Genomic DNA, 56,817 nt, shown 5'->3' with positions numbered 1-56,817 from the left:
ACAGGCGCGTGCACGCCCTGACCTATGCCGACCTCGGCGACAGCCTCGCTGCGCAGGCCCGCGCCGACGAGGCCGTCGCCGCCTGGTCTCAAGCCCTGACGCTCATGGAGGGCATGACCTCCGACCGCACTCGCAAGGCGATCACATCGCTGCGCTCAACCCTTGCGGTCTACCAGCGTCGCGGCGTACCGGGTGCTGCCGAACTCACCCGCCGCGCACGCGAAACACTCGCCTAAGCTGCCTGACAACCCGGCCGACGAAGGGACCACCGTGGCTCAGCCGACAACTGACGACCAGCAGCCGAAAGCCCTCAAGCCCGCCCTCGAATCCATGACCCTGCTGGTCGCCGCCGTCATCGTCCACGACAAGGCCACCAACCGTGTCGTCCTCCTCCAGCGCAGCCAGAACGCCAAGTTCGCCCAGGGCATGTGGGACCTGCCCGTCGGCAAGAGCGAGCCCGGCGAGCCCATCACCGAGACCGCCGTACGCGAGCTGTACGAGGAGACCGGTCTCACGGTGAAGCCGCAGGCCCTCAAGGTCGCCCACATCATTCACGGAGCTTGGGGAGTTGAGGCGCCCAACGGCTTCCTGACCGTGGTCTTTGCCGCCCATGAGTGGAGCGGGGAGCCTGAGAACCGCGAGCCGCGCAAGCACTCGCAGGTCTGCTGGGTCGACGCCGATGCCGTCCCCGAAGAATTCGTCGAGACCACTGCCAGCGCTCTCCACCGCTACCTCGTTGGCGGCCCGGAAGTCTCTCTCGACGGCTGGCGGCAGTGAGCACTGCGAGGCGCTGAAGGATGTCGGCGGCGCCATGCATCGCCGCCATCCGAGGCTATCCTCCGGACGCTGGCGGTGTGGAGTGGTGGGGCTTCGGGCTTCAGTGGCCTAGGTGGCGCAGGCCGTCCTCGATGGTGGGGTGGAAGTGGTCGACCGGACCAGAGTTGCGGTTGTACCAAGCCGCGTCCAGGCCAAGCCCCTTCGTCTCGTGGCCTGCCCGGCAGCGCAACCATTGCGCACCATGGCTGATTCAGGCAGGCAGCTGCTTAGCTTGGTCCCGCCAGCGCTCAACGGCCCCAGAGGAGTACGGGTCGGTCGGCTGCGGGGAGAACCGAGATCCCTGCAGCACCTTGGTGGCGTACTGTCGCAGACGGTCTTCCTCGGCGCCGGTGAAGCCGTTGGCCAATGCCCAGCCGCCTAGGTGGTCGAGGTTCCACCGGTAGCCAGCCTGGTGCAGTTTCTGCAGCGCCTGCACGGCGAACGCCTTGTCGATCCTGCTAGCAAGACCGTTGGCGTGGTTCACCAACTGACCCAGCTCGATCATCGCTGCCTCGATCACCGGATCCAAAAGGGGTTCGTCCGGTTTGGGGTATACGGACCCATCAACCACGCTCACTGCAGCGCGTGCCCGCAGCCAAGCGATCACTAGCGGATCGGGCCCCCACGGGATGACACAGATAGCCGTCGCCCGACCGTGGAGATCATCAGAGAGATCACCAACAATTTCGCGGGTCGACCACGGTGCCAGCACCGGGCCCCCGCGCCAACCAGACAAGGTGCTGGGCTTGGCAACAACAGCGCCTTTCGTCCGTTCAGCCATCGGAAGCTCTTTGTAGTCCTGCATCTGGCTGACCAACACCAGCCTCTGACCAGACTGTTCCATGAGCCAGTCGGCTCCCCGGATGCCAGCCTGGTCGATTGACCAACCAGGTTCCTCGGGGGACCAAGGGACGTAGAACAGAGGCGCTCTGTTGGTACTCACGATTTCGACTCCCGTCCTCGGCTGTTCCGACTACGAGCTTCGCACTCACCTCCGCAGCCGTGGCGGAAGACAGCCCCGCCGCCTCCGGGCGCTCCTGTGACTGTTTGCCGCGCCGGAGGTCGCTACGACTGGGTTCGCTGGCAAACGCCTCGATTGAATGACAGCGGTCAACTACTGTCCGTTTACAGCAAAGTTGGTCCCACGGAAGCCGGCAACCCTGCGCGGACTAACTTCGCAGTCGATGCAGTCGCGCGACACCGCTGCGCTCCGGACCCTGCGACCTGCGGCAACTGGGTGCTGGGCTGTCCTCTGGCAGGTGATCTTGACCGTTTGCCAAGTGGGCTTGATCGCCGTAGCCCTTCTCCGGATCTGCCACCGCCGACCATGCACTTTGGCTACCGTTCCAAAATGAAGTCAAGGGTCGCCGACACCGCCGAAGCTTGTAGGTGCCTTGCGAAGAACAGCATCTGCCAGGACTGCAAAGGCGAAGGGTGGGTGACACCTCTGCCTGAAGACGGGCGCCGCCGAGACGCCACCGGCAGCTGCACCTCGTGCGCTGGGCGGGGAGGCCACCGCCTGCCACACGAACCGGCGTGCCCCGTGATGCGGACGCACCCGGGGCTTGAGTACTTCGCCCCCCAGCTCATCAGTGACTCGGACGGCATCACGTTCTACAGCACCGGCGACGCTCTCGCTCGACCAGAGGTGCGGCAGCGTCTCGCGCAGATCCTGTTCGGGCCGCGTCTCTGACTACCGGGGGTTCATGCCGTGAGCAGAATCTCCCTGACAACTGACGTACAGGGGCGGCGTCACTGCCCCCTGCCAGCCAAGCCATTCGCCACAGCCTCGGCCGGACACGACGACTCCACATCGTCATAGCGGCTACGGCGCCCCGGCCGCTGGCCCTGAAATGAGCAGAGCGCGTCGGTCGATGACCAGGCTGCGCCACCGTTGGCGCACCGTCTGCTGCTCGTCGAGCCACCGTGTGCGGGAGGGGGTGTCGAGCGCGAGGCCGGCCATGAAGTGGGCGATGTCGACGTAGTAGGCGTAGTAGCCCTCTCGGGTCAGCTCACGGAGTCGGCTGATCCTGGAGGCGACGCCCGCTTGGTCGTCGCGGATGGCGTGGTGGAAGGCGCGCGCCAACTCCAGCTTGGCCTGGACGAAGAGCAGCCCCGACGTGCCGATCTCTGCCGCCAGTACCTGTGCCCGGTCCTCGACACCTGTGTCGGTGCCGGCGTCGCGTAGAAGCGCTGCGATCCGTACGTCCAGGGTCGCGGCACGCAGATCGACCTGGGCCAGGAGGTGTTCACCGAGGTCGATCTCGTCATCGATGATGGGATCGGTCGTGAAGGCGAGAGTGAAGGCACGCATGGCCTGCGACATGGCCGCCTCCCCACTCTTGCCGTGCTCATCGGCCTCCACTCGCGCCGCCCCGAATGCCTGCGCGGCCAGGGGCATATCGCCCTGCACCCAGCGCACGTCGCCGACGACGCGATGGTGCCGCCCCTCCCAGCCCAAATGCTCGGCGGCCTCAAGAGCCGTCGGGAAGTCACCGGCGAGCCGGGAGAGATGGGCGAGCCCGCGGCGGGCGTTCGGCGCAAGACGCCCGCCGCCAGCGGCGACCAGCTGCATTCCCTGCCGGGACCCCTCGGTGTGCCCAAGGTCGCGCTGGGCCTTGGCCCGGTAGTAGACGGCCATTTCGGACAGCTCCGCAGGCAGCAGGCCAGTGCCGGCGACCGCGACCAGGCGCTCCACTGTACGGGCCCGGTTCTCGTGCTGCCGGCGGGCGAGCGCGCTGAGCAACTCCACCAGTGCGTCGGCGGCCGTGGCCGCGGCGCCCTCCGCCTCAGGGCTGGCGGCCAGGTCGAGCGGCTCCCACACGGAGTCGCCGACGTACGTCCAGGCGGCCTCGATGAGCCAGCCGAGGTCAAGGCGGTAGTCGCGGGCGATGGCCAGTCCCTGCCGTAAGCAGCCCACGAGAAGCAGCCGGTCGCGGTCCGAGCCCCCGCTCCACTGCTCTCCGAGGGCGGCGAAGGCCCGGATGGCAGCCTGCTGCCAGTCGGCGGGAGACCACCGGTCGTCGGTCTGGTCGTCGGCGCCCCGGATCGTCGCGCGGATGAGGGCATGGAGGTGGTAGGGCCACAACCCGAACGGAGTCTCCCGTACGAAGGGACGCTCAACGAGCCGCAGCGCCGACGCTTGTTGAGGCAGACCCGCGGCCCGGGTCGCCAGGGTGATGTCGAAGGAGGAGAAGAGGCTGACGGAGCGCAGCACGTCACGCTCCGGGGCAGTGAGGTCGGAGAGGGTGCGCGCGATCAGCGCGGGGAAGTCGTGGTCGAAGTCCGCTGGCCGTGGGGTGCGCCCGCTGCGGCGGAGCTCCAGGAACCTCATCACGGAGAGGTCCAGGTACAGCGGCAGGCCGTGCGAGCGCTGTCCGATCACCGCGCGGATGGGGTCGCTGATGAGAGGGCGACCGTCGGCGGAGAGCCGGCGGGCGAGGTAGTCGTCGCAGTCCTCGAAGGAGAAGTCGCCGATCAGCATCTGCCGTTCGCGGCCGGGGGCGGGGAACTCCGTACGGGCCTGGGGGATGTCGTGGGCGGCCAGGCCGGGCCAGGCGGTGGGGCCGGTGAAGTCGAGCTGCCCCTGGAGAGCTTCGTCGGCCCACTGCAGGCGGGAGCGGCCGGTGATGACGAAGAAGGCGTTCGGCATCAACCACACCAGGCGCTGCAGGAGTCGCTCGAAGTCTCGGTGGGTACGGTCCCCGATCTCCTCGAAGGCGTCCAGCAAGATCACAGGCGTGACCCTCTTCGCAGCGGGTATCCTGGCCAGCTCCCAGGCGAGCAGGTGCGGGTAGTAGGAGAGGGAATCCAGATCCGGTTCGCTCTCCAGGAGGTCGGCAAGACGTGCACAGCCTGCGAGCGCACGCACCGTCTGCCGACGCTCGCGAAGCGCTCCTACGAGCGCCCCCGTCACCTGCCCGATGGCGGAGCCCACCGTGCCGGGCAGCAGCAAGCTCTGGGCGACGTCGGCGAGCGCGGACTGCATCTGCTGCGGCAGCGCCTTACCGAACCGCGCGGCCAGGCCGCCGCGGTTGAGATAGTCCTCCAGCGGATCACCCGGGTGCTGAAGCTCCCAGTAGCGGCGCAACGCCAAGTCGAAGGCAGGCAGAGGCTGGCCGAGAGCGGCCAGTGCGAGGCGGACGGAGAGCACGACCTTCTCGAAGTCGGGACTCGCCGAGCGCGCGAGATCGATCCGTACAGGCAGGATCCGCGCTCCGCCCCATACGGGGGCACCCCACTGGTCGGGGCGCTGCCCTGGGTCGGCGAGGGACGCCTCGAACTTGCGCGACAGCGTCGACTTCCCGATGCCACCGATCCCATGGAAGACCACCACGTTGTCGCGGGCGGCCTCCAGGTCCTCAGGATCAAAGGCAGGATTGTTGACCTGCCGCAGGTGCTCGGTGAGCGCGGCCACCGCGAACCCCCACTGCGCCTGGCGATTCGTGAACGCCTCCGCAGCCCTGAGCGTGCGGTCGTTCGTACTGAACAGCGCTCGTAGATCCCGACCTGCCACACCAACCCCCTCAACGAAGATCACCTAGAGCTAACTTATGCGCAGCCCAGACCTGTTGGAGAAGCGTCACCGAAGACACCCCCGCCCGCACCAGTGCGCACCGCGACCAGACGTGAACGGGCGGCGCCACGGGGAGGGAGCAGGGTTAGGGCTTGTCCGTCGACCTGAGCCGCCGCGGCGGGCAGTCAGGCGAACCGGCGCTCTGATCACTTGCGTCAGCGTCAGTCGCCCCATCTGACCCGACGCATCAGGCCAGCCCGATATCTCACGAGGGCATGGCGGAGTCGGGTACCCCTTTGCCGCATTTCGGCCACGCCAGGAGGCTCGCATGCGGGCAATTCCGCAGGATTCCGGCTGGAAGTGCGCCTGCCATATGCGCGCCAGCCGGGCACCATCGGACCGCGCCCACGTCAAGGGCATCGCACACACGAACGCCCAGAGTATTTGGGACAACACCTTGGGCGACCGGAACACTCCTTCTCTCTGAGTGACAGCGACCGTACCGTCAGTCAGGTTTTGCGCCAGCGCGTACGCAGCAGGACGCGCAATCAACGGGGAGGGCATACATCCGTGGATCCACTGACGTTTCCGATGCTCGTCGGCACCGCGCTCACTGAGGCGGTCAAGTTCCTGTTCGACCGGGCCGGAGCGGTCCTCGATCGGCGCGCAGGTCGGGTGCCCATAGAGGAGCCGGAGCAAGTCGAAGGGCAGGTCGGGTCGTTGACCGTCCGTCCAGCTGAACTGTCCTCTGCACGGATCGAGCGCATCACTGAGGCCCGCGGAGCACTCCAGGTGTATCTGACACGTCCGGCGCTGCTGCAGGGAGACGACGCGGGGCTCAGGGAACTGCTGGGTGCGCTGCGTCTGGACTTGGAGGAGATCTACGGACGGCAACTGTCCTTCGGCGACGAGGAGGAGCGTCCTGCGCGCCCGGGAGTTTCCGTCACACAGCGCACGGAACAACTCGCCGGCCACCAGGTCGGCGTCCGTGCGCAGGGCATCTCTCAGACGGGCCGCGTACGTGTGGACCAGTCCGCGAAGGTCATTGAGGCGTCGGCGGAACAGGTCGGCGCCGAGATCGACGGAACCATCGGCTGAGAGGCGACGCGACCGATGGCTCTCGACGACGAACAGGGCTTCGCCCAGCAGCCCGATCCGGCTCCCGGAGATCCGCACAGCACCGCCGAAGATTCGCGCGCGTATCCAGCACTGCTCGACCGTCGCTACACGGACGGAGAACACACCAACCACGCCGAGCGCCCCGGCAGCTCCGCCAGCGCACCAACGACAGACTCGGCGGCCAACATCGAGTCACCAGAGGGCTCTCGCCCTGACGTGGCGACAGCGGCGGACTCACAGTCAGGGTCCGCACTCACGTCGTATCCCCCTGCCCCAGACGGCCCACCGAACAGCCCGGAGCCTGCGGCACATCGAGAAACCGAAAGGGGCAGGACCGCACCGCCATCCCCCGAAGCGATCGAGGCCGTCGGGCAGGCGGCCACGCTCCAGCGCGCGTTAATCAACCTGGGCGAGATGATCGGCACGAAGTACGTGTTCGAGCAGACTCTGGACGCCGACGCGCCCATCGACGCCGAGTATTTGGCGGTCATCCGCAAGGTTTACGCCGAGCCCCGCTCCGAAGACACAGACCGGACCCGCAGTCCCTTCACCCAGGCCCTCGAGGCCCTGCGACCTTCAGGCTCCGTACTGGTCATCAACCGCCCACCGAACAGCAGTAGAACCACAACCGCGTACGCCCTACTCGACCAGCTCGTGGAAGAAGGCTTGATCACAGAAGTGCGCCCGCTCTCCTTCGGCGGCTCGCAGCACTTCCCCGCACGACGCCTTCCTCATGACCACCGGTGCGGATTTCTACTTGAACTCCCACCGGACGAAGACGGCTTCCAGGTAGCCGACACGTTCGGCTCCGGTCTGGGCAAGCTCGGCGAACGGCTGGCCCGTCGGGACAACCGACTCATCGTCCTCACCCGCCCGGAACAGTGGCGAAGGATCAGCCTCGGCACACCGCCGGGCATCACGCCGGATCTGGGCGAGATCCACCCCCACGACATCGCCACCCGCTGGCTGCTGGCGCAGGAGCCGTCGTTCCCCGTCAGTTCCTGGCTCGGCAGCACCGGCATACGCCGCCTCATCGGCGGCATGACGCCCACAGACATCTTGAACGTCACTCCTCTCATGCTCGATGAGCACCGGAGGGCCGAACGGCTCGCGGCCGATGATCTCTCGGACGTAGCCCGGGAATCGGCGCAGCAGACTTCTGCCGAGCGGCGCATCTCCCTCGACGAGCAGATCGCCAATGTCGTGGCCGTCCTCAGCAACTGGGAGGAGGCGCTCTACGAGTGGCACGAACCAGAAGGCCGCGTCCGGACCAGCTTCGAACGGAACTTCCTCCTGACAGCAGCGGTCCTGCGCGGCGACCCGGTGGGCCATGTGTACGCCAAGGCCGCGGAGTTGACCGACACACTCGACAAACGCGACACCCCTGTCCCCGTCCACGGGCAACAGGCCCCGGGCGTGATCGCCATGACCAAGGCCATCAAGGCGCGGCGCGAGGAGGACGGGACCCTCCACTTCAATCGCCCTCACTGGGATGACGCCGCGATCGAGTACTTCTGGAACGACCGTCCCCTTGCCCGCACCTCCTTCTTGAAGTGGCTCGCCCAAGTCCCCATCGACGACACAGGAACGAACAAGGAAGCCCTGGAGACCATCACCAAGGACGCCCGCCGTGCCTTGGCAGGCCGCATCGGTGAGTTCGCGCTGCGCTGGGCCGTACGCCATCGCAGACAAGATCCGTTAGAGGCGATCGTCACGGCGTGGTACGCCCACGGCACGGACAAAGAACTGTGGCCCTTGGCTGTGAAGTTGCTCGACAACGCGGCGATTCACGCAGCCAGCGCTCCATACGTGCACTCACTGTTGCTGTCTTGGGCCAAGCGCAAGGATCCCTCCCTCCAGCAGGCCGTCGTCGAGGTCTGCACCGGACAGTTCGGGCGGCGTCACACCGGAAAGGCGCTACGCCGCCTGAAGCGCGTGGCCAACAGTGGGCTGCCGGAGGTCGTGGACAGCCTGCGCGAAGCGATCCAGGTGCTGTGGGCGGACGCCTCCGTCCGGAAGACGCTCTTCGGGTACGTCGTCGATTGGTGCGGTGACGAGAAGATTCGGGACACCGTGGGCCACCGTACGTTCACGGCTCTCGCCGCGTCGTCTTCGCCAGAATCCGACCGAGTGCCGCTGGTGCTCCACAGCGACACCACGCCGGACGCCGACGAAGAGGAAGACTTCCGCCCTCCAGTCGCCGGCCTTGTCACCGGGTGGCGCACTCTCCTGCGTCAGGCGAACGGAGCGGCAGGAGATCGCGAACTCGACCGCGCCATCTTCCTGTGGCTCGATGCAGCCCTTGAGCGGCCGCCTCTGCGACCGATCATCCTCGACACCCTTCGCCGGGCCGTGGACGTCCGTGGTCCTGAGGGCCCGACCCTGCGCGAGGCCCTGCGTACCTGCTCACAGGTATGGGTCCAGAGTGAAGACCGCCCGTACTCGCCCGACCGGGCAAACCTGAAGCTCGAACTCTCCTCCCTCCTCGACGCCGACCTCGCCAAGGTCCAGCAGCTCCTGCTGCAGGAACACCCCGAGGCAGACAAGTCAGAGGAGCCCGAAGCCGCATGAAGCGCCGCCCCGCGCCCGAAAGCACCCCCCAGTCGGACGGCGCCACTTGGGTCTCCACCTTCTCCGACCGACCGCGCAGCGCAGACCCGACGCTCCACTTCTGCGCACATGTCCGAGCGACCTGGCGGCGCCGTGACGACACCAACATCCCTGCGGCCCCGTACGCAGTCGGGCAACTCGTCAGGACCGTGATAGATGAGGCAGCCGCCGCCTGCGATGTCCTCCGTCCAGACGCCGCCGAGCAGGACATCGGCACCGCACTCGCCAAAGCCCTGCCTCTCGGCGGCGCGAGTGTGATCGTCGTGCACGCCACCGTGAAGATCGACGTGGATGAATCAACCCGGAACGCCGCGCTCGCCGCCGAACAACTGCACCAGAACCATCACCGCCAGAAAGAGCTGCTGCACCGCGAGCTCGAACTAGATGAGCTGGCCCGTCGCCAGACCCGAGCCCGCGAGGAATTCCTCCAAGACCGCATCCTCGCCAACCCCGCCACCGCCCGGCTCTACGCAGCTCTGGAAGGCTCGGCCGAGCACTGGCCCCGACTGGGCGGGCCACCGGCCGGTACAGACCTCGAAGAACTGGTCCGCACAGTCAGACAGTGGCAACCCGGACAGCAGTGGGTCGTTGTCGCTCAGGTGATCCACGATTTCGTCAGCAAGTTGACCCCCGAGGGCTGCAAGGAACTACTCGTCCTACTCGCAGGCACCGTCAGGGCATTCGGCGACGAGGACGCCGCCCGTGCCCTCACCGCCATCGCCGGCGAGTTCCAGTGAAGGTGATGCTCCTGCGCTGGCTTCTCGATCCCGTCACCAGCTTGCTGGCGGTGCGGCTCCGTGCCCAGAACCACGGCCGTATGTCGTACGAGGCAGCCTGGCGACTGGCCCGCGTCACCCGGCACCCCGACGAAATGGGGTATCGCCTGTACGGCCATCTCCCAGAGGACCCCACGGAGGTGACCGAGCCACCATGACCACAGCCGGTGTTCCCCAACCTCCCAATGTGAACCTGACTGCGGGGCAGTCGGCCCCCTCGCCACCTGAGTCGGCGGCATCTGCAAACTCGCGCCAGCAATCGTTGCCAAGACGCACCCGAAACACTGCGGCCTTCCGCCCCTGGGAGAAATCTGGGAGATGATCTTCCTCCGGAGGCCAGCCAAGACCCCGCCACACCACCTCAGACCAATCCCCTGACCTGCACGTTTACAAGATCCACAGGTGTCGATCTTGCCCGAACCTCATTCGGGACGAAGAGGTCGTGGGTTCAAATCCCGCCACCCCGACAGCTGAAACAGCAGGTCAGGCCCGGTTTCCAGAAATGGGAACCGGGCCTGACTCGTTCTCTGGGGCCGTCTGGGGAGTGAGCGGGGAGTGGATCAAGGAAATCTACTCCCCAGCGCCTGAGCTCCAGCACCCGTGCGTCATGCCTTGCAGTCGTTGCGGTTGCCCGGCAGTGGTCGGCCCACCACGATCACCCGTCGGGTAACGGCGTCGATGACGACCTGATGGTTGGTGGAGTATCGGTAATTCTTCGACTGCTCGGCTACCTAGTGGTCGCGGGTGGGCACCAGAGTGCCGTCCACGATCAGCACGGTGTCCTTGGCGAACCGGCGCCGCGGCTGCAAGGACATCAGCGGGCCGAGCTGACGATGATCCGGTCCGCCGCCGACTTCGAGACGCCGAACAGCGGAGCCAGCTGGCGCATCGTCAAGTTCGTACGCCAGTAGGCCGCGCCCAGCAGCACCCGGTCCTCCAGGGCCAGACTCCAGGGTCGTCCCCGGCGAACCGTGTCGGCGCCCTGACGCCGCAGCGCGGCCACCAACTTGGCGAACTGACGCGTACTCAATCCGGAGAACGGGCTTACCCGCGGTCGACGCAGCCCCTAGCGTCGGCGGCGCAGCAGCGATCCGAGCGCCAAGCCGGTGCCCAAACCGATCAGAGCGCCGACCGAGGTCCGCCAGGCGGGCGACGCCCCCGCGACGGGCACAGTAGGCGGGCTGGGAGCAATGGGCGAGCGAGTCGGCGGTCCGGAAGCGACCGCGCGAGCATGCTCCTCGCCCACGATGGCCAGGAAGCGACGACCGACGCGGCTTCCGGACGAACTGGCGATCCACGAGGTGTGAGCCCTGCTCCAGTAGTGCCGCCCAGCCTCTCCGGTGAACATCCCGGCCAGCATGTCCCGCAGCAAACTCTCGCGAATGGTCCCGATCTCGAAGCCCATCCACGCGTAGTTCATCATGAGGTCGGCATAGACATGCCGCTTCTGCTCGTGAGGATCGGCAATGTCCGTGGCGCCCCAAACAGGCTGGAAGAGCGCCATGTCGTCAAGTTCCAGGCGGACCAACTCAAGGTAGTAGCTGCGGATCCCCTGGACCTGGTCCGCCCTGGCCTGCCGGTTCTGCACGATCAGGGAAACGGCGACGCCAGCCAACGCCAATGCCGAGACGATCGCCGACGTGAATCCGTAGGCCGCGCCGATCTGACTCAGCCTGTTCCAGTCCACGCCCTCGGAGCCCGAGATCTCCTCCAGCGCGAGAGGCGACAACAGGACCACCGTCAGCGCAACCGTCGCAGCGGCGACCAGCCCCAGAACTCTGCCTGCTCGGCGAGCCACCGATGCTGCATTCGCAGACCCATGACGAAGTATCAGGTCAATCACCCCCAGGCGAGCCTGCCCCAGTGACTAGGCCGAGCCTGGAGCAGCCTACTTCCAGCCGACGTGCCCGACATCGCTCGTCTCCGCTGCCTCACCCTCGCCGGATAGGTGGGCGGTCCCCTGCCGGACCGACCACAGCCGCGTCAATCCGAAGATCATTTACGGGACAGCCTTTAGCCCTGATCCTTGTCATGCCAGATGCATGCCAGATCGTGCGGGGAACCACGGGGAGCGCCTACCTCGGTGACACCGACTTCGCCGCACTCGACCCCGAAGCGCTGGAGAGCGGCTTCCAGGTGGCGCCCGAAGGCAACGCCCGCCAGGCCGAGTTCACCCTCGACAACAAGTACGTCATCGGCGCCGACGAGGACTTCGGGCCGTACGCGCTCACCGCCCGCAACCTCACCGACAACACCGAGATCACGGCGAGCCAGGGCAGCAACACCATGCGCCTGGAAGAGGGGCAGACCATCACCGGCGACTCCGTCTTCGCGGGCCGCGCCTGCATTGGCACGGACGCCTGCGACCAGACCCTCGGCATGAGCGTCGAGGGCGACATCCCGACCTTCGGCGTCGCACCGCGCGGCCAGGGCTTCGCCCTCTTCGGCCACCCCTACGACGACGCGGCCTGCCTGGCCGGAACGGGCCCCGCGCAGCTGCCGGTGGCGCTCGGCGCCAAGGGCGACCGGCTGACCTTCTCGTCGTACTTCGACGGCTTGGGCTACGCGCACCTCTACCGCAACCAGAGCGGCAAGCTCACTGAGCTGGACACCTACGCCGTTCCCAAGGCGCACGACCCGGCCTACGCGTCGGACTCCGGCGACCTGTCCATCCACGAGGTGGCCGTCTCCGAGAAGCGCGCCGACCTGCTCCACTTCTCGTACTACGCGGCCGGGCTGCGCGTCGCGAAGATCATCGGCGACAAGATCGTCGAGGGGGGCACTACCTCCGACCGCGACCACGGGCTCTACATCTTCGAGTACACCGGAGGGCTGTCGCGTTGTGACGTTGGCAGCGGGGAGCTGCGGCCGGGGCTCGCCGCGGCGAAGACAAGCGGACGATCGCGGCCATGCCCCGCATGGCTGGACGAGCAGACAGACGGACGCACCGAACCAGCCACTATCCGGAGAGGACGTCCCCCGTCTCCTGGGCGCGTGCCAGGAAGCGGTAATGCTCGTTGCTGCGCAGCAGTTCGTCGTGGGTGCCGGTGGCGACGACCCGGCCGCCGTCCAGGACCACGACGAGGTCGGCGGCGCGGATCGTCGAGTATCGGTGGGCGATGACCAGCAGGGCGCATTCGTGGGTGATCCGTCGGATCGAGCGGCGCAGGGCGGCCTCGTTGAGCGCGTCCAGGTGGGCCGTCGGCTCGTCGAGGAGCAGCAGGGCCGGCCCGGTGAGCAGTGAGCGGGCGAGTGCGACGCGCTGGCGCTCGCCGCCGGACAGGGCCATGCCGTGTTCCCCGGCCGGCGTGTCCAGTCCGTACGGCGACCGGGCGACCACTTCGGAGAGCTGTGCCAGCTCTATCACCCGGTCCAGTTCGGCCGGGTCCGCGCCGGGTGCGGCGTACAGCAGGTTCTCGCGCAGCGTGCCGTACAGCACTGGCGCATGCTGCTCCACCAGGCCGATCCGTGCGCGATGTTCGGCCGGACCCAGGGTGCGGATGTCCCGGCCCTCGAACAGAACGCGGCCCGCATCGGGGTCGTAGAAGCGCTCCGCCAGCGCGAAGACGGTCGACTTGCCGGCGCCGGAGCTGCCGATCAGGGCGACGTGGCCACGCCGCGGAACCGTGAAGGAGACCCCGCGGAGCACCGGGCGGCCCGGCTCGTAGTGGAACTGGACGTCCTGGAATTCCAGTACGGGGGCCACGGGGACATCGTGTGCCGACCTCGCGGGCAGGCGCTCGGGTTCGGGTCCCGTTTCGCCCGGCAGGTCGAGGACCTCGGTGATGCGCCGCAGCGCGCCAAGGCCCTGGCGCATGGTGCTCAGCGCCTGGAAGACCGCGGCGACCGGGGACATCAGATAGAGCATGTAGAGGAGGAACGCGGCCAGATCGGCGACCGAGCCGTCCCGGCCGGCGACCCGTATGCCGCCGATCAGCAGCACCAGCAGGAAGGACCCGTTGATGGTGAGAGTGATCGCCGGGGCGACCACCGCGTCGAGGGCACCGACCCGCACGCTCTGGCGGTACGCCGACCGGGCCTCAGCCCCGATCCGCAGCGTCTCGCGCTCCTCGGCACGGCTGGCGCGCACGGTGCGGATGGCGCTCAGCGCGCGCTCCAGTTCGGCGGTCATGGCTCCGGTGGCCTGCTGGGCATGGAGCGAAGCCCGCTCGATCCCGCGCAGCACCGACGCCACCGCCACCGAGCCGAGTGCGATCACGGCGAGCACGATCAGGAACAGCACCCAGTCGAGCCACACCATCAGCACCACGACGCCGACGAGCCCGACGCTGCCGGTCACCGCGTCCGTGAAGCCCTCGGAGACCAGCAGCCGTAGCGCGGTGCTGTCGGCGGCCGTCCTGGCGATGAGGTCGCCGGTGCGCCTGCGGTCGTACGTGCGCATGGGCAGCCGGAGCAGGTGGGCGATGAGGTCGAGGCGCAGGCCCAGTACGACGCCTTCTCCGGTGCGGGTGAGCACGTAGCGCGCCACCGCCTGTACGACGGCCTGCGCGAGGAAGAGCACGACCAGCAGGCCGATGGCACCGGCAGTCGCGGTGCCCGCGCTCGCCGCCTCGATGACCCGCTTGACCACCAGGGGCTGGGCCAGGGCGAACGCGGAGCCTGCCGTGGCCAGCGCCGCGGCCAGGGAGATCCTGCGGCCCTGGCCGCGCAGGACGCGCCGGACCTCCTGCGCGGCCGTGCGGCGTCCGCCGCGGGGCGGCCTGGCCGGTGAATGCCGGGGGTGCCTCATGCGGTGCTCCCCGGATTCCCCGCCTCCACTCTCCGTACCTCCTCGGAACCGATGCGCTGCAGCTCGGTGAAGCCGGCCTTGAGTCCCGGGATGTCGCCCAGCACCTCGTCGTACAGCTCCGCCCAGGCGTGGAAGGCGAAGCGTCCGCCGATCGACGAGCGCTGCCGGGCCACGACGACCTCGGCGGGGAGCCCGAGCGTGGTGAGGTAGGTGACGAGCGCGTACGAGCGGGGCAGGCACAGCGCGTTGGGGTCGGCCAGCCGCAGCCAGGTGAGACAGGGCAGCACCTCTCGGCGGGCGAGCCGGACCGCCTCCGCCGGCTCCAACCGGGCGCGGCTCGCGGGCCGCAGGGTGCGCAGATACCGCTGGGCGTCGGGCCAGCCGCGCCGCCGGAGCAGGCGCGCGGCGCGGACCGTGCGTACGGCGGCGAGCAGCCTTGCCCGCCGGGGCGCGCGGGGCGGCAGCGGCCCGGGGTCGCGGAGCAGGAACTCCCAGTCGGCGGTGGGGTCGTTCATGGCGTCGCGGTGGAATCAGTGCCGGGCTCGGCGAGGCGGTTCTCGGTGAGCCGGCCGGTGAGCGTGGCGAGGCCGTCGCGGAGCGTGGTGTCGGTGGCGTCGATGCGCTCACCAAGGTGTCGTACGGCCTCCTCGGTGGTGTCGTACCGGAGTGCGGCCTGCAGCATCAGAGTGGCTACGGGGTTCAGCTCGTAGTAGGCGCCCCCCGCGCCGTCGAGCAGCACGCCGGTGCCGTCGGCGGGGTCGAAGGCGGTCTGCTCGGTGAGCCGGAGCAGCGGCATGGCGGTCACCTCCGGTCGTCCGCCGCCGACGGCATACGGGGGCGGCGGCGGAGTCGTGCTTCGAGGTCGCGCAGGAAGAGCTCGACCATGGCGGAACAGAGCAGGTTCTCGGCGTTGCGGCGCAGTGCCCCCGGGTCCGCGAGCACCTTGTCCAGGCGCCGCGGGTCGACGACGCCCAGCGCGGTCAGCCGGGCGTCGGGGGCGCCGAGGATCCGGGCGAGCGCCTCCGGATGGCGCAGGCACCAGGTCTCGTCGGGCGAGCCCAGCCAGGTCCGCCCGTGGTGGCGCCAGATGTCGGGCGGCAGCCGGTGGGCGGCGGCCAGCCGCAGGACGGGCTTGTCGATGGTGCGCCCCGCGTGCGGGATCAGACGGTAGGCGTCGGGCAGCCCGGCCGCGAGGCGGCGCAGCAGCCGGCCGCCGAGGGGTTTGGCCAAGTGGATGCCACGCGGGCGCCACAGGGCGAGGTTCAGGGTGTGTTCCTGGGGTGCGAAGTCCAGGTCGTACGGTTCGGGGGCCGCGTCGGGCACCGGGACGAGGAAGTCGCTGCCGAGTTCGACCTCGGCGAGCGCCTCGGGGTCGGCGTACAGGGAGTACGAGGGCCGGGCACTGCGCAGGATGCGGCTCAGTTCCCAGCGGGTGCCGAGCAGTCCACGCAGCATCCGCCACTTCTCGTACGGCTCCACGTCACCCGCGAGGATGTCGTGCAGCCCGTACCGCAGCGGACCGAAGAGCGTGTCCCCCTCCAGGCCCGACAGGAGCACGCGCACCCCGTCCGCCGCGATCCGGTCGGCGACGCGCTCCAGGGAGCGCGGCCAGACGTGGTTGAAGGGGTGCGGGAAGTCGCACCTGGTGGAGAAGTAGTCGTCGTCGGTGGTGCGCGGGACGGTCACCAGGGGGACGGCCAGGTGCCGGCATACCTGGCGCGCGTACGAGGACTCGTCGGCGGACGGGTCGTCCGTGCCCATGTGGTACGCCGTGACGTCGGCGCCGTGCTCGGCGAGCGCCGCCAGGACGGTGGCCGAGTCGATGCCGCCGGAGAGCAGGATGCCGATCCGGCCGCCGGTGCAGGGGCGGGTCTCCTCCAGCAGCAGGTCGTAGGTGAGGCGGGCGTACTCGCGCAGGGTGGTGCGGTGCGGCAGTTCCAGGGGCGTGGCACATTCGTAGGTCTCGGTCCGGGTGGAACGGGGGCCGAGGGCGGTGAACTGCCCGGGGCGCAGCAGCCCGAGCCCCGGATAGAGGAAGACGTCCTCGCCTCGGCAACTCCGCCAGAGGCTCTCCCGGTCGAAGTCCGGCAGGCGTCCGTCGAACAGGTCCCTCGGGTCGGAGGACCAGGAGATACGCGTTCCGGTCCTGCGGTGGAAGATCTGGTCGGGGCTGGAAAGCCCACGGAACACGAGGACCCGCTCCGGTGTGACGACGCAGCCGGAGAGTTCCGCGGGAAGCGTCCTGAGTACGCCGGCGAGGGCTCGGTGTTGCGCTTCGGACTGCGCTTCGGCCGTCGCGCCGGCAATGCGCTGGACGAATTCCAGGGATGGACGGAATGTCAGGGGTCCGGAGAATAGGACGCGGGTTCCGTTATCGGGCTGCGGCAGGCTCTCGGGAGATCCAGGGCTCAACCATTGAAGCGAAAAACATTCTGCCGGCGGAAAGCGATCGGGAATCTCGGGAGTTCCAGTGGTTCCGAGTACGGCACGCCCCGAACACCCCACGAAGTCCACGACGAGGTGTTGGTCAGATGTGACGGCCCCTCCCCGACCGACTGTTGCGGCAGGTGAAGGGCCGGGCCGATTGCTGGTCACAGAATGTTGCCGTGCCCGAGAAGGTCAGGAACGCCGCGGCGAAGCTGCCCGGTCAGTTCCTCGATCCGCCCTAGGCAGATGACGGTCGGAGCTGTGTACTTCAGCATGGTCTCTCACCTTCTTCCCTCACTGAATAATCTAATACGGCTCGCCCCGAATATCGCGGCACAACAGGGAATGGGAAGACAAAATGAGGTTGACCATGCAATCACGACAGCCCGGGAAAAGGCGCGTAGAATGCGCGTTTATTGAGCCCGCGGAGCAAGACGAGAGACACCCTGTACCCACAGCGCGCTCTTCGGTGCCCCTCGACGACCGCGCCTGGCAGGTACAGGAGATCCTCACCCAGCACGGACAGCACCGCAGCGCCGGGGGCCGTCGACCTCGTGGTGGCCGCCACGGCCGAATTGCAGGGACTGACTCTCCTGCACCGCGACCGGGACTTCGAGTGCATCGCCGCCGCCACCGGCCAGGCACTCCAGTGGTGCGGCCCGGAAGCCGGCAAGTGAGCCAGGCGGGCGAATGCTTCGCCGGAGGGTTGTGCAATGGCGAAGCGCTCCCCGAGTAGCGATCCAACGCTGTCTCTTCTCGTCCCAGTGCAGGCCGCCATCACCACGGCTACGACGCTTGGCCATTAGGCGGCTCCCTGTTCCCCACCTGGTTCAGATCGGCGCGATAGCCCCGCCCCACCCCCTCACGAACGAGCCCCGCATCAGAGCATCACTGACCCGTCAGACACAACCTGAGGACCCGCCTCCGCCCCTGAACCCCGCAGGCTGTCTCACAACCCTCCGGCCGCACGTATCGCGACGGCATCAGCTACGCCGTGCTCGCCACCGTCTCGGCCAACTCCGCATGCCCACTGATCAATTCAAGCACCATGAGGAACAGCCGGACGGCACAGGAAGTTCAACGGGAGTTTCCATGACAATTGAAAGACGGGCGTGCGGGCTCTCGGACGGTGTCTCGAATTCATGGGCGCGTAAGACTGATAACCGGCTTCTTCAGTCGATGCCCACCGCGGCTGGTATGTGTGAGCCGCACAGCAAGAGCAACACCGATTCCGAAAGGAACGACCGTGCCCCGAGCAGCCAAGGAACTGACCGTCTCCATCCAGGTGTTCTCGGACGACACCAACCTCGACGCTTACCAGGGCGAAGTGGTGTGGACACGCGACCCCGACATGAGCTTCCAGGATTGGAAACTGCAATTAGTGAAGGAAACTCCCTCAGGTACGGGCATCTACACGATCGAGAGCACCGCGTTCCCGGGCAAGTGTCTTGAGGCCACGGCCAAGGGCGGCCCTGTAAGGCTGCAGCCCCGCAGCCCCGAGAAGCTGTCGCAGCTCTGGATGGTGGGCACCGGGATCGAGCAGACCCCCATCGAGAACAACAAGTTCAGGGCGCTCGTCCTTACGGCGCACGGCCCGGACACTGAAGTGACACTCACGGAAAAGCAGGGAGAAGCGCCGAACCAAGTCTGGACGCTCTACGAAAAGAAGTGACAGGGGCCGCAACGCGGGCAGCGTGAAGGACGGTCGGCGGCTCTTTCAGGACGAGAAACAACCGCCGGCCGCCCTATGTGCCTCGAAAATTCCGTGACGGACCGTCGGTTAGTCCGGCGGGCCATTTCGGATAGACGCAGGGGAAGCGGACGTGGTCCAGCGGGCGAGTGCGGAACGCGGTCAACGCCCCCGGGAGGGAGGGCAGGTCTGTCGAGACGGTGACTGACTGTTCAGCAGATCGGCGTCAGTAGGGCACCGTGTCGCAGAAAGTCTCCGCCCAGGCCGAGGCGCCGTGCTTGTTCGCCGCGCGTACCGTCATGCAGATCTCGTCGCCGGAGTACGGGCCCTTGATCGTGTAGCTGGTGCTGCCGGTGGAGTATGTGGTGTCGACGTTCTTCTCGGTGAAGTTGCTGCCCTTGTTGGTGTAGTGGACGTCGTATCGGGTCGCTCGGGGGATCGCCGACCAGCTCACCTTGACCGGCATGTCGCACGCGCCGACACAGGAGTTGGTGTACACGGCCTTGTAACTCGTCAGGGCCGGCGGCGGTGAGCCTGTGGACGAGTCGTCGGAGCCGGAGCCGGACGAATCTCCGCCGTCCGAGCCCGAGGTGCCGGATGAGCCGGATGATTCTGCAGGGTCGGATCCGGACCCGGTGCCCGTGGTGTCCGAGTCGCTGTCAGCCGCCGGTGAACTGCTGGTGCTCTCCTGGGCGTTCGGGGAGTCCTTTTCGTTCTCTTCCCTCCCGCCGTCCTTGCCGTCCTTTTTCTTTTCTTCCTTGGACGGTGAACTGCTGGGGGCAGTGGGCGAGTTGTTGCCGCCCGGCGTGGCGCTTGCGCTGTTGCCTGGGGGGCGGGCGTTTGTTCCGTCGCCGGTGCCGCCCCCGAACGGTTGGATCAGGGCCACCGTGCCGCCGCCGACCGTGATGACGGCGACGATGGGCAGCGCGATGATCGTGCGGCGGCGTTCTCGCTTCTTGGTGTCCTTGGCCGACGGCTGGACCACCGAGGCGACCGGAGTAGCCGGGACGTCCTCGAAAGGGGCGGCCTTCGGGCGCAGGCCGACCGTTGCTCGGTCCACCGGCTCCTCCCGTAGCGGCGCCGCCTCCGCGTCGAGCAGGCGGGCGGACTGTTGCGCTATGTGTGTGACGACTTCGGCAGGCAGCCAGGCGGCGCCCGTGGCGTGGGGGCGGGGGCGCTCGGGGGCCTCCAACAGGGCGTCAACGTCCGGTCGTTGGGCGATATCTTTCGTCAGGCAGCGGGCGATCAGTTCCCGCAGCGAGGCGTCCTTGACGCGTGTCAGATCGGGTTCGCCCTCCACGATCTGGAACATCACCGCATGCTGATTGCTCGCCCCCTGGCCGAACGGCAGCTGTCCGGTCGCCGCATACGTCAGTACGCACCCGAGGGTGAACACGTCGCTCTTTGCCCCGGCGCGCTGTCCGCGCACCTGCTCGGGTGACATGAAGCCGGGAGAGCCGATGGCCATTCCCGTACTGGTCAGCAGGGACTCGACGGATGTTTCTAGCGCCCGTGCGATCCCGAAGTCGATGACCTTCGTGCCGTCCACGGTGAGCATCACGTTGGACGGCTTCAGGTCGCGGTGCACGATCCCGGCTCCGTGGATGTCCTTGAGCGCCTTCAGCAACCCGTCGGCGAGGGTGTGCAGGGATGCGGGCGGCAACGGGCCGTGGCGTCGCACCACTTGTTCGAGGGAGAGGCCGGGAACGTATCCCGTCGCGACCCACGGCGGCTCGTCGGCCGGGCCCGCGTCCAGCACCGGCGCCGTGTACTGCTCCCCGACCTTCCGCGCCGCCTCGATCTCGCGTCGGAACCGTGCCCTGAAGTGCTCGTCGGACACATGCTCTTCGTGCACCACCTTTACGGCCACGGTCCGTCCGCTGTCCGACCGCGCGAGGAACACCCGCCCCATGCCACCCGCACCGAGCCGCCCGAGCAGCAGATACGGACCGATGCGGGCGGGATCGCTCACCGCGAGCGGCTTGATGCCTCCGTTGCCGGCGCTGTCATCCAGCTCGTCCCGCTCGTCCCGCTCGTTCCGCTCGTTCCGCTCGTCCTGGTCATCCTGCTCGTCGCTTCCGTCCCCGTTCGTACCGCTCATTTGGCGTGCTTCCCCCGGCCCTTCTCGCCTGGTCAACGGCGTAACTCGGTTGAGAATAGACGTTGTTGATGTGCCTGGTGGGCATTCCCTTGCTGCTGCGCTTGATGGGCTCGGACGGCCACCGATTAGTTCCCACGTGTACGACAGTCAAAGAGCCGTAACCGCAACGCGGAAACGGGACCCGCACCAGCTACCTAGGAGATCTTGAGATGCGTACGTTGATCAGCACTGCTTTCGTCTCGCTCGACGGTGTCGTGGAGGCCCCGGGCGGCGAGCCCGGCTACCGGAATTCCGGCTGGACCTTCAAGGACATCGAGTTCGTCCCGGAGGCCTACGAGATCAAGGAGCGGGAGCAGAAGGAGGCCACGGCGATGCTGTTCGGCCGGGCCAGCTACGAGGCGTTCAGCCCGGTGTGGCCGGGCATGGAGGAGTTCGCGGACTACAAGCCGCTGCCGAAGTACGTCGTCTCCAGCACCCTCTCCGAGGACGCCCTGGTCGACGGCTGGGGCGAGACCACGATCCTGCGCTCCCTCGACGACGTCGCCGCGCTGAAGGAGACCGAGGGCGGCCCGATCATCATGCACGGCAGCGCCACCCTGAACCGGAATCTGTCCGACGCCGGTCTGATCGACCGCTACCACCTGCTCGTCTTCCCGCTGCTCCTCGGCGCGGGCAAGCGGCTGTTCAGCAGCACGGACAAGGACACCCAGAAGCTGAAGCTCGTCGAGCACGAGGCGTACGCCAACGGCATTCAGCTGAATGTCTTCGACGTCGTCCGCTGAGGACTGTTGGCTGCAGCAGACCCCCGCGGGGACCTGCCCCGCAGTACCCTGGGCCTACCGAGGCTCCGCCCTCGGCACGGCCGCTGTGAGCGGCCGCGCTCCCGGAGGAGTGTGAGTGTCATGGAGACCGCCATCGTGATCGCGGCCATCTGCCTGATGATCGTCCTCGGGGTGTTCTTGATCCATCGGATGAGGCCGCGCTGACGCGGCGCCGACTCGACGTGATGGATCCCTCACGCCCCGTTCCGCTCGCCGTTCCGTGGTGTCACCATGCGGAGTCCAGGCGTGTCGAGGGGTGTCCTCGGTGGGGGCGGGCGGGAGGCGCAGATGGCTGAGGTTTTCTTGCGGCGGCTGACGCGGTGGCAGGCGGAGCAGCAGCGGGAAGCGGTGGCCGATGTCTACGTAGAGGCCTACCAGGGCGTGGCCGGTGCCGAGTACGCGGACCGGCAGGGGTTTCTGCAGCGCTTCGAGAACACCGTGCAGCGGCCCGATTTCGACATGGTCGTCGCCGACGCGGGGGGCCTCGTCGGCTGTCTCTACGGGTATCGCGCCGCACGCACCGGTGACTGGTGGGAGGGGTTCCGCGGCATCCTGCCCACGGAGATCGAGGAACGTACCGCCTCGGGGCGGGTCTTCATCCTGACCGAGCTCATGGTGGTGCCCGCCTATCGGCGGCAGGGCATCTCGGAGCGGCTGCGCACGCTGCTCCTCGTCCGGCACACCACCGATCTCGTCGTCGCGGTGATCAAGCGGGACGACGATCTCGGGCGTGAGGTCCTGCGGTCGTGGGGGTGGACGAAGCTCGGGGATTTCGACTCGGGCGGCTCGGGGGACTCGCACGACTCGGGCTCGGCGGCGTCGGCCCGGCGGGCGGGGGCCGTGGCCCCGACGCCGGACGAGCTCGCGTGGGAGGGGTGGATGCGGCCCGATGGGTGAGTCGCCCCGGCCACCCGGCCGTCAGGTCGCTGCCGGTTCAGATCGGCTTGGTCGCCTTCAAGGAGTACATGAGGGGGATGCGGGGCCTGGACACCGGGAACCGGTAGGCGCCGTCCCGGAGTTCGAGGGCTCCGAAGCGCTCGAAGAGGGTGCTGTCGTGCTCGTGGAGGAAGTCGACGCGCAGGCCCGCCGCCGCGAGTGCCGTGACGACGTCGCCGACCGGGTGCTGCCACTCCACGCTGCGGTTGTGGACCGTGGGGGTCGTCATGTCCGCGTAGCCGCCCGGGGTCTCGTCGATCCAGGCGTCGCGGGCGAAGTAGTCGTACGCGATCCGTGAGCCCGTCTCGTCGTCCAGGATGTCCGTGAGCGGGTGGAACTCCGCGAGGTAGAGGAAGCCGCCGGGCGCGACGAGCGCGGCCGCGGTCTCGGCCCAGCGCCGGATGTCGGGCAGCCAGCACAGGGCGCCCACTCCGGTGTAGACGATGTCGTACGAGGTGTCGGGCACCGCGTCCGCGGCGTCGTACACGTCGGCCGTGACGAAGGATGCCCGGTCGGCGGTGAGGCCGAGCTCGGCGGCCAGGTCGCGGGCCGCGTCGACGGCGGGCTCGGAGAAGTCGAGCCCGACCACGCGGGAGGCGCCGTGCCGGGCCCAGGAGAGGGTGTCCAGGCCGATGTGGCACTGGAGGTGGAGCAGCGAGCGCCCGGTGACGTCGCCGACCTCCGTGAGCTCGAAGTCGCGCAGCGGGTCCTTGCCGGAGCGGAAGGCTTCGAGGTCGTAGTAGTCGCTGGCGAGATGGAGAGGGACGCGTTCGTCCCAGCGTTTTCGGTTGGCCTCGCGCCAGTCGGAAGGGGTCGGGGAGTACATGCCGGAAAAGTTATCCACAGGCTGGGGACCCTCGCCAGCGGATTGTCGGCGCGGGCGTGCACTATGGGGTCCATGAGCGATGTGGGTGAGGGTGCAGGAGCGGTGAGTACGTCGGGTGCGGATGGGGACGGCGCGGAGATGCCGGACTGGGAGAAGCGGTTCCGTGCGCCGCGGGTCTCGCTGCCGGACTGGGCGGAGGAGGCTCCGAGCCGCTCCTTGTTCGTGTCGAACGCGACGGGGACGTACGAGCTGTACGCGTGGGACCGGGCGACGGGTGAGCAGCGCCAGGTGACGGACCGGGCGAACGGCACGACGGACGGCGTCCTCACGCCGGACGGCGAGTGGATCTGGTGGTTCAACGACAAGGACGGGGACGAGTTCGGCGTGTGGATGCGCCAGCCCTTCGCGGGCGGCGGCACCGACGAGCCCGCGGTGCCGGGGCTCGAAGCGTCGTATCCGGCGGGGCTGGCCCTCGCGCGGGACGGGCGGATGTCCGTCGTCGGGCGCTCCACGGACGAGGACGGTTCGACGATCCATGTCGTACGTTCCCCTGGCGCGGACCCCGTCGAGATCTACCGCCACCGTGAGTCCGCGGGCGTCGGCGACCTCTCCCACGACGGCTCGCTGATCGCCATGGAGCACACGGAGCACGGCGACGCGATGCACTCCGCGCTGCGGGTGGTCAGGCCGGACGGGTCGATGGTCGCCGAGCTCGACGACACCGAGGGCGGCACGGTCGAGCTGGGCCTTGAGGTCCTCGGCTTCGCGCCGGTCGACGGGGACGCGCGGCTGCTCGTCGGGCATCAGCGGCGCGGCCGCTGGGAGCCGATGGTGTGGGACGTCACCACGGGCGAGGAGACGGACCTGGCCCTCGACCTGCCGGGGGACGTGAGCGCCGAGTGGTATCCGGACGGCTCCGCGCTGCTCATCGCGCACAGCTTCGAGGCCCGCAGCGAGCTGTTCCGGTACGGGTTCGCCTCCCGCGAGCTGGTCCGGGTGGAGACGCCCGCGGGGTCGGTGTCGGGGGCGACGGCGCGGCCGGACGGCAGCGTGGAGTACCTGTGGTCGTCGGCCGCCGAGCCGCCGGTGGTGCGGTCGACGGCGGGCGGCGTCGTGCTCGACCCGCCGGGCATGAAGGCCCCGGCGTCCGTGCCGGTGGAGGACGTGTGGGTGGAGGGACCCGGCGGCCGGGTCCACGCCCTCGTACAGAAGCCGCAGGGCGCGAGCGGACCGCTCCCGACCGTCTTCGAGATCCACGGCGGGCCGACGTGGCACGACAGCGACGCGTTCGCCGCGGGCCCCGCGGCCTGGGTGGACCACGGGTACGCGGTGGTGCGGGTCAACTACCGCGGTTCCACCGGGTACGGGCGGGAGTGGACGGACGCGCTGAAGCACCGGGTCGGTCTGATCGAGCTGGAGGACATCGCGGCGGTGCGGGAGTGGGCGGTGACGTCGGGTCTCGCGGACCCGGACCGGATCGTCCTGGCCGGCGGTTCGTGGGGCGGCTATCTCACCCTCCTCGGCCTCGGCACCCAGCCCGACGCCTGGGCGCTCGGCCTGGCCGCGGTGCCGGTCGCGGACTATGTGACGGCGTACCACGACGAGATGGAGGCCCTGAAGGCGATGGACCGCACGCTCCTTGGCGGTACGCCGGAGGAGGTCCCCGAGCGCTTCGAGGCCTCGTCCCCGCTGACGTACGTGGACGCGGTGAAGGCGCCGGTCTACATCTCGGCGGGCGTCAACGACCCCCGCTGCCCGATCCGCCAGATCGACAACTACGTGGACCGGCTGAAGGCGCGTGAGGCGGTGCACGAGGTGTACCGGTACGACGCGGGGCACGGCTCGCTCGTCGTGGGCGAGCGGATCAAGCAGGTGCGGTTGGAACTGGACTTCGCGGAGCGGCACCTTCGCTAGGGCCTGACCCGTCGACCCATCGGCTTCGACAAGCGGGCGTACATCTTCCACAGCACGGTGGCCGTCGCTGCCATTCGCCTCTGGCTCCGCTCATGACCTGCAGCGAGTCAGAGAGAACGTGCCGGGGCGAAGGGGATTCCCGAAGCCATGCCGCGGCGGCCGACCATGAGGGACTCGCCGAGGAAGCTCACGCCGATGGAGAGCTGGACGGGGCGTGCGTTCTCGTGCATGCCCATCTTCACCGCCAGGACATTGAAGCCGGCCGTGACCGCCAGGGTGCCGATCACTGCGAGGAAGGTGCGGCCGGTGTACCGCTGCCACAGGACGCCTCCCTTGTCGACGAGTTGGATGGTGGCGCCGCGGAGTGCGCCGAGTGCCGCGCCGAGGGCGGCGCCCGCGATGACCCAGGTGAGGTCGGTGCCGGTCAGATCCGTCATCTTGACGAGGGACAGAACGCCGATCCCGGTCAGGATCACCGGGGCCGCGAAGAGATCCCGCGCATTGACCGGTTCACCGATCATCCGTTTGATCACGACCGCGATCACGACCACCGCGATGATTGCGGCGAGCAGCCAGGGGTTCACGCAGATACCGCCCATCTTTATAGCGTGGTTGAGCTAAAACGATGTTAGCCCAGCCGTGCTATAACAGCAATGTGCCAAAGATTGTCGATCCCGTGGCCCGCCGCAGGGCGGTGGCGCAGGCCGTCCTGTCCGTCGTCGCCCGGCATGGTCTCGAGCATGCGTCGCTTCGCAACGTCGCCGATGAAGCCGGTCTCGCCGTCGGCTCGGTCCGTCACTACTTCGCCGACCACGACGAGTTGATGACCTTCACGATGAGGGAGCTGAGCCAGCGCATCGGCGACCGCATCCGCGCTCATGCCGAGCGGCTCCTGGCTCCCGACGGCCACACTGACCGCCGGGCCGCAACGGAAGAGCTCCTGGCCGAGTTCCTGCCCCTGGACGAGGCCCGCAGCCAGGAGGCCGCACTCTGGCTCGCCTTCACCGGCGCAGTACACACCCGCCCCGAACTGCGGCCTTGCGCAGCCGAGATGCAGGCCGGCCTGCACACCCTGCTGTCGCGCGTGCTGCACGAAGCCCGGCGCGCCGGCGGGCTGCCGGCCGGCACGGACGTCGAACTGGAAAGCACGCGACTGGCCGCCCTCCTCGACGGACTCACTCTCCAGGCGACGCTGCAGCCGGACCGCTATCCACCGAAACTGCTCCGACAGGTACTGCGGCGGCACCTGGACGCCCTCAAAGCCGGCAGCTGACCTCCAGATGCCGCCCGCGCGCGGCGCCGGTCAGGCCCACCGGACAGGACCCAGGGGCGAAGGACCCCCACGGGCCGGGCGCGGCAAGGGCCCCGTACCGTGGGGGTGTGTACCGGTTCCTGCTGACGCCCCGCTGGTGGGGGATCAACGTCTTCGTCCTGCTGGCCATCCCCGTCTGCATCTTCATGGGGTCATGGCAGCTGGCACGCTTCGAGGACCGCGTCGAGGCGCATGACGCCGCGCAGGAGAAGGCCGACCGGCAGGCCTCGCCGTCCCGTGACGCGTCGGAGGCCCGGCCGCTGGACTCCCTCCTCCCCGTCGACAAGGAGACGTCCGGGGAGCTGGCGTCGGCGACGGGGCGGTACGGCAAGCAACTCCTCGTCCCGGACCGGAAGTTGGACGACAAGTCCGGTTACTACGTCCTGACGCTGCTGCGCACCGACAGCGGCAAGGAGCTGCCCGTCGTGCGGGGGTGGCTGCCGGGGAAGGCGGGCGCGGGTTCGGCGAAGGTGCCGGCCGCGCCGTCCGGGAAGGTCACCGTGACGGGGGCGCTGCAGGCCTCCGAGAACCCCGGGTCGAACGGGGTCAGTGCGGCGGGAGGGCTGCCGGACGGGCAGCTCGGTGCCATCAGTGCGGCGTCGCTGGTGAACCTTGTTCCTGGTGATGTGTACGACGCGTGGGTGACGCTGGAGAAGGGCGACTCCGGTATGAAGCCGGTGCCGGCGGCCGCTCCGGAGAACTCCGGTCTTGACCTCAAGGCGTTCCAGAACCTCGGCTACACCGGGGAGTGGTTCGTCTTCGCGGGGTTCGTGGTGTTCATGTGGTTCCGCTTGTTCCGGCGGGAGCGGGAGTTCGCGCGGGACGCGGAGCTTGGGCTGCTGCCGGATGCGGTGGAGTCTGGGCCGGAAGTGGTTCGCGAGGCCTAGGGGTTTCTTTCCCCAACCCCGCCCCTTCCCGAAAGTTTCCGGCTGCGCCGGCCGTGTGCGTACCGGAAAATCACCGGCTTCGCCGAGTTCGTCCTCAAACGCCGGACGGGCTGAAAGGCCTGCGGCCGGGCTGGAAGACCTACCGGTGGGGGCGAGCGGGAAAGGTCCGCCGGGCAACCGGAGCCCCGCTAAGAAGCCGACAGCATGCCCGTCCGGTAGACGGTCCCGGCGCACGCATTGCCGATCGTCGCACCCGCCGACGGCGCACCCGCCGATGCCGTGAGGGACACCGTCACGCCGCCGTCCGCGACGCCGCCGTCCTCGCGGACCATCTGCGGTTCCGTACCGCCAGGCGCGCCGCCGTCCGTGCCGCCGGCCCCGCCGCCACCACTGGCGTCCTCCGTCGGGGACGGGTCGGGGGAAGGCTCGCCACCCTCCGTGGGGCATGCCTCCGACGGCACCCACGCGAAGCGGACCTCGTACGCCGCCCCCGGCTTGAGGACCAGCTGGCTCACCGCCTGCGCGGGATCCGGCAGCGCGGACGCCGCATCGCCCGCCACATGGTCGACGACGCTGATCTTCGCCGGGTCGGCCGCGCCCGTCACCGCCGTCGAGACGGATCCCGCCGCGCTGACCGTGCAGCTGCTGCCGGAGACATTGGCGACCCGGAAGGAGCCGTACACCTTGCCGTCGGCCTCGGCCGCGCCCGCGGTGCCCGAGGCGTTGCCGAGCTGGTCGATCGTGCAGGCGGGCGAGTCCGTGGACGCCGTGCCCGAGGGGTCGGGGCCGCCGGTCGCGCCGGTGCTCGCCTCATCCTTCCCCTTGTCGCCCTTGTCGCCCTTCTTGCCCTTCTTGTCTTTCTTGTCCTTGGAGGGGCCGGAGTCGCTGCCCTCGCCCTTCTCGCCCTCGTCCGGACCCTTGCCCTGGCTCGAACCGCCCTGCGTCTGCTCGCTGTTGCCGGCTATCGAAGGGCGGTCGTCCGAGCCGCCGCCCGAGTTCGTGACATGCACGAGGGCGGGGATCGCCGTGCCGATGAAGAGCGCCGCGGCGGCCATGCCGACCACGGCCTGGCGCTTGCGCGCGCGGCGGGCCGGGACCGCGTACCGAAGCCGCTCAAGCGCGCGGTCGCCCGGCTCGATCTCCTGGACGGCCTGCCGCATCATGCGGCGCAGCGCCAGCTCGTCCGAGCCGAAGCCGTCGGCAGCGCCCGCGCCCGCGTCCGTGCCAGTGCCCGCCTTCGGTCCGGTCGATTCCTCGCCCCGGTCCTCGCCCTGGTCGTGGCCGTGGTTCACAGTTCCGTCCCCAGCGTGCTGCTCAAACTCGGCGTTCTCAGCGTTCTCGGCGTGCTCGGCGATTTCGACGTGCTCATCGCGCTCTCGCCCGTACTCATGCTCATGCTTGCTCATGCCGGCGCCTCCATGGCGATCCGGAGAGCCGCGATCCCGCGCGAACCGTACGCCTTCACCGAGCCGAGCGATATGCCCAATGTCTCGGCGACCTGCGCCTCGGTCATGTCCGCGAAGTACCGCAGGACGAGGACCTCGCGCTGGCGGCGCTGAAGGCCACGCATCGCCTTGATCAGCTCGTCCCGCTCCAGGAGGTCGTACGCCCCCTCCTCCGCGCTCGCCATGTCCGGCATCGGCTTGGAGAGCAGCTTCAGACCCAGGATCCGGCGCCGCAGCGCGGACCGCGACAGATTCACGACGGTCTGGCGGAGGTAGGCCAAGGTCTTCTCGGGGTCCCGCACGCGCTTGCGCGCCGAGTGCACCCGGATGAACGCCTCCTGCACGACGTCCTCGCAGGACGCCGTGTCGTCGAGGAGCAGCGCCGCCAGGCCGAGCAGCGACCTGTAGTGGGCGCGGTAGGTCTCGGTCAGGTGGTCGACTGTGGTGCCCGCACTCATCGTCTCGTCAGCGCCCTCGCGCTGTGCCGGGATGCGGGCGGACCGCGTGGTGGGCATGGGCGCGATCACCGGCATACCGGCGGGCGCACGGGGACGGCGAGGCGGGCGAAGGGCCGCGCCCCTCGCCTGAACCGCTGTGAAATCGAGTACCTCTGCCACGCCTGTTGGACACGCTTGCCCCCGTGAGGGTTGTACGCATCGCGCAACGCGTTTGCGGCAGGCACCGTCTCCGACGGTGACGAAGCATCAAATGCCCCCATGCGTACCAGCTCTTCCCCTATGCCCATTTTTTGCAGCGCTTCGAGCCGCCCCCTGAGGGCGATCACAGAGACGCGCCCCGCCCTGCTGCCGGTTGCAGTGGACGGGGGGCGAATCTTCGAACGCGGCGATGGTCCAGTTCAAGCGGTCCTGGCCACCGAGTTGGACACAGAACTTACACAGACCCCACAGATACGTCCGCTTCGGGGAGCCCCCGAGGGCCACCTCGGGGAGCCCGCAGGGCCCTTGAAGTGCCCGCGGACTAACGCCCGGTGAACTCGGCGGCCACCAGCTCGGCGATCTGCGCGGTGTTCAATGCGGCCCCCTTGCGCAGATTGTCCCCACAGACAAAAAGCTCAAGTGCGGCCGGATCGTCCAGCGAGCGCCGCACCCGCCCCACCCAGGTCGGGTCGGTCCCCACCACGTCGGCGGGCGTCGGGAACTCACCGGCGGCCGGATTGTCGAAGAGCACGACACCCGGAGCGGTGGCGAGGATCTCGCGCGCGCGGTCGACGGTGACCTTGTCCTCGAAGCGCGCGTGGACAGTCAGCGAGTGCGTCGTGACGACGGGAACGCGTACGCATGTGGCGGCGACCTTGAGATCCGGCAGCCCGAGGATCTTGCGCGACTCGTCCCGCACCTTCATCTCCTCGGACGACCAGCCGTCGTCCCGCAGAGTCCCGGCCCACGGGACGACATTCAGCGCCACGGGCTCGGGGAAGGGCCCCGTGTCGTCCCCGACGGCACGTCGTACGTCACCGGGGCTCGTGCCCAGCTCAGAGCCCGCCACCAGCTGCATCTGGCGGCGCAACGTGTCCACACCGGCCCGGCCCGCCCCGCTCACGGCCTGGTACGAGGAGACGATCAGCTCGCGCAGACCGAATTCGGCATGCAGCGCGCCAATGGCCACGATCATCGACAGAGTCGTGCAATTGGGATTGGCGACGATGCCGCGCGGGCGTACGCGGGCGGCGTGCGGATTGACCTCGGGGACGACCAGCGGCACGTCCGGGTCCATCCGGAAGGCGGCGGAGTTGTCGACCACGACGACACCCTTGGCGGCGGCGATCGGCGCCCACTGCGCCGCGACCTCGTCGGGCACGTCGAACATCGCGACGTCCACACCGTCGAAAACGTCCTCGCTCAGCGCGAGGACCTCGACCTCCTCACCGCGCACGGCGGCCTTCCGGCCGGCCGAACGCGGTGAGGCGACGAGTCGGATCTCGCCCCAGATGTCGGCGTGCTGCGACAGGATCTGGAGCATGACCGTGCCGACGGCCCCGGTCGCTCCGACGACCGCGAGCGTCGGCTTACGGGTCATCGGCCGGTGCCTCCATAGACCACGGCCTCATCGGTGTCCGAGTCGAGCCCGAAGGCGGTGTGCACGGCGCGCACGGACTCGTTCGCGTCGTCGGCACGGGTGACGACCGAGATGCGGATCTCAGAGGTCGAGATCAGCTCGATGTTGACCCCCGCGTCGCTGAGCGCCTCGAAGAAGGCGGCGGTGACGCCGGGGTTCGTCTTCATGCCGGCGCCGACCAGCGAGATCTTGGCGATCTGGTCGTCGTACCGAAGAGAGTCGAACCCGATGGCCGAGCGCGTCTTCTCCAGGGCGTCGATGGCCTTACGGCCCTCGGCCTTGGGCAGCGTGAAGGAAATGTCGGTCAACCCGGTCGAGGCGGCCGACACGTTCTGCACGATCATGTCGATGTTGACCCCGGAGTCCGCGATCGCGCGGAAGATCGAGGCGGCCTCGCCCGGCTTGTCCGGCACGCCGACGACCGTGATCTTGGCCTCCGAGGTGTCGTGCGCGACACCGGAGATGATGGCCTGCTCCACCTTGCGGTCCCCTTGCGGTTCGTTGCTGACCCACGTGCCCTGCAGCCCCGAGAAGGACGATCGCACGTGAATCGGGATGTTGTAACGGCGGGCGTACTCCACACAGCGGTGAAGCAGCACCTTGGAGCCGGAGCTCGCGAGCTCCAGCATGTCCTCGAAGCTGATCCAGTCGATCTTCCGGGCCTTCTTCACGACCCGCGGATCGGCGGTGAAGACACCGTCGACATCGGTATAGATCTCGCAGACCTCGGCGTCGAGGGCGGCGGCGAGGGCGACAGCGGTCGTGTCCGACCCACCACGACCCAGCGTGGTGATGTTCTTGCCCTCCTGGCTGACTCCCTGGAACCCGGCGACGATGGCGATGTTGCCCTCGTCGATCGAGGCCCGGATGCGGCCCGGCGTGACATCGATGATCCGCGCTTTGTTGTGGACGGAGTCGGTGATGACACCCGCCTGGCTGCCGGTGAACGACTGGGCCGCGTGGCCCAGGTTTTTGATCGCCATGGCCAGGAGGGCCATGGAGATCCGCTCTCCGGCGGTCAGCAGCATGTCGAATTCGCGCCCGGCAGGGATCGGGGATACCTGCCCGGCAAGATCGATCAACTCATCCGTCGTGTCACCCATGGCGGACACCACGACAACGACCTGATGGCCGTTCTTCTTGGCGTCGACAATCCTCTTGGCGACCCGCTTGATGCCCTCGGCATCGGCTACGGAGGAGCCTCCGTACTTCTGCACGACAAGGCTCACGTGCGCTCCTCGCTCAGTCCGTGTCTTACCGCACTGCTGCGGTCGGCTCAGTCTAACGAGCGGTCGAAATTCGCCTCGCAAATACCACATGGTGAGATGTCCCGCTCACTACGTGATCATCACGGGCATACGCTCCCGCTGCTCGGGAGGTACGTTCCGACCGCTCGGCTTGTCGCATGCCCGCTGTGGAGTGGGGCACTCCGGAAAGTGGGGTGGGTCACAGGTTCGGGGCGGCTGGGACCTTCACTCCACGAACTCCTTCAGCGCCTCGGTTTCCAGGGCGATGTCCACAGGAGCGGGGAGCTGGACCACGGCACCGAAACGGTGGTTCTCCAGCTTGCGGTAGCGACCGTCCTCCGGGTCGGTGAACACGGTGACCGAGCAGTCGTCACGGTCGATCAGGAGATACACGGGGATGCCTGCTGCCGCGTAGCCGTCCGGCTTCTCCACGCGGTCACGACGATTGGTGTCGGAGTCGAACGAGGTGACCTCCACGGCCATCAGCACAGCGGACGTGTCCGACCATTCGCCATGCCCCTTGAAACTGCCGGTAGGAGCCAGCACGCCGTCCGCGCGGGCACGGCCCTTGCGGTACGTCTCGGTCTTCAGCCCGCCCTCCTGATAGAGCCCCAGCTCCGGCCGCTGCTGCATGCACTGCCTGAGCAGCCACATGCAGATCTCCCTGTGGTTGCCGTCCGGCACGGGCTTGACCATGACCTTTCCGTTGATGAACTCCAGCCGCACCGTCTCCGGCGCATGGCGCTCGAGCTCCTCGAACTCCTCGACGGACATCTGGGGCCGGTCGGTGGTCCTGGGGGTCATGGCGTCGCCTCCTTGACTCCATGGTGCCCGGACCGGCACGTCCTGCACGCTCATACGCCACCTCGCCCCGTAGGCAGACCGGCGGCGCGCCTCAGCTCCGCCACCCGCTCGGTCACATCCATCACCGGGGCCGCAGCGCGTGGGCGGGGCAGGAACGTGTCGGGTACGTATCCGATCTGAATGCCCAGGCGGGCTTCCTCGGCTTCGAACGCATCGCACTCCGCTCGGCAGTCGGCGCAGATCCCGTGGACCAGCTCCGCCGTGGTCTCGGGCTCCTCGCAGAATCCGCAGACCATGACGGCGCGGGTGACGCGGGCGCGGGCGCGGGTCTTGGGGTTCGGCTTGGGGGGCATCTTGCTCTCCAATCGGGTGCGGGCGAGGCCGCCGGGGTTGGTGACGGTGGGTGGCAGCCCTGTGGTGAGGGCGAGGGTGATGTCCTGCGGGGTGGCACCGCGGGCCAGCCATTCCGCTGCGCTGGGCTCGAGCCGTTTGCAGTCCGCCTCGGAGAGGGCCATGCGGGGGTCTGCGGTGCGGAGTTGGGCGAGGGTGCGGTAGGCGGGGGTGGCGCTCTCTGAGGCCGGTGCGGCCTCCGGCTCCGGGGTCGGTTCGTCGGTGCGGGCGAGGCCCGGGTGGTAGTCGTGGGTCACGTCCCGCCCGTGCCGGGCCCGGACGAACTCGGCCCACCACTCCTCTGACCTGGAGATTCGTGACCAGTACGTCCTGGTGACCCAGCGCATCGAGTTGTCCTCGACGGTGAGGTGTTCCTTGACCCAGCGGAGGTGGCCGGCCTCGGTCAGCCGCCGCAGCGAGGTGCGGATGGCTTGCTGGCCGTACAGGGGATGGGCTTTGGCGAGGCCCTTGTAGCCCATCGCGGCGCCGTCGGGGAGGTGGTCGATGAACGTCGCGAGTTCGGCATCGCGGGGGACCAGATGTGCGAAATCGGCTTCGCTGTACGGTTCTTCGTCATCCGCGAGGCGTTTGCCGTAGCCCGATTTGGCCATGGGGTGGGACGGGGACGGCAGGGCGGGATTAAGGTCTGCGTAGGCCACGGTCGGCTGCTTTCGCGTTGGGTGTAAGCATCGAAGGCATTCGATACGTCGAGCTAGGCCCCGGAGCCGGTGTTGGCGCACCGACCGGGGCCGTTCTATTGCCGCGAAAGTAGAGCCGTTTTACGCTGCGACGCAAGCTGGCTACGGAACGTCACTCTTGAGGGTGACGGAGGGCTCAACTCCGTTATGGGGTTGGCTAGTTGGTTGATTTAGAACCCAACCAAACCAACCAAAACCAAGGGAGGAGCTCGGGGCTCGCGGCTCGAAGCCCGGGGCTCAAGCTCCGGGCTGAACTGCGGAGATGAAGGCTTCCCAGGCGGGGGCGGGGATCGTGAGCTGAGGGCTGCCGGCGTCTGCGGCGAGCTTTGAGTCGCGGATGTGGATGGTGGTGGGGCAAGCGGCTATCTCCACGCAGGCGCCACCTTCTGGGTCGCTGTACGTCGACTTCCGCCAGTCCAAGGCCACTTCGACACACTCGCCGCCCTCGGAGTCGCTGTAGCTCGACTTGAACCAGGTCAGCTGTTCGCTCACAGTTCCTCCGCCATCCGCTTGATGAAGAGGGCCGACTCCTCAGTGCCGAGGGCCTCCATGCGGATCATGCTAAGTCGCTCGGTGTGCGAACTCACCACCTCTGGTTCAGAGGTCAGTTCGCTTGCCGATGGGCCTTCGGTGAAGGCTAGGCGCTCGCGGTCACGTGTCTCCAGCAACACCATCGGCCCCAGCAGAGCCGCAGGGATCGCCCGACTGAATGGGAGGACCTGAATCGAGATGTTGTTGCGGCGCCCCATCCCGAGCAGGCGCAACAACTGCTCCTTGTCCACCTGTGGACACCGAAGCGCCGCCTCGTACAGGACGAAACTGAGTGCCACGGGCAAGGTGCGGTCGAGGAGTTCCTGGCGCTCCATCCGCGCCGCGACTCGTTCCGCCACCGTCTCCTGGTCAAGAGGTGGGCAGTGGTTGCCAATCAGGGACCGCGCATACGCCTCGGTCTGCAGCAGGCCAGGGACCAGCGCGACCCCGTACCACCACAGGCTGATCGCATCCCGCTCGTACAGCATGTAGTCCTGCACCCGAGCCGGAAACTTCTCTGCCTTTACGTAGTCCTTGGCGGCGCTGAGCAGCCCCTCCGCATGACACAACTCATCCGCCGCATCGAGCACCCGAGCTGTAGGCATCCGTACGCCCTGCTCCATGGCCTTGATGGTGTCCGGCGAGTAATTGGACGCGATGCCCAACTCCTCGCGGCTGACGCTCGCCTTGGTGCGCCAGCGCTTCAGCTGGTTGCCGCCATAGCGCCAAGTCGGGTTGTACTGAACGGACACAGCAGCTACCTCCGACGGATACACCTCCGCGTGTACCCCCTCAGTCACTACCGAGAGTAGCCCCGCACCCCGCACCGTGTGACCATGACGAACGCAATTCACTGGCCGGAGTGGGTGCCTTTGGCGGGGCACCAACTCCGCGTGTCCGGCGTCCATTTCGACGCACTGCGCATCCAGGGCGTACGGGGAGAACAGGTCGCCGCGCGGCTGATCGCGGAGACGGAGGGTGACGCCGGCCCCGTCATCTGCGAGGCGACGGGGTTCCGGTGGATGTACTTCCTGGTGGCTCCGGGGTCGGCGAAGGAGCACCGGTGGCCGCTGGGCGTGCAGCGCTTCGGGACGCCGCGCACGGTGACGTACATCGGGATCCCGGCGTTGGAGGGCAACACGTGGCCGCTGTGCTGGTACAGCGAGCCGACGGCTACGGCGCCGTATGTGGAGTCGGGTCAGCTACTGGTGGCGCTGAGCAGTTGACCGTTGGCCTACTTGACGGTCCGCAGGCCCAGCGGCCCCGCAAGCTCCTCCGCCATGACCTTGCCCGCCGCCTCCGCCAACGCGTCCTCTGCCAGGTCCTCGTCCGTGTCCAGGCCGTTCAGGTCCTCGAGCGGCTGGTTCAGCCTCACATGGGCCACCAGGGACTGGAGGGCCCGGAGGGCGGCCGAGGCCGTTGAGCCCCAGTTGGAGAAGTACGAGAACTGCCACCACCAGAGGGCCTCGGTCGTGCGGCCCGCGCGGTAGTGCGCCAGGCCGTGCGAGAGGTCCGCGACCACGTCCGCCAGGTCGTCCGAGATGCGGGCCGCGACCGGGGCCTTGCGGGGCTCGTAGGGGTCGAAGACCTCCGAGTAGACGTCCACCGGCTCCAGGAGGAGCGCCAGGCGTTCGCGGAGGTCGTCCACGTCGCGCTCCGGGCCGAGGTCCGGCTCGTAACGCTCCTCGGGGACGATGTCCTCGTGCGCGCCCAGGCGGCCGCCGGCCAGGAGGAGTTGGGAGACCTCCAGGAGGAGGAAGGGGACCGCCGAGTCCGGCTCGTCGCCCTTTGCCACCTCCGTCACCGCCACGATGAAGCTCTCGATCTGGTCCGAGATCTGCACCGCGAAGGAGTCCGGGTCCTGGGACGTGGAGTGGATCAGCTTCGCTCCGGCGTCGGACTGCTGCGTCTGCGACTTCTGCTGCTTAGACATCTAGGAGTCGTCTCCCCTCGAAAGCGCGGCCCAGAGTGACCTCGTCCGCGTATTCCAGATCTCCCCCGACAGGGAGCCCGCTGGCCAGGCGGGTGACCTTCAGGCCCATGGGCTTGATCATGCGTGCGAGGTACGTCGCCGTGGCCTCGCCCTCCAGGTTCGGGTCCGTGGCCAGGATGAGTTCCGTGACCGTGCCGTCGGCCAGACGCGCGAGGAGTTCTCGTGTGCGCAGGTCGTCCGGGCCCACGCCCTCGATCGGACTGATCGCGCCGCCCAGGACGTGGTACTTCCCTCGGAACTCGCGGGTGCGTTCGATCGCGACTACGTCCTTGGGCTCTTCCACCACGCAGATGACCGACAGGTCTCGGCGGGGGTCGCGGCAGATGTTGCAGAGTTCTTCCTGCGCGACGTTTCCGCAGGTCGCGCAGAAGCGGACCTTGTCCTTCACCTCTAGGAGGGCGTGCGCGAGACGGCGTACGTCCGTCGGCTCCGCCTGCAGGATGTGGAAGGCGATCCGCTGCGCGCTCTTGGGACCGACGCCGGGCAGCCTGCCCAACTCGTCGATGAGGTCCTGGACCACGCCTTCGTACACGGGACGCCTTTCCTTCTGTCCATCTATCCAGCTGTCTATTTCTAGGGTCTGGCTCTGATACGTACCGTAGTTGGCCGGGGGGTTTCTTAGAAGGGAAGGCCCGGGATGCCGCCGCCTCCCAGGCCCTGCGCGAGCGGGCCCAGCTTCTCCTGCTGGAGCGCCTGCGCGTTCTCGTTCGCCGCCTGGACCGCCGCGACGATCAGGTCGGCGAGGGTCTCCGTGTCCTCCGGGTCGACCGCCTTGGGGTCGATGGCGAGGCCGCGCAGTTCGCCCGAGCCGTTGACCGTCGCCTTGACGAGACCGCCGCCCGCCTGGCCCTCGACCTCCGTGCGAGCAAGCTCCTCCTGCGCCGCGGCGAGGTCCTGCTGCATCTTCTGGGCCTGCTGGAGCAGCTGCTGCATGTTGGGCTGGCCACCACCGGGGATCACGATCAGCTCCGTTTCATGGGGTCGTGTAGGGGTCGTACGGGGGTCGTATGTGCGTCACATACGGGTTCACCAGGCGGGTTTTTCCACCTGGAATGAGCCTACGTGGTCGGGGGTGCGATCGCCCCAGCACTCTTTCGAGTGAGATCAGCGGTCCTCCTATACCTGATCAAGCACCTCTTCCGGGCGGAAATACCGTGAAAACGGGCTCACGGCCACCCATTGGGCGGTAGTACTGGGGCTGCGCATCAGCACCAGGCGTCACAGGCCGCGCACCGTACGGAACCGCCGCAGGGAATAGTCAGGGATCTCGTAGAGGTAGAGGGAGTGCCGTGAGCCAGCCGGATATGCAGCCCGAGGGGGTGCCCCATGACGGGCACGGGCAGGGTGCCGGGGCAGGGGCGCAGGAGAGCGCCCGGGGCGGCACCGAGGGCTCCCGGGTCGGGGATCTGACGGGGCGGAGCTTCCCGCTCGGGGACTGGGGCGAGCCGGCCGAGCGGCTCGACGAGCTGTACCGGTGGGTGGAGCGGGGGGCGCTGAACACGGCGGCCTGGTATCTGTCCGACCGCGCGTGGAAGCGGCGCGGGGCGCGGTTCTCGCGCGTGGGCGCGGCGCTGGGGGCCGTGGGGGCGGGGGTGTTTCCGCTGCTCGATCTGGCAGGGGTGGTGGGGGAAGTCGCCGCGTGGGGGTACGTCTCGCTGCTGGTGGGGGTCGCGTGTGTGGGGTGCGACCGGTTCTTCGGTCTTACGTCCGGGTGGATGCGGGACGTGGCCACGGCTCAGGCGGTGCAGCGGCGGCTGCAGGTGCTGCAGTTCGACTGGGCTTCGGAGAGTGTGCGGGAGGTCCTCGGGCCCACGGAGGGGACGGCGAGCGAGGCGGCCGAGCGGTGCCTGGGGGTCCTTCGGCGGTTCTCGGAGGACGTGACGGAGATGGTGCGGGCCGAGACGGCGGACTGGATGGTGGAGTTTCGGTCCGGGCCCGCGCCGCTTGCCATGCAGGCGCTGGTCCCGGCCTCCCGGGGGGAGGTGGGGCCTCCCCCCGCGCGGGCCGCGTTGCCGCCGGGGGCGCGGCCGAACATGCCTCGGCAGCGGCCGCCGGAGCCGCGGTGAGGACGTGGGCTCCGGCTGGCTGGTGCGGTGAGGGACCTGCGGGTCGGTGGGGGCTTGTCGCGCCCACGCGGCGGAGCCGCAGATGTCACAGCCCCGCGCCCCTAAGGGGCGCGAGCCCCTCAGCTGTAGATGATCATTGATCCCTGGGCCAGGCTGCGGGTGGTTGCCGCATGCAACCCCAGCCACACATGCCGCTCCCTCGCGAAGGGACTGTCGTCGTGCGGGCCAGGTGCCGCCGGCTCCTCCAGGGACGTGGGGGCCTGTGGCGGTGCCGGTGGACCCGGTGGGTTCGCGGGGTCTATGCCGATCGACGGGGCCACGAACTCCAGTTCCCGCAGCAGCGCCTGCGCCGAGCCCAACGGGCCGCCGCCCGAGAGCAGTTCGTCGTTCGAGAGGGGCGCAGGGAAGTCCACGGGGACGTACGCACCCGCGTGGTCGTAGTGCCAGACCAGATGCGACTGCTGGGCCGTCGCGTCGAACATCTCCAGCAACTGCTCGTAGTCCCCGCCCAGTTCGTCCACCGGCGTCACCTCCAGGCCGCACACCTGGAGCAGGTACGCCCGCCGCAGGAAATGCAGCGCGTCGTAGTCGAAGCCCGCGACCGGGGCGACATCCCCCGACAGGCCCGGCATGTACGAGAAGACGGGGACGGGCGGAAGGCCCGCATCGGTCAGCGCCTTGTCGTACGCCGCGATCTCCTCCGCGAAGGGGTTGTCGGGGCTGTGACACAGCACGTCGACGAGCGGGACCAGCCACAGATCACAGGCCAAGGGTGCTCCTCAAATCGATCGGCTCATACGGTTGGCTCATATCGGGTGCTATGTCGGACGTCGGACCTTCCCGGACCTTCCCCGCGCTCAGGCAGCGTAGTCGCGGCGCGAGCCCCCTAGCTGCCCTTGTGCAGATCCCAGATCCACACGCCGTCTACCCACTTTCCGGGGCGGTCAAGGAGTTCCTCGACGGTCACGCGAAGTTCCGCGTCGTGCTCCTGCGGGGCGAGGACCAGCACGCCCGCCTTCCAGTACGCCAGGTCGGCGCGGGCGGCGGCGCGCCACTCCTTGGTGATCTGCGGGGTCTGGCCCGCCGAGCGGACGTCCCGCAGGAGGTTCGACGTGTTGCGGGGCGACGCCCCGTAGATGCCCACGCGGTCCGGGCCCCACGGCCCGTTGAAGTAGCCGCCGGGGAGGCTGAAGCCCAGGTCGGCGGTCGTCTGCCAGTGCAGTGCCTCCGCGTTCGCGGGGTCCGGGAGCGGCACCGGCACGAGGGATTCGCCCTCCCCCACGTACCGCTTCCAGGTCCCGTCGGCGATGAACGCCGGCACCTCGGCACGCTCCACCGCCCGCAGCGGCATCGGCACGATCGGCAGCAGGGCCAGCGCTACGGCGGCGACACCGGCGTAACAAAAAGCCGTGCGCGGGGCCGTGAGCAGGCGGGCCAGGGCGAGCGCCACCAGCATGCCGAGCGCCGGCGCGCACACCATCGCCACCCGCGATTCGATGACCGACTCGAAGAGGGGTGCGTGCGCGAGAGGCCGCCACGGGCCCGGCAGCACCACGTCCGTCCACGGGATGCGGAACTTCGGGCCGAGCGAGAGGAACGCCGCCGCGAGCGCCGTGAACGCAAGCGCCTTCACCACCGCCCGCTCCCAGAGACGTACGACGATTGCGAAGGCCAGCGCCACCAGGGGCCAGCCGTAGAACGCGTTCTGCTCGGTGGGGTTCAGGGAGAGGGCGCTCGCGGTCTCCTCGTCGCCCGCGAGCGAGCGTTCGGCGAAGGAGAGGAGGGCCAGGGGGCTGTTGCCCGCGTTGTCGCCGTGCAGCACGCTCGTATAGCTCTGCGGGCCGAAGAACTGCCAGTACAGGGGGAACGCGACGAGGGGGAGCGTGACGGCCAGCGCAATCCCAAGACCCCGGGCGAGGGGCCCGAAGGCCGCCCTCGCCACGTCCCTGCGCACCACCCCGTACGCCGCCGCGAACAGCAGCATGCCCAGCGCGGCGAGAAGGAGCGGCTCCTCGCCGAGGAAGATCTGGTACGTCGTGAAGAGGCCGAGGACGATCCCGTCGCGTACGACACGTGTGCCGTCGCCCTCGCAGAGCCGCAGCGCCCTGTCGATGATCAGCGGGATCATGAACAGGACCATGAAGTTCGGGTGCGCGTGCGCGTGGCTGATCATCGGCGGCGCGAAGGCGGCGAGCGCCGCGCCGACGGCCGCCGCGCCCCGGTGGCGTACGAGACGTCTGACGATCAGCCAGTACCAGGTGACCGCGGTCGCGGCGAGGCCCAGCGTCATCGCCGCGTTCAGGGCGACCGCCGGGCCGAAGAGCCAGGTCACGGGGGTGAAGGGGACGGAGAGGCCGAGCATGACCGTGTTGGCCATGAGGTTCACGCCGTCGGGGACGTTCTGGAGGGTCGTGAAGAGGGGGTTCTGGAGGTGGCGGACGTTGTCCGCCGTCACCGCGAAGAACCACTCCCACTGGTTCTGGTCCTGGAGCGAGTCGGGGAGATAGCGGTCGCCCGGCGCGATCCAGCGGCCCGAGTAGAGGGTGACCGACAGGGCCAGGAAGAGGGCCGCGACGAGGACGTCCGTGCGGCGCAGGGTGCGGGCCTTCAGCGAGGTCAGTTCGGCGAGGACCTTCACGTAGTCGAACGGGCGGACCTTCGAACCCTCCTGGTGCGCCCAGCGCACCGGCACCTCGGCGATCGGCAGGCCGGCGCGGCGCAGGTGCTGGAGTATCTCGACGTCGATGCCCCAGCCGCACAGCCGGGACGCGGCGAAGGCCTCGCGGGCGTGGTCGCCGTCGAAGAGCTTGAATCCGCACTGGGTGTCGCGGATTCCGGGGACGGCGACCGTACGTATGAGGAAGTTGCCGCTGCGTCCGAGCAGCTCGCGCAGGCGGTGCTGGCGGGCCTCGATCGTCGCGCCCGCTCCGACGCGGGAGCCGACCGCGGCCGCGTGGCCGTCGGTGAGCGCCTTGTCGAGGCGCTCGAGCTCCTCGATGGGCGTCGCCAGATCGGCGTCGGTGACCAGGACGCGGGCGCCGCGCGACGCGAGGACGCCGAGGCGCAGGGCGTGGCCCTTGCCGCGGTTGCGGTCGGAGCGGATGAGGTGGACGCGGGGGTCGTCGAGCTCCGCGTCGACGGCGATCTCGGCGGTGCGGTCGGTGGACCCGTCGTCGACGACGATCAGCTCCCAGCGGCCGCCTCTGCCCTCAGGACCGGCCTCGTCCAGGTACGACGTCTCGTCCAGGTACGCGCGGATCGCGGCGAGCGTGGGTCCAAGCCGGCGTTCCTCGTTGTAGGCGGGGACGACGACGGTCAGGTCCACGCTCATGCAGTGGCCGCCAGCCGCTCGATGAGGTCGAGGGAGTGGGCGTTGTACTCCGCGACGATTCTGTGCGCGGCCTGCGGGTCGCGGCGCGCAAGGGCGTCGACGAGGTCGGTGTGCCGGGCCCACAGGACGCCCCGCAGGTCGCCGTCGCCGCGTTCGACGGCGCGGCGCAGGTAGGTGACGGCGCAGACCCAGGACTGGACGCGCAGGCGGTGCAGGAAGTCCGAGAGGTAGGGGTTGCCGAAGAGGGCGCTGAGCTCGCGCCAGAAGCGCAGGTCGTAGCCGATGAGTACGTTCAGGTCGCCGGCGCAGGCGGCGCGGGCGGCCTCCTCGCCACGACGGCGTACGGAGACGAGGCCCGCGGCGGCATCGGTGTGGGCCGCCGCGTTGGTCATGAGGTCGCGGAAGATGCCGTCGGAGACCAGGCTGCGGGCCTCCAGCATGCCGCGGTAGTCCGCGAGGGAGTGCTCGTGGACGCGGTAGCCGCGGTGCTGGTCGGCGTCGAGGAGGCCCTGCGCGGCGAGGTTCACCAGGGCCTCGCGGACGGGGGTCGCGGAGACGCCGTACTGGTCAGCGATCTCCTTGACCGTGAACTCCTGGCCGGGCTCCAGACGGCCGCCGAGGATCTCGTCGCGCAGCGCGTCGGCGATCTGCTGGCGCAGAGTGCTGCGGATGACGGCGGGGCCGTCGGGTGCGGGCATGCTGGTGGGCCTCCCCCGCCGCGTTCTGGTCGTGAACGGGTGGTCGTCCGTGGTCGTCTTCGCTTACGAGCACGTCAGACTACGCGGTCGGGGTTCCCGGGCCCGGGCGCCATGTTCTGCGGAACCCTGCAGTGGGGCGTTGTGCCCACCCTTCCCCAAGCTCTCGGCTTCGCTCGAGCAGGGGAGACCCCACTCGCCCTGCGGAACGCCTGCCCACAACGCGGGCGGCCGGATCGGGTGAGCCTGGAGTTACGCCGTGTGTTCGTCCGCCGCCGTCAGCGCCGCGTCCAAGGCCGCCAGGCCCTCCTTCGCCTCCGTCTCCGTGATGTTGCACGGCGGGACGACGTGGGTGCGGTTCATGTTGATGAAGGGCCACAGGCCCTGCTTCTTCGCGGCCGCGCCGAACGCCGCCATGGGTGCGTTCGCCTCGCCACTGGCGTTGTACGGGACCAGCGGCTCGCGGGTCGTCTTGTCCTTGACCAGTTCCAGGGCCCAGAACATGCCGAGGCCACGCACCTCGCCGACGCTCGGGTGCCGCTCGGCGAGGTCCGCGAGGGCCGGAGCGATGATCTCCGTACCGACGCGGGCCGCGTTCTCGACGACGCCCTCGTCCTCCATGACGTTGATCGTCGCGACGGCGGCGGCGCAGGCGAGCGGGTGCCCCGAGTACGTGAGGCCGCCCGGGTAGGGCCTGCGCGCGAAGGTCTCGGCGATGGCGGCGGAGATGGCGACGCCGCCCAGCGGGACGTAGCCGGAGTTCACGCCCTTGGCGAAGGTGAGGAGATCGGGCACGATGCCGCCGTCGAAGTGCTCGGCGGCGAACCACTTGCCCGTACGCCCGAAGCCCGCCATGACCTCGTCCAGGATGAAGACGATGCCGTACCGGTCGCAGATCTCGCGTACGCCCTTGAGGTAGCCCGGCGGCGGGATCATGATGCCCGCGGTGCCCGGGACGGTCTCGAGGATGATCGCCGCGATGGACTGCGGGCCCTCGAAGGCGATGGTGTCCTCCAGGTGCTGGAGGGCCCGCTCGCACTCCTGCCGCTCGTTCTCCGCGTGGAACGGGCTGCGGTACAGGAACGGCGCCCAGAAGTGGACGACGCCCGCCGTGCCGTTGTCGGAGGGCCAGCGGCGGGGGTCGCCGGTGAGGTTGATCGCGGCGGAGGTGGCGCCGTGGTACGAGCGGTAGGCGGAGAGCACCTTGTGGCGGCCGGTGTGGAGACGCGCCATGCGGGTCGCGTTCTCCACGGCTTCGGCGCCGCCGTTGGTGAAGAAGATCTTGTCGAGGTCGCCCGGGGTCCGCTCGGCGATGAGGCGTGCGGCCTCGGAGCGGGCTTCGACGGCGAACGCGGGGGCGAACGTCGTCATCGTCGCCGCCTGCTCCTGGATCGCGGCGACGACCTTCGGGTGCTGGTACCCGATGTTCGTGAAGACGAGGCCGCTGGTGAAGTCGAGGTAGCGGTTTCCGTCGTAGTCCCAGAAGTACGAGCCTTCCGCGCCGGCTACGGCGAGGGGGTCGATCAGCTCCTGTGCGGACCAGGAGTGGAACACGTGCGCGCGGTCCGCGGCCTTGACGGCGGCGCCGACCTGGGGATTCGGCTGAGGGGTCATGTGGGCGAGGGTAAATGTCCACGATGCGGATAGGACATGGGCGTCCTGTTTCGCGGGGGCGGGGGTTCTTGGACAGTGTGTCGGGGTGACGAGCGCCCGGGGGGGGTCTGGAGCACACCCCTCAGTCGTCCGCGTCCCCCACCACCCTCGCCCGCGGCTCCCCACCTGCGCCGCACCGGATCTCGTACGCGAGATCGTCCCGCTCGTCGTCATCGCTCGGCTCCGCCTCCAGGCGGGCCACCGCGCCAGGACCCCGATCGACGTCGTCATCGATGTGGAAGCCGTCCGCGGGGCTCCAGGAGACGAGGTACACCGTCCCGTCCCCGCGGCACTCGACCGTGGCCGTGCCGCCGGTGAAGCGGAGGCTTGAGCGGTCAGTGGCCGGTTTCGACGGCTTCGGCGACTGTGACGACTGGGACGGCTGTGACGGCTGTGACGGCTGTGACGGCTTCGGATCAGGCGAAGTCGGGGGCGGGGACGGCGGCACCGGTGAATCCGCCAGCGCCCTGCGCACCGCCCCCTCGTCCAGCGGGCGACTGTGCGCCGCCCCGCCCCCGTCCGAACTCGCCAACTGCCAGGCGCCCAGCGCCCCCGCGGCCGTCCCCACCGCCACCCACGCGGCCGTCACCGCCGCGCTCCGCCACTTCCTCATGCCGACGTCCTCATACCGACTTCCTCATACGGCAACTCTGGCGCACAGTTTCCTAACGCCCGGTTAAGGGCCGCCCAAAGCCCCTGACTACGGTGGTTGTATGGCCCATCTTCTCGTCGTGGAGGACGATCCACAGCTGCGCGGCGCCCTCGTGCGCGCCCTGCGCGACAAGGGGCACGCCGTCGCGACGGCGCCCACCGGCATGGCGGGGCTCGACGCGGCGGTCACCAGCAGGCCCGATCTCGTCGTGCTCGACCTGGGGCTCCCTGACGTCGACGGCGCCCAAGTCCTGCGTATGCTCCGCGCGGTCAGCGACGTACCCGTCATCGTGGCGACGGCCCGCGACGAGGAGCCGGAGATGGTCTCCGTCCTGGAGGCCGGGGCCGACGACTACATCGTGAAGCCCTTCGGCGCCGCCCAGTTGGACGCCCGCGTCAAGGCCGTGCTGCGGCGGCTCGGCGCGGACGAGGTCGAGGAGCCACTGCACATCGGCGGTCTGGCCATCGACCCCGCCGCCCGCGAGGTCTCCCTGGACGGCACCCCGGTCGACCTCACCCCGCGCGAGTTCGACCTCCTCGCCTACCTGGCCCACCGCCCCGGCCAGGTGGTCTCCCGCCGCGAACTCCTCGCCGAGGTCTGGCAACAGCCCCTGGGCGGCGCCGACAAGACGGTGGACGTCCACCTCTCCTGGCTCCGCAGAAAGCTGGGCGAGACGGCCCAAGCGCCCCGCTACCTCCACACGATCCGAACGGTGGGCGTGAAGCTGACGCCCCCGGACGACCCGCAGTCGCATGACGCACGTGAGGGGACGTGCCGGTATGTCCGCCCGGAGCACGGTACGCAGGACTCGCGAGCCCACGAAAGCAACGCTCGGACCGAGATGGCGAGGACGGACATACCGGCGCGGCCCCGCCCACAAGAGAGCCAGGCGCCCCACGACGGCGGCGCACCGGACGAGGGCGGTGCACCGGAAGAGGGCGGCGCACCGGAAGAGGGCGGCGCACCGGAAGGGGGCGCCAAGCCAGAGAAGCCCGGCCGGGCCCAAGGTCCAGAGGCCGGCTGATGCGCGGCCGCCTCCTGCTCCTCACCGCCGCCACGACCGCCCTCGTCCTGACCGCCCTCCTCGTCCCGCTGACCCTCCTCACCCGCACCCACGCCGCCGACCGGGCCACCGCCGAGGCCACCGCCCGCGCCCAGTGGGTGGCCCATGCCCTGGGACCTGCCCTGGCCACCGCGGCCGAGCGCGAGACCGCCGAGCAGACGGTGGAGAGCGTCAACACCCCTGGCCTGCCCGCCACTTCACTCATCCTGGGCGACGGGTCCCGCATCGGCCCGCCCGTGGCGAAGGGCACGCCTCCCGTCACCGACGCCATCCGTCTCGCCCGCACCGGTCGCGCCTTCACCTACGAGCCCTCCACCGGGGGCCGCCAGGTCCTGGTCCCCGTCCAGGGCGCCGAAGGCGGCACCGCGGTCGTTCAAGTCACGCTCACCGAGCGCCAGTTGTACGCGGGGATGATGACGTCCTGGCTCGTGCTCGCCGGGATCGGGGTCGGGCTCGTACTCATCGGACTGCTGCTCGCCGACCGGCTCGGCGCCCGTCTTGTCGGCGCCACCCGCCGCCTCGCCCGCACCGCCGATCGCCTCGCCGCAGGCGACCTCACCGCCCGCGCCACCCCCGAGGGCCCGCCCGAACTACGCCTGGTGGCAGGCGAGTTGAACCGCCTGGCGGCCCGCATCGACGAACTCCTCGCCGCCGAGCGCGAGAACGCCGCCGACCTCGCCCACCGCCTGCGCACCCCCGTCGCCGCCCTCCGCCTGGACGCCGAGACCCTGCGGGACACGGAGGAGGCACAGCGCATCGCCGCGGATGTCGCCGCCCTCGAACGCAGCGTCGACGACGTCATCCGCAAGGCCCGCCGCCCCCTCCGGGACACCCCGCACGCCGACCTCGCCTCCGTGGCCCGCGAACGCGCCGCCTTCTGGCTGCCGTTGGCCGAGGATCAGGGCCGTACGACCGAGACGCAAACCCCTGAAGAGCGGATCCCCGTGCCCGTCCCCGAGGACGAGCTGGCCGCCGCCCTCGACGCCCTCATCGGCAACGTCCTGGACCACACCCCCCAGGGCACCGCCTTCCGCATCACCGTCCGCATCACCCCGCAGGGCACCGCCGAACTCACGGTCGCCGACGAAGGCCCCGGCCTCCCCGCGGCATACGCGGCCGAACGCGGCACCAGCGGCGGCGGCTCCACCGGGCTCGGCCTGGACATCGCCCGCCGGACGGCCGAGGACGCGGGCGGCACGTTCGCCACTGCCGACGCCGCACCCGGCACCCGCGTGACTCTCACCTTCCCGCCCGCGGGAACGCGGTCCGCACCGCCCGCGCCCACCGGTTGATCCCCAACTCGGGCCGCAGGGCCGCGAATCCACCGCAGTACTTGGTGAAGTCCGCGGCCCGCACCCCATACCGGTGAAGGACCCGGTCCGCCTCCGTCAGGTGCCCCTGCGTCTTGGTCTCCACGAGCACGAGACCGCGGTCCGCCTCCACCGTCCGCCCCGTGGCCATGTCGCGCACCACGAGCCCCGCGTCGCACGTCACCCGCTGCCCGTCGGCGACGAACGTCGCCCGCTGGTACTCGGTGACCAGCGCCTTCGTCAGACCGCCCGGCGCCTCGATCCCGTACGAACCTCTCAGCACTCCCGCCAGATAGCCCTGCCGTGCGGCGTCCAGGACATGGTCGTCGCCCTCCAGACGCTGCCGGTGCTTGACCGTCTCGCCGCGCCCGCTCTTCAGCTTGATCTCGAACTGCCGCTCCCCGCTGTCCTGGTAGAGCCGCTCCCTGATGCGGTAGCGCAGCCGCCGCCCCTGCCGGTGCTCGTGGAAGGTAAGGAGTTCAGGGGTGTCGTAGTACGTCGAGTGGTAGCCGAACCAGCGCTTGCCGCCGATGCTCAGGGCCCGGAAGGGGCCCGTGGGGCGGCGGGGATCCGTGAGCAGCGCGGCCAGGTCGTCGAATATCTCGACCGGCACGAGGTAGCTGTTGTCGTAGCGGGCGAGCAGTTCCGCCCGCGCGTTCACCTCGTCAAGCGCGATGGGGTGCGCGGCGAGCGCGGCCCTTCCGATGGCGCGTACGGCGGGGTTCACACGGTCTCCTTCTGGGGTACGGGGGCAGGCGTGCGGGACCGGGTCGTGCGTCGTCGTTGTGCTGTACGTACCCCTGCGAACTCCCCGGGCCGCCCGGAAGGTTCCGGCTGCCGGAACCGGACTTCCACAACCATCAGGTCGCGTACGTAATCGACCTCCTGGACCGTCCAGCCGAGCGGCTCCCCCAGGCGCCGGGCGAGCTCGGCGCGCAGCGCGGTCTCCTCCCGGTACACGGCGTCCAGCGTGACGACCGTCCGCCGGTCACCGGCGTACAGGCGCGGGTGGTCGGCGACGTACATGACCAGGAGCAGGACGGCGGCGAGGCCGCTCGCCATCGGCAGCGAGAGCGCGGGAAGGCCGCAGAGCAGGCCGAGGACGAGGGTGATGAAGTAGTACGCGACCTCCTGGTGCTGCACCGCGTCCGAGCGGAGCCGCACGATCGAGAGCACCCCGAAGAGCCCGAAGCCGAGCGCGAGTCCGCCGTCGCCGCCGGCGCTCGCGAGCGCGGCGACGACCGCGAACAGCGCGACATTCAGGGCGAGATAGGCGGGTACCAGCTCGCGCCTGCGGTGCCTCGGATAGAAGACGCCGAAGGTCAGCAGGGTCACGGCCACGAGGTCGAGGCCGAGGTGGGCCGCGATCTGGCCGGTCTGTTCGAGGGTGGTCTGTGTGCTGTCCATGACCGGGACGCTAGGGATTTGCGGGTTAACGCCGCCCCTGCCGGAAGTTAACCCGCGCGACCCGCCACACAGAACCCTCTTGACAGCATGCTGTCGTTTTGACAGCATGCTTACGTAAGCACAGCACAGAGAACGGCAGCCGAATCAGCGGAGGTATTGCTCATGTCCCGCAAGCCCGTACATCTGGCCGTCTACGACACGCTCGCCGACTGGGAGACCGGCCACGCCACGGCGTGGCTCGCCCGCGACGGATACGAGATCCGCACGGTCGCCGCCGACTCGACCGACCTCGTCACCACCATCGGCGGCATGCGCGTCAAGCCCGATCTGACGCTCGCCGAGCTGCGCCCCGAGGACAGCTCGCTGCTGATCCTGCCGGGCGCCGACCTGTGGGACACCGGCGACGACCTCGCCCCCTTCGCCCGCACGGCCCGCGCCTTCCTCGACGCGGGCGTGCCGGTCGCCGCGATCTGCGGGGCCACCGCGGGGCTCGCCCGCGAGGGGCTGCTCGACGACCGCGCGCACACCAGCGCGGTGTCGTTCTATCTCGCGGCCACCGGATACAAGGGCGGCGAGCGGTACGTCGATGCGGACGCCGTCATCGACGGGGGCCTGATCACGGCAGGGCCGACCGAGCCGGTGGCCTTCGCACGCGAGATCCTCGGGCTGCTCGGCGCCTTCGAGGGCGAGAAGCTGGATGCCTGGTACCGCCTGTTCCACGACTCGGACCCGGCCGCCTTTGAGGTGCTGAATTCGTGAACACCGACCACGGTCAAGTGCGGGAGCAGCAGGACCTGTTCTCCCGTACCGCCCTCGGCGTCTTCCGGCTCAACGGCCAGCTCCTCTCCGTGGCAGAGGAGCTGGCCAGGCCGGGCGGGCTCACCGCCGCCTGGTGGCAGGTGCTCGGCGCGGTGCTGCGCGAGCCCCTGCCGGTCGCCGGGATCGCCCGCGCGATGGGCATCACCCGGCAGAGCGTGCAGCGCATCGCCGACCTCCTGGTGAGCAAGGGCCTTGCCGAGTACGTGCCGAACCCGGCCCACCGCCGCGCGAAGCTCCTGCGCCCCACGGACGAGGGCCGCGCGGCCGTCGCGAAGATCGGCCCCGGTCATGCGGAAGCGGCGGCGCGCCTTGCGGCCGCGCTCGGCGAGGCGGAATTCGCCGAGACGGTACGGGTGTTGGAGCGTCTCTCCCGAGCCGTGGCACAACTGGAAGGCGATGCGGAACCCGTTACGGAGCCGTAGCAGACAGTCAGCCCCACCCCGTCCCACGACCGCACTAAACTCGATGCGTTGCACACCAACGGGGGAGGTCGCGCGGCGATGGAGAAGCTCGGGCCCGGGGATCCACAGCGAATAGGCGCCTATCGGCTGCTCGCTCGGCTCGGCGCGGGCGGGATGGGGCACGTCTATCTGGCGCGCTCCGACCGCGGGCGCACGGTCGCGGTCAAGCTGGTACGCGAAGAACTCGCCGAGCAGGAGGAGTTCAGGAACCGCTTCCGGCAGGAAGTGCAGGCGGCCCGGCGGGTCGGCGGCGCGTGGACGGCGCCGGTGCTCGACGCGGACACCGAGGCGGCGATTCCCTGGCTGGCGACGGGATACGTCGCGGGTCCATCCCTGCAGAGCGTCATCTCGCAGGACCACGGGCCGCTGCCCGAGCGCTCGGTCAAAATCCTGGCTGCCGGTCTCGCCAATGCCCTCAAGGACATTCACGCGGCGGGCCTCATCCACCGCGACCTCAAGCCGTCGAACGTCCTTGTCACGATCGACGGGCCCCGGGTCATCGACTTCGGCATCGCCCGCGCCCTGGAGACGGTGACGGACGGCGGCCTCACCCGCACCGGCGCCCTCGTCGGCTCCCCCGGTTTCATGGCACCCGAGCAGGTGCGGGGCGACCGGGTCACTCCGGCGTGCGACGTGTTCTGCCTGGGCTCGGTCCTCGCGTACGCGGCGTCGGGGGCGCTGCCCTTCGGCACGGCGAACAGCGGCGTGCACGCGCTGATGTTCCGTATCGCGCAGGAGGAGCCCGACCTGTCGGCGCTCCCGGAGGAGCAGGCCGAGCTGGTCGCCGACTGCCTCCGCAAGACCCCGGCGGACCGTCCGACGCTGGAGCAGATCCTGGAGCGTACGGGCGCGGAGGACACCCTCGGCGACGGCGGCCGCACGCGCGACCCCTGGCTGCCCGGGGCGCTGGTGGCTCAACTGGGCCGCCACGCCGTGCAGTTGCTGGACACGGAGAACCCGGACGATGGCTCCCCCGTCTCCCTGGCCCCGCCGAAGGAACTGACGAAGGGAGCGGCCGCCGCAGAGGCGCCGGCCGCACCGGCCGCCACGCCCGACAATCCGCCGGCCGACGACACCCCACCCCCACCGGGAAAGCCGGGCGAGGCCCCGCTGGACCACCTCCCCACCATGATCTCGGGCACCCCGCCCCCCACACCCCCACCGGGTCCGTCGTACGGCTACCCCCAGCAACACCCTCAGCCCCAACTCCCGCCCGCTCCCTACGGCTACCCACAGCAGGCCGGATACGGCCCCACGCCTCCGTACGGCCCGGTCGTGACCCCCATGGCCGAGCCCCCGCGCCGCAGCGGCCGCTCGACCGCGGCGCTGATCGCGGTGGCGCTGATAGTGGCGATCGGCGCGGGCGGCGGCGTGTACGCGGTCATGAAGGGCGAGGGCGAGGCAAAGGCGGGCGGCGACAGCTCCAAGTCCCCGACGTCCAGCGCCCCTTCGGAGCAGGGCACACCCTCGGAGGAGGAGTCCTCGGAGCCCGAATCGCCCCCCACCTCCGCCGCGGACGAGAAGAACGAGGACGGCGAGGTCCCGGAGAAGTTCCTCGGCACCTGGAGCGGCGCCATCGAGAACGACCTGGGCCACAACTCCCGTGAACTCGTCTTCCAGCAGGGCGAGATCGGCGACACGGTCCTGTCGATCACGGCGGACGGCCCGACCGACACGGGCGGCACGTACCACTGTGTGTTCCAGGGCAAGTTGGAGTCGGCGAGCGGCAACACCCTGCGCATCGGCCCGACGGAGGTCGTCGTCGGCCAGCCCGCGTCCTCCTGCAAGGCGGGGACGGCGAGCACGGTGACCCTGCTGTCGGACGGCAGGCTGCACCGGGAGAACACGGGGACGGACAAGGGTCTGACGTACGAGAAGGACGGCTGAAAGCACCGGGCATGAACGCGAAACCGCCCCGGCCCGCCGAAGCGGACCGGGGCGGCGTACGCAGTGCCCGTACGGAAAGCCCGTACGGAAAGCCCGTACGGAAAGCCCGTACTAGATGAACGAGTTGATCTCGATCGTCTCCGTACGGCCCGGGCCCACGCCGATCGCGGAGATCGGGGCGCCGGACATCTCCTCCAGGGCCTTCACGTAACCCTGCGCGTTCTTCGGCAGGTCGGCGAAGGTCTGGGCCTTGGTGATGTCCTCGGACCAGCCGGGGAGGTACTCGTAGACCGGCTTCGCGTGGTGGAAGTCGGTCTGGTTGTACGGGAGTTCCTCGACGCGCTTGCCGTCGATCTCGTACGCGACACAGACCGGGATCTGCTCCCAGCCGGTGAGGACGTCGAGCTTCGTGAGGAAGAAGTCCGTCAGGCCGTTCACGCGGGTCGCGTAGCGGGCGATCGGGGCGTCGAACCAGCCGCAGCGGCGGTCACGGCCGGTCGTCACACCGCGCTCGCCGCCGATGCGGCGCAGGTCCTCGCCGTCCTGGTCGAACAGCTCGGTCGGGAACGGGCCCGCGCCGACACGCGTGGTGTACGCCTTGAGGATGCCGATGACCCGGCTGATCTTCGTCGGGCCCACGCCCGTACCCGTGCAGGCGCCGCCCGCGGTCGGGTTCGAGGAGGTGACGAAGGGGTACGTGCCGTGGTCCACGTCCAGGAGCGTGCCCTGGCCGCCCTCGAAGAGGACGACCTTGTCGTCGTCGAGCGCGTTGTTGAGGATCAGGGTCGTGTCGGCGACGTACTGCTTGATGTTCTCGCCGTGCACGAGGAGCTGCTCGACGATCTGCTCCGCCTCGATCGCGCGGCGGTTGTACAGCTTCGTGAGGAGCTGGTTCTTGATCTCGAGCGCCGCCTCGACCTTCTGCTGCAGGATCGACTCGTCGTAGAGGTCCTGTACGCGGATGCCGGTGCGGTTGATCTTGTCGGCGTAGGTCGGGCCGATGCCGCGCCCCGTCGTGCCGATCTTCCGCTTGCCGAGGAAGCGTTCCGTCACCTTGTCGACGGTGACGTTGTACGGCGTGATGATGTGCGCGTTGCCGCTGATCAGCAGCTTCGACGTGTCGACGCCGCGCTCGTTCAGACCGCTCAGCTCGGAGAGCAGGACCGACGGGTCGACGACGACTCCATTGCCGATGACAGGCACGCAGTCCGGGGAGAGAATCCCGGAAGGGAGGAGATGCAGCGCGTACTTCTGGTCGCCTACGACGACCGTGTGGCCGGCGTTGTTGCCGCCCTGGTAGCGCACTACATAGTCCACGGAGCCACCGAGCAGGTCAGTGGCCTTTCCCTTGCCTTCGTCACCCCACTGAGCACCGAGCAGCACAAGTGCGGGCACAGGCGTACACCCCTTCCGGGCGGGGCATGTCCAAGGTCAGGGGCCGTAGCCGCCATATGGGTGTGCCTTGGATGCTGCCCCGGAATAGACGAAGCCCCTGGCGCAATAGCGCAAGGGGCTCTTGCACAAAGATGCTACCCGAGGACTCAGAAAAGGGGCGCACGTTGTCGGCTCGCGACCAGCTGCTAGTCGTCATCGACCCGGTCGCCCGGCGCACGGACGGTGAGTCGGTACGGATCGCGAAGGATGTGCTCGGCGCGGCCGCCGCCGTCCGGGTCTGCCTCCCCGATGGCCCGGAGGATTTCGCGAAAGCGCTGGCCAGGAGGGGTGCGAGGCGTCTGGTGGTGGTGGGTGACGACCGGGCTCTGGTGCGGGCCGTGGCGGTCCTGCACCAGGAGCGGGAGCTGGCTTCGTGCGCGCTTTCGGTCGTTCCTGTGGGCGCCACACAAGTGCTCACACGGGCGCTCGGAGTGCCCTCCGGGGCGGTCGCGGCGGCGCGGGCCGTGCTTGAAGGGGTGGAGCGGCGGCTGGATCTGCTGGTGGACGACCGGGACGGGGTGGTGCTCGGGGAGCTGCGGATTCCACCCATTTCCGGCGTGGGCGCCGCGGCCGGGGCTTCCGGTGGGGCTTCTGGCGGGGTGGCGGATGCCGACGGGCACCATCCGTGGCTCCGCAGCTGCCAGTCCTTCGTACGCACCCTCGCGTCCCGTCCCTCGCGGCCCTCGCGGGTGGCTTCGGTGCCGGGGCCCGCGCCGGCGCGGCTGCGGGTCGAGGCGGACGGCGTCCTTGTGGTGGACCTGGACCAGCCGGTCGAGGGCGTCTTCCTGACCCCGGGGGACGGGGGCTACGCGGAGGTCGAGGTCCGCCGTTCGTCGGTGGGCGCGGAGGCGGCGGCGCTGCGGGTGCAGGCCCGGACGATCACCGTGTCCGGGGCGGATTTCCGCTACCGCGCGGACGCGGTGGTGGCGGGGCCGGTACGCACCCGGACGTGGACCGTGCGGCCGCGGGCGTGGGGGCTTACGTTGCCGAAGTGAGTGGGGTTGGGCGGGTGCGGTTGCCCAATCCCGGGACAGCCCGCGAGGCGGGGGGGGGGAGCACGAGGAGCGTGCCGGTCGTGGCCCGGGAACGTCACGTCCGTGCGCGGGTCGGTGCGCAGGCCTCCCTTCTCGGGCAGCACATGGCGTCCGTGGCGTCGGGTGGCCCGGCGCTCGTGGCCCGACGCTCGTGGCCCGACGCTCATGGCTCGACGCCCGTGGCCCGACGCTCGTGGCTCGACGCCGTCCGGTGCCATCCGGTGCCATCCGGTGCCACTTGGCACCATGCGGCGCCACCCAGTGCCATCCGGTGCCATTTCGTGCCCCTAGAAGCACATGCGCAGGCGCGAAGGCACCGCCACCCAGGTGACCTTCCTTGCGTTTTCGCAGGTCAGGTCGGCTGTTCTCCATCTCAACCCGCACACGGCACCACCAAAGCTTGCGCATGGCGCCACTGTGGTGCCATGATGGCGTTATGGACCTCACCCCGTACGTCGACACCCTCCGCCGCGAACTCGCGGTGGCCGCCGAAGCCGGCGGCGACGAAGCCCGCGAGCTGGCCGAGCGGCTCACCGCTCCCCTGGAGTCGGCGACCCGCCTGACCATGCTCAACGTGCTCTCCGCCGCGATGGACGAGATCACCCGTGAACTCGCCCCCGGCTCGGTCGACGTACGGCTGCGCGGGACCGACCCGGACTTCGTGGTGACACCGCCGCCCACCTACGGCGGCGCCCCCGAGGAGCCCGCCGCGCCCGTCGAACCGTTCACGCCCCCGACCCCGGTCGACAGCGAGGACAGTGGCACCGCCCGCGTCAATCTGCGGCTGCCGGCCCACCTCAAGGCGCGCGCCGAGGAGGCCGCGGGCCGCGAGGGCCTGTCGGTCAACGCGTGGCTGGTGCGGGCGGTGTCGGCCGCGGTCGACGGCGGCACCCGGCCGCGTACGCCGGAGAAGGCCCAGACGGTCGGACAGAGCTTCACGGGCTGGGTGCGTTAGCCGCGCGCCCCTGCCCGCACCACTTCACTCACACCACGTCCCACCAGCGGGGACGCCCTGAAGACCCAAGAGGACGGGACAGCCATGCCTTCTTTCGACACTCCCGAACCGATCTCGGTCACGGCGTTCGTGTACGCCGGGTCCATCCAGTTCACCGCGGTCGACCGCCTCGACACCGTCGTCGAAGTGCGGCCCCGCGACCCGAAGAAGGACCTGGACGTCCGGGCGGCCGACCAGACCGAGGTCGCGTACGCCGGCGGCACCCTGACCGTCAGGACGCCCAAGGCCAATCTGCTCGGCCGCTCCGGCACCGTCGACGTGACGGTGGAGCTGCCCACGGGCTCGGACATCGACGTGTCCGGCGCCGCGGCCAGGCTGCTCGGCGAGGGCCGGCTCGGCGAGGTCCACGTGAAGTCCGCGGCCGGCGACGTCCGCCTCGACACCACTGGCCCACTGCAGATGAAGGCGGCGCACGGCACGGTCACCGTCGACCGGGTCGAGGGCCTGGCCGACATCACCAGCAGCACCGGCAACGTGCGTGTCGGCACCGTCGAAGGACCCGCCGTCCTGAAGAACTCGCACGGCACCACGACCGTCGGCACCGTGACCGGCGAACTGCGGGTGAACGGCGCCAACGGCTCCATCGACATCGCGCGCGCCGAGTCGTCGGTCACCGGCACCTCCACCAACGGCGTCCTTCGCGTCGCCGAAGTCGCCCGCGGCACCGTCCAGTTGGAGACCTCCAACGGCTCCATCGAGATCGGTATCCGCGAGGGCACGGCCGCCTGGCTCGACGTCAACTCCAACCGCGGGCAGGTGCGCAACACGCTCACCTCCTCCGAGGCCCCCGGCCAGACCGAGGACACCGTCAAGGTCCACGCCCGTACCAACTGGGGCAACATCGACATCCGTCGCGCCAAGGCCTGACACCTCACGCACGCCCGCCTCCAGCGACTTCACCTTCACCCTTCAGCCTTCAGCCTTCGAATAGGAGGGCCCCATGCCTTCTTCTGTCATGCCCACATCACGTCAAGGGGACGGCCAGCTGCCCCCGGCCGCCGTCTCCACCGTCGGTCTGCGCAAGTCGTACGGCGACAAGACCGTGCTCGACGGCATCGATCTCCACATCCCGGCCGGGTCCGTCTTCGCGCTGCTCGGACCCAACGGCGCGGGCAAGACCACCGCCGTGAAGATCCTCTCCACGCTCATCTCCGCCGACGGCGGACAGGCCCAGGTCGCGGGCCACGACGTCGCCACATCGCCGGACGGGGTGCGGGCCGCGATCGGCGTCACCGGGCAGTTCTCCGCCGTCGACGGGCTGATCACCGGCGAGGAGAACATGCTCCTCATGGCGGATCTGCACCA

Annotated in this window: 51 protein-coding genes and 3 pseudogenes (1 of these 54 only partly in view); 24 read left to right on the top strand and 30 right to left on the bottom strand. The window is 69.3% G+C overall.

The features are described from left to right. A protein-coding gene (locus tag AB0G47_RS25230) for a tetratricopeptide repeat protein (RefSeq protein WP_360774033.1) crosses the window boundary here: on the top strand, positions 1–236 show its final stretch. The gene continues 1,129 nt to the left of window position 1, outside the view; 236 of the gene's 1,365 nt are visible here — the last part of the coding sequence; its start codon lies beyond the left edge, outside the window; its stop codon occupies positions 234–236. A gap of 1 nt (position 237) precedes the next feature. Then, entirely contained in the window at positions 238–777 is a 540-nt protein-coding gene (locus AB0G47_RS25225; RefSeq protein WP_360774526.1) for an NUDIX domain-containing protein, read from the top strand. Between the two features lie 250 nt (positions 778–1,027). On the opposite strand, the gene AB0G47_RS25220 is transcribed toward AB0G47_RS25225, so the two are convergent. Next, positions 1,028–1,660 (bottom strand): hypothetical protein, encoded by a 633-nt coding sequence (locus tag AB0G47_RS25220; protein WP_360774030.1) that lies wholly within the window; start codon positions 1,658–1,660, stop codon positions 1,028–1,030. A 699-nt stretch (positions 1,661–2,359) separates the two neighbouring features. On the opposite strand from AB0G47_RS25220, the gene AB0G47_RS25215 reads away from it, so the two are divergent. Beyond that, a complete protein-coding gene (locus AB0G47_RS25215; RefSeq protein WP_360774027.1) occupies positions 2,360–2,509 on the top strand; it encodes a hypothetical protein in 150 nt (49 codons plus the stop codon). A 132-nt stretch (positions 2,510–2,641) separates the two neighbouring features. Here the strand turns inward: AB0G47_RS25215 and AB0G47_RS25210 are convergent, their stop codons facing one another. After that, the gene (locus AB0G47_RS25210; RefSeq protein WP_360774023.1) at positions 2,642–5,332 is read right to left on the bottom strand and encodes an ATP/GTP-binding protein; all 2,691 of its coding nucleotides are present in this window, start codon (positions 5,330–5,332) and stop codon (positions 2,642–2,644) included. Between the two features lie 591 nt (positions 5,333–5,923). Between AB0G47_RS25210 and AB0G47_RS25205 the strand changes: the two genes are divergently transcribed. The 3 genes from AB0G47_RS25205 to AB0G47_RS25195 are packed head-to-tail and all read left to right on the top strand — an operon-like array spanning position 5,924 to position 9,798. Next, entirely contained in the window at positions 5,924–6,430 is a 507-nt protein-coding gene (locus AB0G47_RS25205) for a hypothetical protein (protein ID WP_360774020.1), read from the top strand. Between the two features lie 15 nt (positions 6,431–6,445). Further along, positions 6,446–9,022, top strand: a complete 2,577-nt coding sequence (locus AB0G47_RS25200; protein ID WP_360774017.1) for a hypothetical protein — start codon at positions 6,446–6,448, stop codon at positions 9,020–9,022. Then, positions 9,019–9,798 (top strand): hypothetical protein, encoded by a 780-nt coding sequence (locus tag AB0G47_RS25195; RefSeq protein WP_360774014.1) that lies wholly within the window; start codon positions 9,019–9,021, stop codon positions 9,796–9,798. The genes AB0G47_RS25200 and AB0G47_RS25195 overlap by 4 nt, the downstream gene beginning before the upstream one ends. A 647-nt stretch (positions 9,799–10,445) precedes the next feature. On the opposite strand, the pseudogene AB0G47_RS25190 reads toward AB0G47_RS25195, so the two are convergent. The 6 genes and pseudogenes from AB0G47_RS25190 to AB0G47_RS25165 all read right to left on the bottom strand — a co-directional run. Beyond that, a pseudogene (locus AB0G47_RS25190) lies at positions 10,446–10,900 on the bottom strand (transposase family protein); the annotation flags it as partial. Positions 10,901–10,903: 3 nt separating this feature from the next. After that, positions 10,904–11,635 (bottom strand): DUF6082 family protein, encoded by a 732-nt coding sequence (locus AB0G47_RS25185; protein WP_360774011.1) that lies wholly within the window; start codon positions 11,633–11,635, stop codon positions 10,904–10,906. A 1,161-nt stretch (positions 11,636–12,796) separates the two neighbouring features. Then, on the bottom strand, positions 12,797–14,587 hold the full coding sequence (locus tag AB0G47_RS25180; RefSeq protein ID WP_360774008.1) for an ABC transporter ATP-binding protein: 1,791 nt from the start codon (positions 14,585–14,587) through the stop codon (positions 12,797–12,799). Further along, positions 14,584–15,102 (bottom strand): lasso peptide biosynthesis B2 protein, encoded by a 519-nt coding sequence (locus AB0G47_RS25175; protein WP_360774005.1) that lies wholly within the window; start codon positions 15,100–15,102, stop codon positions 14,584–14,586. Before AB0G47_RS25175 ends, AB0G47_RS25180 begins: the two co-directional genes overlap by 4 nt. Further along, a complete protein-coding gene (locus tag AB0G47_RS25170) occupies positions 15,099–15,383 on the bottom strand; it encodes a PqqD family protein (protein WP_360774002.1) in 285 nt (94 codons plus the stop codon). The genes AB0G47_RS25175 and AB0G47_RS25170 overlap by 4 nt, the downstream gene beginning before the upstream one ends. Positions 15,384–15,388: 5 nt before the next feature. Continuing rightward, entirely contained in the window at positions 15,389–16,777 is a 1,389-nt protein-coding gene (locus AB0G47_RS25165; protein ID WP_360773999.1) for an asparagine synthase-related protein, read from the bottom strand. Between the two features lie 706 nt (positions 16,778–17,483). On the opposite strand from AB0G47_RS25165, the pseudogene AB0G47_RS25160 reads away from it, so the two are divergent. After that, a pseudogene (locus AB0G47_RS25160) lies at positions 17,484–17,691 on the top strand (PIN domain-containing protein); the annotation flags it as partial. 569 nt (positions 17,692–18,260) lie between these two features. Beyond that, positions 18,261–18,686 (top strand): RICIN domain-containing protein, encoded by a 426-nt coding sequence (locus tag AB0G47_RS25155; protein WP_360773996.1) that lies wholly within the window; start codon positions 18,261–18,263, stop codon positions 18,684–18,686. A 244-nt stretch (positions 18,687–18,930) separates the two neighbouring features. Here the strand turns inward: AB0G47_RS25155 and AB0G47_RS25150 are convergent, their stop codons facing one another. After that, complete coding sequence (locus AB0G47_RS25150) at positions 18,931–20,805, bottom strand: protein kinase (RefSeq protein ID WP_360773993.1); 1,875 nt, start codon at positions 20,803–20,805, stop codon at positions 18,931–18,933. Positions 20,806–21,014: 209 nt separating this feature from the next. Here AB0G47_RS25150 and AB0G47_RS25145 point away from each other — a divergent pair, with 209 nt between their 5' ends. Both AB0G47_RS25145 and AB0G47_RS25140 read left to right on the top strand, forming a co-directional pair. After that, positions 21,015–21,587 (top strand): dihydrofolate reductase family protein, encoded by a 573-nt coding sequence (locus AB0G47_RS25145; protein ID WP_360773990.1) that lies wholly within the window; start codon positions 21,015–21,017, stop codon positions 21,585–21,587. Between the two features lie 327 nt (positions 21,588–21,914). Then, the gene (locus tag AB0G47_RS25140) at positions 21,915–22,523 is read left to right on the top strand and encodes a hypothetical protein (RefSeq protein ID WP_360773988.1); all 609 of its coding nucleotides are present in this window, start codon (positions 21,915–21,917) and stop codon (positions 22,521–22,523) included. A 37-nt stretch (positions 22,524–22,560) separates the two neighbouring features. On the opposite strand, the gene AB0G47_RS25135 is transcribed toward AB0G47_RS25140, so the two are convergent. Beyond that, the gene (locus AB0G47_RS25135; RefSeq protein WP_360773985.1) at positions 22,561–23,388 is read right to left on the bottom strand and encodes a class I SAM-dependent methyltransferase; all 828 of its coding nucleotides are present in this window, start codon (positions 23,386–23,388) and stop codon (positions 22,561–22,563) included. 138 nt (positions 23,389–23,526) lie between these two features. Here AB0G47_RS25135 and AB0G47_RS25130 point away from each other — a divergent pair, with 138 nt between their 5' ends. After that, positions 23,527–25,302: a prolyl oligopeptidase family serine peptidase gene (locus AB0G47_RS25130; protein ID WP_360774523.1), complete on the top strand. Its 1,776-nt coding sequence runs from the start codon at positions 23,527–23,529 to the stop codon at positions 25,300–25,302. A 107-nt stretch (positions 25,303–25,409) separates the two neighbouring features. On the opposite strand, the gene AB0G47_RS25125 is transcribed toward AB0G47_RS25130, so the two are convergent. Beyond that, positions 25,410–25,901 carry a DUF1453 domain-containing protein gene (locus AB0G47_RS25125; protein ID WP_360773982.1) on the bottom strand — a complete coding sequence of 164 codons (492 nt, stop codon included), beginning with the start codon at positions 25,899–25,901 and terminating at the stop codon, positions 25,410–25,412. A gap of 56 nt (positions 25,902–25,957) precedes the next feature. On the opposite strand from AB0G47_RS25125, the gene AB0G47_RS25120 reads away from it, so the two are divergent. After that, a complete protein-coding gene (locus tag AB0G47_RS25120; RefSeq protein ID WP_360773979.1) occupies positions 25,958–26,575 on the top strand; it encodes a TetR family transcriptional regulator C-terminal domain-containing protein in 618 nt (205 codons plus the stop codon). 107 nt (positions 26,576–26,682) lie between these two features. Then, the gene (locus AB0G47_RS25115; protein WP_360773976.1) at positions 26,683–27,501 is read left to right on the top strand and encodes an SURF1 family protein; all 819 of its coding nucleotides are present in this window, start codon (positions 26,683–26,685) and stop codon (positions 27,499–27,501) included. A 188-nt stretch (positions 27,502–27,689) separates the two neighbouring features. Here AB0G47_RS25115 and AB0G47_RS25110 read toward each other — a convergent pair whose 3' ends face one another. From AB0G47_RS25110 to AB0G47_RS25075, 8 genes are all read right to left on the bottom strand, one after another. Next, positions 27,690–28,907, bottom strand: a complete 1,218-nt coding sequence (locus AB0G47_RS25110) for a hypothetical protein (protein ID WP_360773973.1) — start codon at positions 28,905–28,907, stop codon at positions 27,690–27,692. After that, entirely contained in the window at positions 28,904–29,563 is a 660-nt protein-coding gene (locus AB0G47_RS25105; RefSeq protein WP_266863979.1) for a SigE family RNA polymerase sigma factor, read from the bottom strand. Before AB0G47_RS25105 ends, AB0G47_RS25110 begins: the two co-directional genes overlap by 4 nt. A 361-nt stretch (positions 29,564–29,924) precedes the next feature. Then, positions 29,925–30,983 (bottom strand): aspartate-semialdehyde dehydrogenase, encoded by a 1,059-nt coding sequence (locus AB0G47_RS25100; protein WP_360773969.1) that lies wholly within the window; start codon positions 30,981–30,983, stop codon positions 29,925–29,927. Then, complete coding sequence (locus AB0G47_RS25095) at positions 30,980–32,251, bottom strand: aspartate kinase (protein WP_360773965.1); 1,272 nt, start codon at positions 32,249–32,251, stop codon at positions 30,980–30,982. Before AB0G47_RS25095 ends, AB0G47_RS25100 begins: the two co-directional genes overlap by 4 nt. A 243-nt stretch (positions 32,252–32,494) precedes the next feature. Further along, positions 32,495–33,073, bottom strand: a complete 579-nt coding sequence (locus tag AB0G47_RS25090) for a Uma2 family endonuclease (protein WP_360773962.1) — start codon at positions 33,071–33,073, stop codon at positions 32,495–32,497. A gap of 50 nt (positions 33,074–33,123) precedes the next feature. After that, positions 33,124–34,074 carry a hypothetical protein gene (locus AB0G47_RS25085; RefSeq protein WP_360774520.1) on the bottom strand — a complete coding sequence of 317 codons (951 nt, stop codon included), beginning with the start codon at positions 34,072–34,074 and terminating at the stop codon, positions 33,124–33,126. Positions 34,075–34,398: 324 nt separating this feature from the next. Beyond that, positions 34,399–34,653 carry a DUF397 domain-containing protein gene (locus tag AB0G47_RS25080; protein WP_360773959.1) on the bottom strand — a complete coding sequence of 85 codons (255 nt, stop codon included), beginning with the start codon at positions 34,651–34,653 and terminating at the stop codon, positions 34,399–34,401. Then, entirely contained in the window at positions 34,650–35,444 is a 795-nt protein-coding gene (locus tag AB0G47_RS25075; RefSeq protein ID WP_360773956.1) for a helix-turn-helix transcriptional regulator, read from the bottom strand. Before AB0G47_RS25075 ends, AB0G47_RS25080 begins: the two co-directional genes overlap by 4 nt. Positions 35,445–35,528: 84 nt before the next feature. Between AB0G47_RS25075 and AB0G47_RS25070 the strand changes: the two genes are divergently transcribed. Continuing rightward, positions 35,529–35,918 carry a hypothetical protein gene (locus AB0G47_RS25070; RefSeq protein WP_360773951.1) on the top strand — a complete coding sequence of 130 codons (390 nt, stop codon included), beginning with the start codon at positions 35,529–35,531 and terminating at the stop codon, positions 35,916–35,918. 8 nt (positions 35,919–35,926) lie between these two features. Here the strand turns inward: AB0G47_RS25070 and AB0G47_RS25065 are convergent, their stop codons facing one another. The 3 genes from AB0G47_RS25065 to AB0G47_RS25055 form a co-directional block, all read right to left on the bottom strand. Then, positions 35,927–36,625 carry a DUF5063 domain-containing protein gene (locus tag AB0G47_RS25065; RefSeq protein WP_360773948.1) on the bottom strand — a complete coding sequence of 233 codons (699 nt, stop codon included), beginning with the start codon at positions 36,623–36,625 and terminating at the stop codon, positions 35,927–35,929. Continuing rightward, complete coding sequence (gene recR, locus AB0G47_RS25060; RefSeq protein WP_360773945.1) at positions 36,618–37,217, bottom strand: recombination mediator RecR; 600 nt, start codon at positions 37,215–37,217, stop codon at positions 36,618–36,620. Before recR ends, AB0G47_RS25065 begins: the two co-directional genes overlap by 8 nt. Before the next feature lie 86 nt (positions 37,218–37,303). Then, the gene (locus tag AB0G47_RS25055; RefSeq protein ID WP_360773942.1) at positions 37,304–37,645 is read right to left on the bottom strand and encodes a YbaB/EbfC family nucleoid-associated protein; all 342 of its coding nucleotides are present in this window, start codon (positions 37,643–37,645) and stop codon (positions 37,304–37,306) included. Between the two features lie 329 nt (positions 37,646–37,974). Between AB0G47_RS25055 and AB0G47_RS25050 the strand changes: the two genes are divergently transcribed. Then, positions 37,975–38,751: an SLATT domain-containing protein gene (locus tag AB0G47_RS25050; protein ID WP_360773939.1), complete on the top strand. Its 777-nt coding sequence runs from the start codon at positions 37,975–37,977 to the stop codon at positions 38,749–38,751. Between the two features lie 119 nt (positions 38,752–38,870). On the opposite strand, the gene AB0G47_RS25045 is transcribed toward AB0G47_RS25050, so the two are convergent. From AB0G47_RS25045 to AB0G47_RS25025, 5 genes are all read right to left on the bottom strand, one after another. Continuing rightward, positions 38,871–39,521, bottom strand: a complete 651-nt coding sequence (locus AB0G47_RS25045) for a hypothetical protein (protein ID WP_360773936.1) — start codon at positions 39,519–39,521, stop codon at positions 38,871–38,873. A 116-nt stretch (positions 39,522–39,637) separates the two neighbouring features. Next, on the bottom strand, positions 39,638–42,082 hold the full coding sequence (locus AB0G47_RS25040; protein WP_360773934.1) for a dolichyl-phosphate beta-glucosyltransferase: 2,445 nt from the start codon (positions 42,080–42,082) through the stop codon (positions 39,638–39,640). Then, positions 42,079–42,780 carry a GntR family transcriptional regulator gene (locus tag AB0G47_RS25035; protein ID WP_360773931.1) on the bottom strand — a complete coding sequence of 234 codons (702 nt, stop codon included), beginning with the start codon at positions 42,778–42,780 and terminating at the stop codon, positions 42,079–42,081. Before AB0G47_RS25035 ends, AB0G47_RS25040 begins: the two co-directional genes overlap by 4 nt. 249 nt (positions 42,781–43,029) lie before the next feature. Further along, entirely contained in the window at positions 43,030–44,391 is a 1,362-nt protein-coding gene (locus AB0G47_RS25030; RefSeq protein WP_360773929.1) for an aspartate aminotransferase family protein, read from the bottom strand. 121 nt (positions 44,392–44,512) lie between these two features. Continuing rightward, on the bottom strand, positions 44,513–45,043 hold the full coding sequence (locus AB0G47_RS25025; RefSeq protein ID WP_360773926.1) for a hypothetical protein: 531 nt from the start codon (positions 45,041–45,043) through the stop codon (positions 44,513–44,515). Positions 45,044–45,143: 100 nt separating this feature from the next. On the opposite strand from AB0G47_RS25025, the pseudogene AB0G47_RS25020 reads away from it, so the two are divergent. Both AB0G47_RS25020 and AB0G47_RS25015 read left to right on the top strand, forming a co-directional pair. Beyond that, positions 45,144–45,818, top strand: a pseudogene (locus AB0G47_RS25020) (response regulator transcription factor); the annotation flags it as partial. Positions 45,819–46,105: 287 nt separating this feature from the next. Next, complete coding sequence (locus AB0G47_RS25015) at positions 46,106–47,437, top strand: HAMP domain-containing sensor histidine kinase (protein WP_360773923.1); 1,332 nt, start codon at positions 46,106–46,108, stop codon at positions 47,435–47,437. On the opposite strand, the gene AB0G47_RS25010 is transcribed toward AB0G47_RS25015, so the two are convergent. Both AB0G47_RS25010 and AB0G47_RS25005 read right to left on the bottom strand, forming a co-directional pair. Continuing rightward, the gene (locus tag AB0G47_RS25010; RefSeq protein ID WP_360773920.1) at positions 47,385–48,182 is read right to left on the bottom strand and encodes a VTC domain-containing protein; all 798 of its coding nucleotides are present in this window, start codon (positions 48,180–48,182) and stop codon (positions 47,385–47,387) included. The two genes, AB0G47_RS25015 and AB0G47_RS25010, sit on opposite strands and share 53 nt — an antisense overlap. Continuing rightward, positions 48,179–48,862: a DUF4956 domain-containing protein gene (locus AB0G47_RS25005; RefSeq protein ID WP_360773916.1), complete on the bottom strand. Its 684-nt coding sequence runs from the start codon at positions 48,860–48,862 to the stop codon at positions 48,179–48,181. The genes AB0G47_RS25010 and AB0G47_RS25005 overlap by 4 nt, the downstream gene beginning before the upstream one ends. Before the next feature lie 162 nt (positions 48,863–49,024). On the opposite strand from AB0G47_RS25005, the gene AB0G47_RS25000 reads away from it, so the two are divergent. From AB0G47_RS25000 to AB0G47_RS24990, 3 genes are all read left to right on the top strand, one after another. Next, positions 49,025–49,621 carry a DJ-1/PfpI family protein gene (locus tag AB0G47_RS25000; RefSeq protein WP_360773914.1) on the top strand — a complete coding sequence of 199 codons (597 nt, stop codon included), beginning with the start codon at positions 49,025–49,027 and terminating at the stop codon, positions 49,619–49,621. Then, the gene (locus tag AB0G47_RS24995) at positions 49,618–50,103 is read left to right on the top strand and encodes a helix-turn-helix domain-containing protein (RefSeq protein ID WP_360773911.1); all 486 of its coding nucleotides are present in this window, start codon (positions 49,618–49,620) and stop codon (positions 50,101–50,103) included. Before AB0G47_RS25000 ends, AB0G47_RS24995 begins: the two co-directional genes overlap by 4 nt. Positions 50,104–50,181: 78 nt before the next feature. Further along, the gene (locus AB0G47_RS24990; RefSeq protein ID WP_360774517.1) at positions 50,182–52,029 is read left to right on the top strand and encodes a protein kinase; all 1,848 of its coding nucleotides are present in this window, start codon (positions 50,182–50,184) and stop codon (positions 52,027–52,029) included. Between the two features lie 111 nt (positions 52,030–52,140). Here the strand turns inward: AB0G47_RS24990 and AB0G47_RS24985 are convergent, their stop codons facing one another. Beyond that, a complete protein-coding gene (locus tag AB0G47_RS24985; RefSeq protein WP_135335599.1) occupies positions 52,141–53,424 on the bottom strand; it encodes an adenylosuccinate synthase in 1,284 nt (427 codons plus the stop codon). A gap of 164 nt (positions 53,425–53,588) precedes the next feature. On the opposite strand from AB0G47_RS24985, the gene AB0G47_RS24980 reads away from it, so the two are divergent. The 4 genes from AB0G47_RS24980 to AB0G47_RS24965 all read left to right on the top strand — a co-directional run. Continuing rightward, positions 53,589–54,458 (top strand): diacylglycerol kinase family protein, encoded by an 870-nt coding sequence (locus AB0G47_RS24980; RefSeq protein WP_360773908.1) that lies wholly within the window; start codon positions 53,589–53,591, stop codon positions 54,456–54,458. 475 nt (positions 54,459–54,933) lie between these two features. Further along, positions 54,934–55,452, top strand: a complete 519-nt coding sequence (locus AB0G47_RS24975) for a hypothetical protein (protein ID WP_360773905.1) — start codon at positions 54,934–54,936, stop codon at positions 55,450–55,452. Between the two features lie 84 nt (positions 55,453–55,536). Continuing rightward, on the top strand, positions 55,537–56,379 hold the full coding sequence (locus tag AB0G47_RS24970; protein ID WP_360773903.1) for a DUF4097 family beta strand repeat-containing protein: 843 nt from the start codon (positions 55,537–55,539) through the stop codon (positions 56,377–56,379). A gap of 88 nt (positions 56,380–56,467) precedes the next feature. Continuing rightward, the coding region (locus AB0G47_RS24965; RefSeq protein ID WP_360774515.1) for an ATP-binding cassette domain-containing protein at positions 56,468–56,817 on the top strand (350 nt) is incomplete at its 3' end.

Origin of the sequence: Streptomyces sp. NPDC021622, from assembly GCF_040640795.1 — a bacterium.
In the GTDB taxonomy this organism is placed as follows: domain Bacteria; phylum Actinomycetota; class Actinomycetes; order Streptomycetales; family Streptomycetaceae; genus Streptomyces.
The sequence above is the reverse complement of the archived record's forward strand: the minus strand, read 5'-3'. Positions and strand labels throughout refer to the sequence as shown.

What these genes read in the sequence shown, in the direction of transcription:
- AB0G47_RS25070 (WP_360773951.1), top strand. Translation starts at nt 35,529, where the DNA reads ATGACGAACGCAATTCACTGGCCGGAGTGGGTGCCTTTGGCGGGGCAC.
- AB0G47_RS25150 (WP_360773993.1), bottom strand. Translation starts at nt 20,805, where the DNA reads ATGAGCGGTACGAACGGGGACGGAAGCGACGAGCAGGATGACCAGGAC.
- AB0G47_RS25195 (WP_360774014.1), top strand. Translation starts at nt 9,019, where the DNA reads ATGAAGCGCCGCCCCGCGCCCGAAAGCACCCCCCAGTCGGACGGCGCC.
- AB0G47_RS25085 (WP_360774520.1), bottom strand. Translation starts at nt 34,074, where the DNA reads ATGGCCAAATCGGGCTACGGCAAACGCCTCGCGGATGACGAAGAACCG.
- AB0G47_RS25145 (WP_360773990.1), top strand. Translation starts at nt 21,015, where the DNA reads ATGCGTACGTTGATCAGCACTGCTTTCGTCTCGCTCGACGGTGTCGTG.
- AB0G47_RS24975 (WP_360773905.1), top strand. Translation starts at nt 54,934, where the DNA reads ATGGACCTCACCCCGTACGTCGACACCCTCCGCCGCGAACTCGCGGTG.
- AB0G47_RS25035 (WP_360773931.1), bottom strand. Translation starts at nt 42,780, where the DNA reads ATGCCCGCACCCGACGGCCCCGCCGTCATCCGCAGCACTCTGCGCCAG.
- AB0G47_RS25025 (WP_360773926.1), bottom strand. Translation starts at nt 45,043, where the DNA reads ATGAGGAAGTGGCGGAGCGCGGCGGTGACGGCCGCGTGGGTGGCGGTG.
- AB0G47_RS24990 (WP_360774517.1), top strand. Translation starts at nt 50,182, where the DNA reads ATGGAGAAGCTCGGGCCCGGGGATCCACAGCGAATAGGCGCCTATCGG.
- AB0G47_RS25015 (WP_360773923.1), top strand. Translation starts at nt 46,106, where the DNA reads ATGCGCGGCCGCCTCCTGCTCCTCACCGCCGCCACGACCGCCCTCGTC.
- AB0G47_RS25135 (WP_360773985.1), bottom strand. Translation starts at nt 23,388, where the DNA reads ATGTACTCCCCGACCCCTTCCGACTGGCGCGAGGCCAACCGAAAACGC.
- AB0G47_RS25110 (WP_360773973.1), bottom strand. Translation starts at nt 28,907, where the DNA reads ATGAGCAAGCATGAGCATGAGTACGGGCGAGAGCGCGATGAGCACGTC.
- AB0G47_RS25005 (WP_360773916.1), bottom strand. Translation starts at nt 48,862, where the DNA reads ATGGACAGCACACAGACCACCCTCGAACAGACCGGCCAGATCGCGGCC.
- AB0G47_RS25090 (WP_360773962.1), bottom strand. Translation starts at nt 33,073, where the DNA reads ATGACCCCCAGGACCACCGACCGGCCCCAGATGTCCGTCGAGGAGTTC.
- AB0G47_RS25040 (WP_360773934.1), bottom strand. Translation starts at nt 42,082, where the DNA reads ATGAGCGTGGACCTGACCGTCGTCGTCCCCGCCTACAACGAGGAACGC.
- AB0G47_RS25130 (WP_360774523.1), top strand. Translation starts at nt 23,527, where the DNA reads ATGCCGGACTGGGAGAAGCGGTTCCGTGCGCCGCGGGTCTCGCTGCCG.
- AB0G47_RS25140 (WP_360773988.1), top strand. Translation starts at nt 21,915, where the DNA reads ATGGCTGAGGTTTTCTTGCGGCGGCTGACGCGGTGGCAGGCGGAGCAG.
- AB0G47_RS25170 (WP_360774002.1), bottom strand. Translation starts at nt 15,383, where the DNA reads ATGCCGCTGCTCCGGCTCACCGAGCAGACCGCCTTCGACCCCGCCGAC.
- AB0G47_RS25180 (WP_360774008.1), bottom strand. Translation starts at nt 14,587, where the DNA reads ATGAGGCACCCCCGGCATTCACCGGCCAGGCCGCCCCGCGGCGGACGC.
- AB0G47_RS25030 (WP_360773929.1), bottom strand. Translation starts at nt 44,391, where the DNA reads ATGACCCCTCAGCCGAATCCCCAGGTCGGCGCCGCCGTCAAGGCCGCG.
- AB0G47_RS25220 (WP_360774030.1), bottom strand. Translation starts at nt 1,660, where the DNA reads ATGGAACAGTCTGGTCAGAGGCTGGTGTTGGTCAGCCAGATGCAGGAC.
- AB0G47_RS25100 (WP_360773969.1), bottom strand. Translation starts at nt 30,983, where the DNA reads ATGACCCGTAAGCCGACGCTCGCGGTCGTCGGAGCGACCGGGGCCGTC.
- AB0G47_RS25000 (WP_360773914.1), top strand. Translation starts at nt 49,025, where the DNA reads ATGTCCCGCAAGCCCGTACATCTGGCCGTCTACGACACGCTCGCCGAC.
- AB0G47_RS25200 (WP_360774017.1), top strand. Translation starts at nt 6,446, where the DNA reads ATGGCTCTCGACGACGAACAGGGCTTCGCCCAGCAGCCCGATCCGGCT.
- AB0G47_RS25175 (WP_360774005.1), bottom strand. Translation starts at nt 15,102, where the DNA reads ATGAACGACCCCACCGCCGACTGGGAGTTCCTGCTCCGCGACCCCGGG.
- AB0G47_RS25205 (WP_360774020.1), top strand. Translation starts at nt 5,924, where the DNA reads ATGCTCGTCGGCACCGCGCTCACTGAGGCGGTCAAGTTCCTGTTCGAC.
- AB0G47_RS25065 (WP_360773948.1), bottom strand. Translation starts at nt 36,625, where the DNA reads ATGTCTAAGCAGCAGAAGTCGCAGACGCAGCAGTCCGACGCCGGAGCG.
- AB0G47_RS24970 (WP_360773903.1), top strand. Translation starts at nt 55,537, where the DNA reads ATGCCTTCTTTCGACACTCCCGAACCGATCTCGGTCACGGCGTTCGTG.
- AB0G47_RS25125 (WP_360773982.1), bottom strand. Translation starts at nt 25,901, where the DNA reads ATGGGCGGTATCTGCGTGAACCCCTGGCTGCTCGCCGCAATCATCGCG.